53 protein-coding genes and 1 pseudogene (2 of these 54 cut by a window edge) are annotated in these 56,552 nt (G+C 61.6%); 23 read left to right on the top strand and 31 right to left on the bottom strand.

The window, feature by feature from the left end; translation table 11 throughout:
• Positions 1-1,248, bottom strand: partial view of an MFS transporter gene (locus tag CP556_RS23025; protein ID WP_098727937.1) — the 5' portion only. Its footprint begins 6 nt before the window's first position; the window shows 1,248 of its 1,254 coding nt (coding positions 1-1,248); it begins with the start codon at positions 1,246-1,248; its stop codon lies off the left edge, out of view.
• An 84-nt stretch (positions 1,249-1,332) separates the two neighbouring features.
• Entirely contained in the window at positions 1,333-2,307 is a 975-nt protein-coding gene (locus tag CP556_RS23020) for an LLM class flavin-dependent oxidoreductase (RefSeq protein ID WP_098727936.1), read from the bottom strand.
• Between the two features lie 101 nt (positions 2,308-2,408).
• Between CP556_RS23020 and CP556_RS23015 the strand changes: the two genes are divergently transcribed.
• From CP556_RS23015 to CP556_RS23000, 3 genes are all read left to right on the top strand, one after another.
• Positions 2,409-3,575, top strand: coding sequence for an enolase C-terminal domain-like protein (locus CP556_RS23015; RefSeq protein WP_098727935.1), 1,167 nt, complete (start codon positions 2,409-2,411; stop codon positions 3,573-3,575).
• Between the two features lie 353 nt (positions 3,576-3,928).
• Positions 3,929-4,843: a CoA transferase subunit A gene (locus tag CP556_RS23005; RefSeq protein WP_255291578.1), complete on the top strand. Its 915-nt coding sequence runs from the start codon at positions 3,929-3,931 to the stop codon at positions 4,841-4,843.
• A gap of 97 nt (positions 4,844-4,940) precedes the next feature.
• A complete protein-coding gene (locus CP556_RS23000; RefSeq protein ID WP_098728258.1) occupies positions 4,941-5,705 on the top strand; it encodes a CoA-transferase subunit beta in 765 nt (254 codons plus the stop codon).
• Between the two features lie 36 nt (positions 5,706-5,741).
• On the opposite strand, the gene CP556_RS22995 is transcribed toward CP556_RS23000, so the two are convergent.
• Entirely contained in the window at positions 5,742-6,788 is a 1,047-nt protein-coding gene (locus CP556_RS22995; protein WP_255291577.1) for a zinc-dependent alcohol dehydrogenase, read from the bottom strand.
• A gap of 187 nt (positions 6,789-6,975) precedes the next feature.
• Between CP556_RS22995 and tnpA the strand changes: the two genes are divergently transcribed.
• Positions 6,976-7,407: an IS200/IS605 family transposase gene (gene tnpA / locus CP556_RS22990; protein ID WP_098727932.1), complete on the top strand. Its 432-nt coding sequence runs from the start codon at positions 6,976-6,978 to the stop codon at positions 7,405-7,407.
• The gene (locus CP556_RS22985; RefSeq protein ID WP_098727931.1) at positions 7,404-8,678 is read left to right on the top strand and encodes an RNA-guided endonuclease InsQ/TnpB family protein; all 1,275 of its coding nucleotides are present in this window, start codon (positions 7,404-7,406) and stop codon (positions 8,676-8,678) included. Before tnpA ends, CP556_RS22985 begins: the two co-directional genes overlap by 4 nt.
• Positions 8,679-8,725: 47 nt before the next feature.
• Here CP556_RS22985 and CP556_RS26280 read toward each other — a convergent pair whose 3' ends face one another.
• Both CP556_RS26280 and CP556_RS22980 read right to left on the bottom strand, forming a co-directional pair.
• Complete coding sequence (locus tag CP556_RS26280) at positions 8,726-8,887, bottom strand: hypothetical protein (protein WP_176548325.1); 162 nt, start codon at positions 8,885-8,887, stop codon at positions 8,726-8,728.
• A gap of 16 nt (positions 8,888-8,903) precedes the next feature.
• Positions 8,904-9,278: a VOC family protein gene (locus tag CP556_RS22980; RefSeq protein WP_098727930.1), complete on the bottom strand. Its 375-nt coding sequence runs from the start codon at positions 9,276-9,278 to the stop codon at positions 8,904-8,906.
• Here CP556_RS22980 and CP556_RS25600 point away from each other — a divergent pair.
• Entirely contained in the window at positions 9,277-9,474 is a 198-nt protein-coding gene (locus tag CP556_RS25600; RefSeq protein ID WP_141551750.1) for a hypothetical protein, read from the top strand. The genes CP556_RS22980 and CP556_RS25600 overlap by 2 nt on opposite strands.
• Before the next feature lie 38 nt (positions 9,475-9,512).
• Complete coding sequence (locus CP556_RS22975) at positions 9,513-11,153, top strand: thiamine pyrophosphate-binding protein (RefSeq protein WP_098727929.1); 1,641 nt, start codon at positions 9,513-9,515, stop codon at positions 11,151-11,153.
• A gap of 122 nt (positions 11,154-11,275) precedes the next feature.
• Here the strand turns inward: CP556_RS22975 and CP556_RS22970 are convergent, their stop codons facing one another.
• Positions 11,276-12,055 carry an HpcH/HpaI aldolase family protein gene (locus tag CP556_RS22970; RefSeq protein ID WP_098727928.1) on the bottom strand — a complete coding sequence of 260 codons (780 nt, stop codon included), beginning with the start codon at positions 12,053-12,055 and terminating at the stop codon, positions 11,276-11,278.
• A gap of 450 nt (positions 12,056-12,505) precedes the next feature.
• On the opposite strand from CP556_RS22970, the gene ddh reads away from it, so the two are divergent.
• From ddh to CP556_RS22950, 5 genes are all read left to right on the top strand, one after another.
• Positions 12,506-13,435, top strand: a complete 930-nt coding sequence (gene ddh / locus CP556_RS22965) for a D-2-hydroxyacid dehydrogenase (RefSeq protein ID WP_098727927.1) — start codon at positions 12,506-12,508, stop codon at positions 13,433-13,435.
• Between the two features lie 124 nt (positions 13,436-13,559).
• On the top strand, positions 13,560-13,877 hold the full coding sequence (locus tag CP556_RS27040) for an acyl-CoA dehydrogenase family protein (RefSeq protein ID WP_255291576.1): 318 nt from the start codon (positions 13,560-13,562) through the stop codon (positions 13,875-13,877).
• Positions 13,760-14,008 (top strand): acyl-CoA dehydrogenase family protein, encoded by a 249-nt coding sequence (locus tag CP556_RS27035; protein ID WP_255291575.1) that lies wholly within the window; start codon positions 13,760-13,762, stop codon positions 14,006-14,008. Before CP556_RS27040 ends, CP556_RS27035 begins: the two co-directional genes overlap by 118 nt.
• A 109-nt stretch (positions 14,009-14,117) precedes the next feature.
• Positions 14,118-15,290: an MFS transporter gene (locus CP556_RS22955; RefSeq protein ID WP_098727926.1), complete on the top strand. Its 1,173-nt coding sequence runs from the start codon at positions 14,118-14,120 to the stop codon at positions 15,288-15,290.
• Positions 15,291-15,387: 97 nt separating this feature from the next.
• On the top strand, positions 15,388-16,104 hold the full coding sequence (locus CP556_RS22950; RefSeq protein ID WP_176548324.1) for a cysteine dioxygenase family protein: 717 nt from the start codon (positions 15,388-15,390) through the stop codon (positions 16,102-16,104).
• Positions 16,105-16,273: 169 nt separating this feature from the next.
• On the opposite strand, the gene CP556_RS22945 is transcribed toward CP556_RS22950, so the two are convergent.
• Positions 16,274-16,690 carry a cupin domain-containing protein gene (locus tag CP556_RS22945; RefSeq protein WP_098727924.1) on the bottom strand — a complete coding sequence of 139 codons (417 nt, stop codon included), beginning with the start codon at positions 16,688-16,690 and terminating at the stop codon, positions 16,274-16,276.
• A gap of 885 nt (positions 16,691-17,575) precedes the next feature.
• Between CP556_RS22945 and CP556_RS22940 the strand changes: the two genes are divergently transcribed.
• Positions 17,576-17,839, top strand: a complete 264-nt coding sequence (locus tag CP556_RS22940) for a hypothetical protein (protein WP_098727923.1) — start codon at positions 17,576-17,578, stop codon at positions 17,837-17,839.
• Positions 17,840-18,026: 187 nt separating this feature from the next.
• Here CP556_RS22940 and CP556_RS22935 read toward each other — a convergent pair whose 3' ends face one another.
• Both CP556_RS22935 and CP556_RS22930 read right to left on the bottom strand, forming a co-directional pair.
• A complete protein-coding gene (locus CP556_RS22935; RefSeq protein WP_098727922.1) occupies positions 18,027-19,535 on the bottom strand; it encodes a class I adenylate-forming enzyme family protein in 1,509 nt (502 codons plus the stop codon).
• Between the two features lie 209 nt (positions 19,536-19,744).
• Positions 19,745-20,521, bottom strand: coding sequence for an IclR family transcriptional regulator (locus tag CP556_RS22930; protein ID WP_176548323.1), 777 nt, complete (start codon positions 20,519-20,521; stop codon positions 19,745-19,747).
• Positions 20,522-20,857: 336 nt separating this feature from the next.
• Here CP556_RS22930 and CP556_RS22925 point away from each other — a divergent pair, with 336 nt between their 5' ends.
• The 5 genes from CP556_RS22925 (at position 20,858) to CP556_RS22905 (ending at position 27,102) form a co-directional block, all read left to right on the top strand.
• Positions 20,858-22,000, top strand: a complete 1,143-nt coding sequence (locus CP556_RS22925; protein WP_098727920.1) for a hypothetical protein — start codon at positions 20,858-20,860, stop codon at positions 21,998-22,000.
• Complete coding sequence (locus CP556_RS22920; RefSeq protein WP_098727919.1) at positions 22,000-23,754, top strand: GMC family oxidoreductase N-terminal domain-containing protein; 1,755 nt, start codon at positions 22,000-22,002, stop codon at positions 23,752-23,754. The genes CP556_RS22925 and CP556_RS22920 overlap by 1 nt, the downstream gene beginning before the upstream one ends.
• 260 nt (positions 23,755-24,014) lie before the next feature.
• Positions 24,015-25,460 carry a lamin tail domain-containing protein gene (locus tag CP556_RS22915; protein ID WP_098727918.1) on the top strand — a complete coding sequence of 482 codons (1,446 nt, stop codon included), beginning with the start codon at positions 24,015-24,017 and terminating at the stop codon, positions 25,458-25,460.
• On the top strand, positions 25,460-25,756 hold the full coding sequence (locus CP556_RS22910; protein ID WP_098727917.1) for a DUF3006 domain-containing protein: 297 nt from the start codon (positions 25,460-25,462) through the stop codon (positions 25,754-25,756). The genes CP556_RS22915 and CP556_RS22910 overlap by 1 nt, the downstream gene beginning before the upstream one ends.
• Before the next feature lie 512 nt (positions 25,757-26,268).
• Positions 26,269-27,102 carry a ZIP family metal transporter gene (locus CP556_RS22905; protein ID WP_098727916.1) on the top strand — a complete coding sequence of 278 codons (834 nt, stop codon included), beginning with the start codon at positions 26,269-26,271 and terminating at the stop codon, positions 27,100-27,102.
• Positions 27,103-27,530: 428 nt separating this feature from the next.
• Here the strand turns inward: CP556_RS22905 and CP556_RS22900 are convergent, their stop codons facing one another.
• Complete coding sequence (locus CP556_RS22900) at positions 27,531-27,824, bottom strand: PadR family transcriptional regulator (protein WP_098727915.1); 294 nt, start codon at positions 27,822-27,824, stop codon at positions 27,531-27,533.
• 490 nt (positions 27,825-28,314) lie between these two features.
• On the opposite strand from CP556_RS22900, the pseudogene CP556_RS22895 reads away from it, so the two are divergent.
• Positions 28,315-28,869, top strand: a pseudogene (locus CP556_RS22895) (transposase domain-containing protein); the annotation flags it as partial.
• 65 nt (positions 28,870-28,934) lie between these two features.
• Here the strand turns inward: CP556_RS22895 and CP556_RS22890 are convergent.
• The 4 genes from CP556_RS22890 to CP556_RS22875 all read right to left on the bottom strand — a co-directional run bounded on the left by CP556_RS22890 (position 28,935) and on the right by CP556_RS22875 (position 32,251).
• Positions 28,935-29,483 carry an HD domain-containing protein gene (locus CP556_RS22890; protein ID WP_176548322.1) on the bottom strand — a complete coding sequence of 183 codons (549 nt, stop codon included), beginning with the start codon at positions 29,481-29,483 and terminating at the stop codon, positions 28,935-28,937.
• A 215-nt stretch (positions 29,484-29,698) separates the two neighbouring features.
• Complete coding sequence (locus CP556_RS22885; RefSeq protein ID WP_098727913.1) at positions 29,699-30,478, bottom strand: HpcH/HpaI aldolase family protein; 780 nt, start codon at positions 30,476-30,478, stop codon at positions 29,699-29,701.
• 164 nt (positions 30,479-30,642) lie between these two features.
• On the bottom strand, positions 30,643-31,008 hold the full coding sequence (locus tag CP556_RS22880) for a VOC family protein (RefSeq protein WP_098727912.1): 366 nt from the start codon (positions 31,006-31,008) through the stop codon (positions 30,643-30,645).
• Between the two features lie 268 nt (positions 31,009-31,276).
• Positions 31,277-32,251: a 2-hydroxyacid dehydrogenase gene (locus CP556_RS22875; RefSeq protein ID WP_098727911.1), complete on the bottom strand. Its 975-nt coding sequence runs from the start codon at positions 32,249-32,251 to the stop codon at positions 31,277-31,279.
• A gap of 362 nt (positions 32,252-32,613) precedes the next feature.
• On the opposite strand from CP556_RS22875, the gene CP556_RS22870 reads away from it, so the two are divergent.
• Positions 32,614-33,405: an SDR family oxidoreductase gene (locus CP556_RS22870; protein WP_098727910.1), complete on the top strand. Its 792-nt coding sequence runs from the start codon at positions 32,614-32,616 to the stop codon at positions 33,403-33,405.
• Positions 33,406-33,458: 53 nt separating this feature from the next.
• Here the strand turns inward: CP556_RS22870 and CP556_RS22865 are convergent, their stop codons facing one another.
• The 7 genes from CP556_RS22865 to CP556_RS22835 all read right to left on the bottom strand — a co-directional run bounded on the left by CP556_RS22865 (position 33,459) and on the right by CP556_RS22835 (position 40,953).
• Complete coding sequence (locus tag CP556_RS22865; RefSeq protein ID WP_255291574.1) at positions 33,459-34,307, bottom strand: DUF7260 family protein; 849 nt, start codon at positions 34,305-34,307, stop codon at positions 33,459-33,461.
• Between the two features lie 254 nt (positions 34,308-34,561).
• The gene (locus tag CP556_RS22860; protein WP_098728257.1) at positions 34,562-35,848 is read right to left on the bottom strand and encodes an MFS transporter; all 1,287 of its coding nucleotides are present in this window, start codon (positions 35,846-35,848) and stop codon (positions 34,562-34,564) included.
• 255 nt (positions 35,849-36,103) lie between these two features.
• On the bottom strand, positions 36,104-37,204 hold the full coding sequence (locus tag CP556_RS22855) for an Ldh family oxidoreductase (RefSeq protein ID WP_098727908.1): 1,101 nt from the start codon (positions 37,202-37,204) through the stop codon (positions 36,104-36,106).
• Positions 37,205-37,292: 88 nt separating this feature from the next.
• The gene (gene lhgO / locus CP556_RS22850; RefSeq protein ID WP_098727907.1) at positions 37,293-38,495 is read right to left on the bottom strand and encodes an L-2-hydroxyglutarate oxidase; all 1,203 of its coding nucleotides are present in this window, start codon (positions 38,493-38,495) and stop codon (positions 37,293-37,295) included.
• A gap of 92 nt (positions 38,496-38,587) precedes the next feature.
• Complete coding sequence (locus CP556_RS22845) at positions 38,588-39,784, bottom strand: FAD-dependent oxidoreductase (RefSeq protein WP_098727906.1); 1,197 nt, start codon at positions 39,782-39,784, stop codon at positions 38,588-38,590.
• 72 nt (positions 39,785-39,856) lie between these two features.
• Entirely contained in the window at positions 39,857-40,453 is a 597-nt protein-coding gene (locus CP556_RS22840; RefSeq protein ID WP_098727905.1) for a thiamine pyrophosphate-dependent enzyme, read from the bottom strand.
• Positions 40,450-40,953: a hypothetical protein gene (locus CP556_RS22835; RefSeq protein WP_098727904.1), complete on the bottom strand. Its 504-nt coding sequence runs from the start codon at positions 40,951-40,953 to the stop codon at positions 40,450-40,452. Before CP556_RS22835 ends, CP556_RS22840 begins: the two co-directional genes overlap by 4 nt.
• Positions 40,954-41,108: 155 nt before the next feature.
• Between CP556_RS22835 and CP556_RS22830 the strand changes: the two genes are divergently transcribed.
• A complete protein-coding gene (locus CP556_RS22830; protein ID WP_098727903.1) occupies positions 41,109-42,584 on the top strand; it encodes an aldehyde dehydrogenase in 1,476 nt (491 codons plus the stop codon).
• A gap of 302 nt (positions 42,585-42,886) precedes the next feature.
• Here the strand turns inward: CP556_RS22830 and tcuA are convergent, their stop codons facing one another.
• Entirely contained in the window at positions 42,887-44,290 is a 1,404-nt protein-coding gene (gene tcuA, locus CP556_RS22825) for an FAD-dependent tricarballylate dehydrogenase TcuA (protein ID WP_098727902.1), read from the bottom strand.
• A gap of 178 nt (positions 44,291-44,468) precedes the next feature.
• On the opposite strand from tcuA, the gene CP556_RS22820 reads away from it, so the two are divergent.
• Both CP556_RS22820 and CP556_RS22815 read left to right on the top strand, forming a co-directional pair.
• Positions 44,469-46,130, top strand: a complete 1,662-nt coding sequence (locus CP556_RS22820) for a gamma-glutamyltransferase family protein (RefSeq protein ID WP_098727901.1) — start codon at positions 44,469-44,471, stop codon at positions 46,128-46,130.
• Positions 46,131-46,232: 102 nt separating this feature from the next.
• Complete coding sequence (locus tag CP556_RS22815; RefSeq protein WP_098728256.1) at positions 46,233-47,402, top strand: threonine synthase; 1,170 nt, start codon at positions 46,233-46,235, stop codon at positions 47,400-47,402.
• Positions 47,403-47,433: 31 nt separating this feature from the next.
• On the opposite strand, the gene CP556_RS22810 is transcribed toward CP556_RS22815, so the two are convergent.
• The 9 genes from CP556_RS22810 to CP556_RS22765 all read right to left on the bottom strand — a co-directional run.
• On the bottom strand, positions 47,434-48,639 hold the full coding sequence (locus CP556_RS22810) for an MFS transporter (protein WP_255291573.1): 1,206 nt from the start codon (positions 48,637-48,639) through the stop codon (positions 47,434-47,436).
• 151 nt (positions 48,640-48,790) lie between these two features.
• Complete coding sequence (locus CP556_RS22805) at positions 48,791-49,204, bottom strand: acyl-CoA thioesterase (protein ID WP_098727900.1); 414 nt, start codon at positions 49,202-49,204, stop codon at positions 48,791-48,793.
• A gap of 26 nt (positions 49,205-49,230) precedes the next feature.
• Positions 49,231-49,656: a universal stress protein gene (locus tag CP556_RS22800; protein WP_098727899.1), complete on the bottom strand. Its 426-nt coding sequence runs from the start codon at positions 49,654-49,656 to the stop codon at positions 49,231-49,233.
• 375 nt (positions 49,657-50,031) lie between these two features.
• Positions 50,032-51,042, bottom strand: a complete 1,011-nt coding sequence (locus tag CP556_RS22790) for an LLM class flavin-dependent oxidoreductase (RefSeq protein WP_098727897.1) — start codon at positions 51,040-51,042, stop codon at positions 50,032-50,034.
• 125 nt (positions 51,043-51,167) lie between these two features.
• Positions 51,168-52,667, bottom strand: a complete 1,500-nt coding sequence (locus tag CP556_RS22785) for a tripartite tricarboxylate transporter permease (RefSeq protein ID WP_098727896.1) — start codon at positions 52,665-52,667, stop codon at positions 51,168-51,170.
• Positions 52,664-53,230 carry a tripartite tricarboxylate transporter TctB family protein gene (locus CP556_RS22780; RefSeq protein ID WP_176548321.1) on the bottom strand — a complete coding sequence of 189 codons (567 nt, stop codon included), beginning with the start codon at positions 53,228-53,230 and terminating at the stop codon, positions 52,664-52,666. Before CP556_RS22780 ends, CP556_RS22785 begins: the two co-directional genes overlap by 4 nt.
• Positions 53,231-53,374: 144 nt before the next feature.
• Complete coding sequence (locus tag CP556_RS22775) at positions 53,375-54,385, bottom strand: Bug family tripartite tricarboxylate transporter substrate binding protein (RefSeq protein WP_098727894.1); 1,011 nt, start codon at positions 54,383-54,385, stop codon at positions 53,375-53,377.
• A 157-nt stretch (positions 54,386-54,542) separates the two neighbouring features.
• Positions 54,543-55,334 (bottom strand): enoyl-CoA hydratase/isomerase family protein, encoded by a 792-nt coding sequence (locus CP556_RS22770; protein WP_098727893.1) that lies wholly within the window; start codon positions 55,332-55,334, stop codon positions 54,543-54,545.
• A gap of 73 nt (positions 55,335-55,407) precedes the next feature.
• On the bottom strand, positions 55,408-56,552 hold the 3' portion of the coding sequence (locus CP556_RS22765; RefSeq protein ID WP_098727892.1) for a CaiB/BaiF CoA transferase family protein. 46 nt of this gene lie beyond the right edge of the window; the window shows 1,145 of its 1,191 coding nt (coding positions 47-1,191); the start codon falls outside the window, past its right edge; the stop codon is at positions 55,408-55,410.

Raw genomic sequence — 56,552 nt, 5'->3', positions numbered from 1 at the left:
GGACTGCGAGCGGTCGGCCGCGGGAGACTCGGGAGCCACGCTCGAGAGGAGGAGTCCGAGTGCGGTCAGCGCGGTCGCGTAGGCGAAGGCGGCCAGGTAGCCGCCGGTCCAGTCGATGAGCACCCCGGTAATCAGGGGTGCCGAGAACGCCCCCGAAATGCCCGCCGACGTGACGAACGCCAGCGCCGTGCCCGAGATACTCGTCTCGACGACCTCCTGGACGTAGCTGTAAACGACGCCGAACGTGAGCTGAATGACGAAGCCGGCGGCGACCAGCGCTGCAACGATGACGGCGAGGTGCCGAGTCCACCCGATGAGGACGACCAGCGGCACCGAAACAAGAAACGACACCTGAAGCAGGGGAACGCGACGCTGACCGAGGAGCCGATCCGAAATGAGACCGCCGCCGGCCCGGGACAGCACGCCCATCGCCGGGAATGCCGCCGTCAGCAGCCCGCTGAGCCCCGCCGAGAGGGCGAACTCGTTCCCGAGATACGTGGGCATCCAGCTGTTCATGAAGAGGTAGTAGGAGTAGGCGACGAACGCCATCGCGGAGCCGTACCACACGACTCGATGGCTCAGCACCGACGTGAAATTCGACCGCATCGATGCGGTGTTCGTCACGGGATCGATCTCGAGGCGGCGGACCGACAGGGAAATCACGCCGATCACGAGTCCGGCGACGACGCTCATCACGAGAAAATTCGCCGGCCAGCCGGCTCGCGCCGTGACGATCGGACCGAAGAGTTGCCCGAGCGCGAATCCGGCCGGCGCGCTCGTGACGTAGACCCCGATCGCAGTCCCTCGATTGGCACCGGAGACGGCGCCCCCGATGAGGTTCGTCGACGCCGTCCAGATCACGCCCACCGCGACGCCCGCTAGCAATCGCGACGCCAGCAAGGGATAGAACGTCCCTCGACGACCGGCCCACCAACTCCAGCCCCCCGCGGCGATGAGCACCGCGGTTCCGACGACGATCACGCGATACTCACCCAGTCTGTCGATCCAGACGCCGAGCGCGAAGTTCGTGAGCGCCCACGTCGCCGGGACCGCGCTCACGATCCAGACCGCCACGGCCGGTGTCACCGCAAGATCGTCGGCGACCCGCGAGAGGACGCTCGCGGGTGCCATCACGTAGTAGTGAGCCGCTGCGGTCAGCAGCCACGTTCCGAGGAGACAGCCGACGAACGCTCGTTCGGCGATCAGTACCCGACCGGCGGCTCCCAACCGACTCTCCGTCGCACCCATACCGGCAAATCAGATCCGGGGGCCATAAAGATTCGATTTTCGCTGGCTCGGAGACGGTTCGCCGGTCCCTCGAGACGATGCGTCTCAGCCGACGATATCCGCGAACCGCTGTAACTGCTCGCGCTGGTCGGCCGCCGTGAATCGCGTGACGAACGTTTCCACGCCGGCGTCGGCGTAGCGCTCGAGGTGCTCCGCCACGACCGACGGCGGGCCGAACGCCCCGCGCCCCCGGATATCGTCGTCGCTCAGCTCGCCCCAGGAGGGGTAGTACCGGTCGAGGAAGTCCCGCGCCTGGTCGATTGCCTCGGCTTCGGTCTCTGCGATCACCACGTCCTGATAGTAGCCGGCGTCGAAGCCAGCGGCGTCGCGACCGGCGTCGTCGACGATCTCGCGGGCTCGCTCGATCCCGCCCTCGTACATCTCGGGTGACATCCCGATCGGCAACCAGCCGTCGCCGCGATCGGCGATGCGGTCCCGAATCCGGGGCGGGAAGCCATCCCTCGGATCGAAGGTCGCGGACGCGACGGAGACCGGCGGCGGACTCCCGCAGGGGCGGATTCCGATGTCGGCGTCGGTCAGTTCGAAGAACTCGCCGTCCGCGGAGACCGGCTCGTCGTCCCAGAGTCCCGCGAGGATCTCGAGCCCCTCGTCGAGCAACGCCCCCCGTCGCTCGTAGGGAACGTCGAGCTGGTCGTGTTCGGTCTCGACCCCCTCGCCGACGCCGACACCGACGCCGAGCGCGAGGCGGCCGCCGCTGACCTGATCGACCGTCGCCGTCTGGTGGGCGACGTGGACCGGATTGCGGAGTTGGGGCAGGTAGACCGCCGTCCCGAGGGTGACCGACTCCGTCGCGCCCGCCACTGCGGCGAGCGTCGAGAGCGGCTCGAGCCGCGGCTTCGCCAGCACGCTATCACCAGCCCAGACGCCGTCGAAGCCGAGCGCTTCGGCTCGCCGGGCGAGCCCGATCACCTCGGACTGGACGCGAGCGGCCTGCTCGAGCGAGTCGTCGGCCGACAGTACGACGCCGCGGGTCGGCAACACGAATCCGTGTGAGACCATACCACTTCCTTTTCGACGGACCGTGGTAACCCTTTGCTCGAGCAGCGAGTGGCCGCGATGCAAACGCATTTGGAACTCGTTAGCTATGTGATAGCGTACCGATGGCACCAACGATCACGCGCATCGAATCGATCGAGTTTGGCTACGACCTCCCGGAAGTCGGCTACGCGCCGAACGGGTTCAGCATCGTCTACGACCCCGATTCGACGACCGAACGGAAACTGTTCGCCCTGCGAGTCCACACCGACGAGGGCACCACCGGCGAGTACGTCGGCGGCAACTCTCCCGGCGCCGCCCAGCTCAACATGATCGCGGACTACCTGATCGGGAAGAATCCCCTCGAGCGCGAGCGCCACTGGAGCGCCTTCAAGCGCGCCCTGCGGAAGTACGACTGGATGGGAATGGGGGCGATCGATATCGCGCTCTGGGACTTCGCCGGGAACTACCGCGACGCGCCGATCCACGAACTGCTCGGCAGCTATCGCGACTCCTTTCCCGCCTACGCGTCGACCTATCAGGGCGACCGGAACGGCGGCCTCGACTCGCCCGACGCGTACGCCGACTTCGCCGAGGACTGTCTCGAGATGGGGTATCAGGGGTTCAAGATTCACGACTGGGGTGGCGACTGGACGGACCCCGACGAGACGGCCGCGGTTGTTCGCGAGGTCGGTCGCCGCGTCGGCGACGAGATGGACCTCATGCTCGACCCGGCCTGCAACCCGGCCACGTTCGCCGACGCGCTGAAGATCGGGAAGGCCTGCGACGAGGCCGACTTCCTCTGGTACGAGGATCCCTACCGTGACGGCGGCGTCTCCCAGCACTCCCACCGGAAGCTCCGCGAGATGCTCGACACGCCGATCCTCCAGACCGAGCACGTTCGCGGCCTCGAGCCCCACACGGACTTCGTCGCGACGGAATCGACGGACTTCGTGCGGGCGGATCCCGAGTACGACGGCGGGATCACCGGCGCGATGAAGATCGCCCACATGGCCGAAGGGTTCGGCCTCGACGTGGAGTACCACGCGCCGGGACCGGCACAGCGCCACTGCCTCGCCGCGACGCGCAACAGCAACTACTACGAAGTGGCGCTTGTCCACCCGATCTGTCCGAACACGCAGCCGCCGGTGTACGCGGATGACTACTCGGACATGCTGGACACCGTCGATGCGGACGGCCGCGTGCAGGTGCCGGACGGACCGGGACTCGGCGTCGAGTACGACTGGGACGAAATCGAAGCGAGAGAGATCGGACGGCGAACCTACGAGTGATCAGCATGACCGAAGACATCCGAGACGAAACGGACGGCGGTATCGCGACGATACCGATCGATCGCCCCGAGGTCCACAACGCGTTTCGCCATTCTCCCACGGCGGTTCGCCGTCCCAGTCGAACGCCCGCTCGGCGAACTCGCGGTCCGCGATGTCTTCCAGCGACGAGACGAGCGGCTCCTGCTCGGGGCTGAGTAGATCATGTAACCTCGTATCGCGGTATCCGATATCAATGCGCGACACCAGATCCGCTCCCCCGACGGAGAGACTCGCGTGTCGATCCCGCATCGAAGTGCCTCAAAGGCAATTCTTATGTGCGAATTTCGCCATTCATTTCGTAGTTCAGCACAGCTATGAGCAAACTCACGTCCATGCACGACGCCGTCAGCGACGGCGTCTCCGACGGTGACAGTGTCTATCTCGCAGGGTTCACCCATCTCATCCCGTTCGCGGCGGGACACGAGATCATCAGACAGGAGAAACGCGATCTCGAGTTGATCAGGGCCACACCGGACCTGGTCTACGACCAGCTGATCGCCGCCGGCTGTGCGCGAAAGGCGACGTTCTCGTGGGCCGGTAACCCCGGTGTGGGCAGCCTCCCGGCGTTCCGCCGGGCGGCCGAGGACGGGATTCCGACCGAACTCGAGCTCGAGGAGTACACGCACTTCGGGCTGATCGCCGCCCTCGACGCGGGCGCATCCAACCTGCCCTTCGCCCCGCTTCGGGGCTTTATCGGCTCGGACCTGCCCGAGCACAACGACAATATCGCTCGCATGGAGAGTCCGTTCGACGACGACTACGTCTATGCCGTCGCGCCGATCGAGCCGGACGTGGCAGTTATTCGGGCCCAGCGGGCCGACGAGTCGGGAAACGCACACCTCTGGGGAATCCAGGGGGAGGTAAAGATCGCTGGGCTGGCCGCCGATACAGTAATCCTCTCGGTGGAAGAACTCTGCTCCGAGGAAACGATCCGCAGCGACCCGAACCGGACGGTCATCACGAGCGACGACGTCGACCACGTCGTCCACGACCCCTACGGCTCGCATCCGTCGTACGCGCAGGGCTACTACGGGCGGGACAACGAGGCGTACATCGAGTGGGCCGAGATCGCGAGCGACGTCGACCGCGTCGAGGCGTGGCTCGACGAGTGGGTCTACGGCGTCGAGGACCGCCGCGAGTACGTCGAAAAGCTCGGCGTCGACAGGCTGCTCGACCTGCAGCCGGATCGCTCGTACGCGACGCCCGTCGACATGGGGGCGTACCGATGACCGATCGACCGTGGCGCGGACGGACGACGCCCCGCCGCTCGAGGGCTGGAGAGAACGGCAGAGCCGATCGATCGAACGAATCCACGGAGGCAATCCAATGAACTACACGAAGAGCGAACTGATGGTGGTCGCGGCCGCGAGGGAACTCGAGAACGACGATTCGGTCCTCGTCGGGATCGGCAAGCCGAATCTGGCGTGTAACGTGGCAAAACGCACGCACGCACCGGAGCTACAGATGGTCTACGAGTCGGGGACGATCGGATCGAACCCGTCCTCGCCGCCGCTCTCGATCGGCGATCCGGTGCTCGCGTCGGGGGCGGTCTCGATCGAGCCGATGCGGAACAACTTCAATTACCAACTGCAGGCCGGCCGCCTCGACGTCGGCTTCCTCGGCGGCGCACAGATCGACAAGAACGGGAATATCAACTCGACGGTCATCGGCGACTACGACGATCCGGATGTTCGACTGCCGGGCAGCGGCGGGGCCTGCGAGATCGCGTGCCATGTCGGCCGCACGCTGATGATCACGCCACACTCGGCGCGGCGGTTCCCCGAGGAGGTGGACTTCATCACGAGTCCGGGCTACGTCGACGGCCGCGAGGGGCGCAAGGAACTCGGCCTCTCCGGCGGGCCGGAAGCGGTCATCACCGACCTCGCCGTCTGCCGATTCGACGAGCGCGGAGAAATGTACGTCGACGCGCTTCACCCGAACGCGACGCGCGAGGAGGTGCGAGCCGAGACCGGGTGGGAGATCGCATTCGCCGACGATCTGGGAACGACGCCGGAGCCCGAGGCGGAGGAACTTCGACTGATCCGCGAAGATCTCGACCCGGACGAGATGTACACCGAACAGACAGAGTGACCATCGCTCTCGACCCGCCTCGAGTCGCCGCGAGTCTTACGGGTGCAGCGTGATCTTGATCCCCTCACGGTTCCGCGCCGCGTCGAAGGCGTCATCGAACTCCTCGAGCGGAAACGCCGGCCCGAGCGCCGGTGAGAGATCGGCTCCCTCGGCGATCGCGATCGCTCGCCGCCAGCTCGAGTCACGCCGGCCGTAGACCGGCACGAGCGAGACCTCGCGCCGAACAAGGTTCGTGAGTTCGACCGGCACCGCCTCCGCGCCGTGGAAGAGACCGATCTGGACGATTTCGCCGCCCCGGCGGGTCGACGACGACGCGAGCGAGAGCGCGTCGGGGTGGCCGGAGGCCTCGACGAAGACGTCGACTTCCGTCTCGAGCCCGTCGGCGACAGCTTCGGCCGTGACCGCGCGAGTCGCGCCGAGTTCCCGGACGAGCGGGAGTCGGTCCCCGCGGTCGGCGTCCGTTCCGACGACGGTGACCGAACTCGCGCCGGCGGCGACCGCCGCGACGAGCGCGCCGATGCCGACCGGTCCGGGGCCGGCGATCGCGACGCTATCGCCGGGTTCGAAGCTCGATCGCTCGATCCCGTGGACAGCTAACCCGAGGAGTTCGAGGAAGACGCCCGCGTCGGCGCGTAGCGAGCCGATCGGGTAGATCGTCTCCCGGGGAACGACGACGTACTCCGCAAGCGCACCGTCGACCTCCGTATCGAGGCCGAGGATGTACCGATCCGGACAGATCGCAAACGAGCCCGACCGACAGTACCGGCAGTGACCGCAGCCGACAATCGGTTCCACCGCGACGCGTTCGCCGGTTGCGATTCCCTCGACACCGTTACCGATCTCGTCGACCGTCCCGGCGAACTCGTGGCCGAACAGCTGTGGCAAGTCGTCGGCGTAGTGGTGCTTACTCTCGTGCCAGTCGTAAATGAGGGCCTCCGCTCCGCCGTCGATGCCGACCGACTCGACGCGAATCCGAACCTCGCCCGGCCCCGGTTCGGGAACTGGGACGGTCTCGAGCGTCATTCCCGGTTCGGCGCGCGTTTTCAGGAGCGCTGTCATCTGTTCCGTGGCGTTCGATGTCACGTCTGGGGCAACGCACGGGACGGACATAAGCTCACGTCGGACTGCGGGCAGCTTACGGAAAATTCGAGGCGAAAGCCTCGCGCTTCAGGGCGGGGATGAAGCCGACCAACAGTATTCAACCGCCGTCGATGGCACGGACGGGATGCCACGCAATCTTTAAACTGTCCAACAGTTATAGTATACGTAGATGGTAAAGAGTACCCGTCACGCGAAATACGAACTCTACTACCACATAGTGTTCGTACCGAAATCGGGCGAGACCGAAGGTCCCGCTGACCTCGCGGAACAGGGTTCCGCTCAGTATCGGCGTTCGCACTTGACGGGGAAGATGAAGGAACGTCTCGAAGCCATCTTCACGGAAATCTGTAAGGATAAGGGCCTCGAATTGGCCGAGTCCGAGGTCATGCCTGACCACGTACACCTGTTCATCGGGAGTCCACCCAAGAACGCCCCGTCACTCATCGTCAACTGGATCAAAGGTATCTCGGCGCGGAAGTACAACCAGCGGTACGACGACCGCGTGAAGTGGACTCGTTCGTACTACGTCAGTACGGCGGGTAGTGAATCGAAGGGCGCTGTCGAACGCTACATCGCTGAACAGGAGGGTGACGACGAATGAAGCGCGTCAACACCTTCGAGGTGGTTCCACAGTCCGAGAGCGACAAAGAGTGCCTTCTACGGCTACTCGATGCTTCCGCCTCGCTTTGGAACGAACTGACCTACGAACGTCGTCAGAAATACTTCGGTGACGGCGACGTGTGGGACACCTCTGAGTACCGAGGGCGCTACAACGGTGTCGTCGGGAGCGCGACCGTTCAACAGGTCACACGTAAGAACAGCGAAGCGTGGCGGTCGTTCTTCTCCCTCAAGGAGAAAGGCGAGTACGCTAACCCACCGTCTTACTGGGGCAACGAGGAGGACGGACGCGAACTCCGCACCTACATTCGGTGCAACCAGTACACAAGTCAGTGGGGGAAGCGAAGTCGTCTCGAAATTCCTGTCGGGCAAGAACTGAAAGACGAATACGGACTCGGCTACCACGAACGACTCCGCCTCGAAGTCCGAGGCAACCCGAAATGGGACGGCAAACAGGGTCGTCTGGAACTTGAGTACGACGAGGTGAGCGACACGTTCAGGGCTTTCCAACCAGTCAGCGTACCTGATTCTCGACTGGATTCACCACTGGCTTCTCACGAAGCCGCCCTCGACGTTGGCGCGAACAACCTCGTCGCGTGTTCCACGACTACTGGGAACCAGTATCTCTACGACGGTCGGGAGTTGTTCGGACGGTTCCGCGAGACGACCGACGAAATCGCCCGCCTACAGTCGAAACTCCGCGAAGGACGCTACTCCTCAAAACGGATTCGACGGCTGTACCGACAGCAGACGAAGCGTCGTGACCACGCACAGAACGCGCTGGTGCGCGACCTCGTTGAACGGCTGTACGACGAGGGTGTAGCGACGGTGTACGTGAGTGACTTGACCGACGTGCTGGAAACGCACTGGTCGGTCAGGGTGAACAAGAAGACGCACAACTTCTGGGCGTTCAAGAAATTTATCCACCGTCTCGCGTGTGTCTGTGAGGAATACGGTATCAGCCTTGAAGCCGAGTCGGAAGCGTGGACGAGTCAGACGTGTCCTGAGTGTGGCGACCACGACCCGACGGTTCGCCATGGGGATACGCTGACATGTCCGTGTGGATTCGAGGGGCATGCCGACCTCACGGCGTCAGAGACGTTCCTTCGAGAAAACAGCGATTGCGAAATCAGGCCGATGGCACGGCCCGTGCGATTCGAGTGGGACGACCACCAATGGTCGGGGAAACCACACCCTCAGGAAAGTCCCAAAGAAGTGCGCACAAACCCGCAAGTTGCCTCCGTGGGTCGGTAGCCGAACCCCCAACGGAGGAATCCTCGCGCTTTAGCGCGGGGAGGATGTCAAAGTCCGGAGATAACTACGTACAGGACGCTGAAGAGCGCGAACCAGAACAGCGTCCGGAAGAACAGTTTGCTGTAGATGTCTTTGCCCGGCATCAGCTCGTGGAACTGCCGTTCGGCCTCGAGTAGCCGTCCGAAGGGACCCGTTCGATCGTTACTCATCGTGAGACACCGATCGTCAGTCCTCGAGCGTCTCGATGAGTTCGACGACGTACCCTTCGGGGGCCGTCACGAACGCGAGTCGGATGTCCTTCTCGTCGACGGTTCGGGGTCCTTCGACCACCTCACTGCCGTAGTGCTCCACGAGGTCGTCGACGGTACCGTCGATGTCGTCGATCCCGACGGCGAGATGATCGATCCCGGCCGGCTTCGGGTCCCGTTCCGTCCCGTCGTGTTTAAACTGGATCTCAGCGTCGCTCTCCCCGGCGACGTACGTGTTCGTCACGCCGTCGAGATCGAACTCTCGCGTGCGCTCGAGTCCGAGCCCGTCGCAGTAAAACTCCAGTTGCGCCTCGATGTCGTCGACCCAGATGGCCGTATGCAGGACATCCATGCCAACTACCAGCAAGCCAGTATATAAAAACATGCCGTCGTCGTCCCGTCGATGGGGGGCAGAGAGTAAGAATCCGATTTCCAGCCAGCGCACCGAGAACGACGACCATGATGACCGCGAGAACGCCGACGGAAGCGTCCCGGTCGCAGAATTACTGCTCGAGTCGACGAACGGCCCCGGTTTCACGGTCGAATGATCCGAGACCTTTACACTGTCTTCCCTCTCATTACTGCTATGAAGGTCAACGAGGCGATTATCGATTGCCTGACTGAGAACGACGTCGACACCTTGTTCGGCATCCCAGGCAAGCAATCGCTCCCACTGAACGAGTCTATCAGCGAACGCGACGACATTCAGTTCGTGATGGCTCGCCACGAAACCGCAGTCTCACACCAGGCGTGGGGATATGCCGAGACCAGCGGCGGCATGGCCGCGACGGTGGTCATTCCGGGACCGGGAGATATGAACGCGATGAACGGGCTAAAGAACGCGCTGAACGACTGTACGCCGCTTCTGCACATCGCCGTGGAGACCGAGCCGGAGATCCGCGGCGGCGACGGGATACACGAGACGCCGCCCGACACGTACGACAACGTCGTCAAGGAGAACATAACCGTCGAGACACCGGAGAGCACCGTCGCCGAACTCCAGCGAGCGATCGACGCCGCGCAGACGGCGCCGACCGGTCCCGTCCGGATCGGGATTCCGAAGAACTTCCTCAAGATGGACGTCTCGCTCGCCGAACGAGGCGATATCGAGCGACAGAGCTTCAGCGGCGTTCCCGAGGGCAAAGTCGCCGCCGCGGCGGCCCTTCTCGCGGACGCGTCGAAGCCGATCATCGTCGCCGGCGGCGGCGTTCGAGCGTCCGAGGCGAGCGACGAACTGCGAGCGGTCGCCGAACGGCTCGAGGCACCGGTCGTCCTCACGTACAAGGGAAAGGCCGTCTTCCCCGACGACCACGAGCTCATGGGCGGCGTCCTCTGTGGCGGGACCGGAACGGCCGTCAAGGAGTTGATCGCGGACGCCGACGCGGCACTCGGCGTCGGCACCGACTTCGACGCGGTCTCCTTGCACGGCTGGTCGATCGAAATTCCCGACGACCTCGTCCACGTGACCCTCGGCGCCGACGACATCGGCACCGGGTACGAGCCGGCGGTCGGCATCGTCGCCGACGCGGCCCGGACGCTCGAGGCGCTCGACGGCGAACTGGCGGACCGATCGATCGCCGGCGGAAACGGCCGCGAGCGGGTGCGGAAGACGCGGGACGCGGTCGACGAGCGCCTCGAGGAGCTGCGAGCGGTGACCGAGGCGCCGCTGACGTCCGTCAAGGCGCTGGACGCGATTCGGGCGGGAACGCCGCGCGACGCGGTCGTCGCCGTCGACGCGGGCGGCTTCCGGCTGTGGACGCTCGTGATGTTCCCCACCTACGAGCCCCGCGATTACGTCAATCCGGGGTCGTGGGCGACGATGGGATCGGGAGTCCCCTCGGCTATCGGGGCGAAGGTCGCGAACCCCGAACAGGATGTCGTGGCACTCACCGGTGACGGCGGGTTGTTGATGTGTCTTCACGAATTGCACACGCTGGCGGACGAGGAGATTGACGTGACGGTCGTCGTCCTCAACAACAGCGACTACGCGATCATCAGCGAAGAGGCCGGTCGGAGCTACCGGATGGACGAGGGCGAGTACGGCTGGGAGGAAACGCCGGTTTCCTACACCACGGTCGCCGAGGGGCTCGGCCTCGAGGTCGAGCGGGCGGAAACATCGGACGAGATCGAATCGACCGTGGCCGACGCCATCGCGAGCGACGGCCCGACGCTCGTCGAGATTCCGACCGATCCCTACGAACCCCAGTCCGGCGTCTGGATGAACTGATACCGACAGTCCGCCCCGACTCGGGCAGTCGGAAGGTGTCACAATTCGCGGAAAAAAGCCTCATTCCTGTCGCCCTCCTATCATCCTCCTGTCGTTCGACTACAGTCTCACTGTCAGGTAACCTACTCTCGGCTCGAGACGCTCTCCTCGTACGTCTCGCGGATCCGCTCGCCGGTTTCGATGAGCGTCGTCATGTCCTTGCCGGCGATCTGATAATCGAACCCTCGCTCGACGCGGTCCGCGACATCCGATTCGCGGACGGTGAGCGTTCCGACTGGCGCGTCGGCGGCCGCGCCGGCGTCGATAACGTCGGCCATCGCTTCGTCGAGTTCGGGCGCGTCCCACTCCGCGAAGACGCCGAGCGACGCCGAGAGGTCCGCGGGACCGACGAACAGCGCATCGATGCCGTCGGTCGCCGCGATCTCGGCCGCGTGTTCGACGCCGGTCGGCGTCTCGATCTGTGCGATCGTGAGTAGCGATCGGTGCCCCTCTGCGACGTAGTCGACGAAGTTCTGCCCGTAGCCGGCCGCCCGCCCCGATGCGACTCCCCGCTCGCCGTCGGGCGGGTACCGCGTGGCCCGCACCAGCTCTTCGGCCGCGTCCGGCGTGTCGATCATCGGAACCATGATCCCGTCGACACCGATGTCGAGGATCCGCTTGATCCGCACCGGATCGTTCCACGCGGGCCGGACGATCACGGCGAGCTCGCCGGGCGCGGCGGCGGCCGCGCGAGCGAGGTCGGCAACGGTCTCGAGGCTCATCGCGGTGTGTTCGCCGTCGATGAGAACGAAGTCGAACCCCGCTCTCGCCGCCGCCTCGACGATCGCCGGGTGTCCGATCGAGACCCACGTCCCGAGCGCGTCGCCCTCGAGGAACCGTTCCCTGAAGTCGCCGCCCGTCATCGCAACCGCCTCGTCTCGAGTGGACGACCTGACAGCGGCGTCGCGCTCGTTCGTTGGGCCACCGTCCGTCGACGGACGGTCCGATCGCTCGCGTCGGCAGTTTGCGCCATCGATTCGTCGTTTCGATGGGGGCGGCAAAAAGGTGTGGGTCAGATACGCACATGCCGAAAACGGACGGCTGGCCCTTGATCGGCCGATCGGTTCGTCGCATTCACGCCGATGCTTGCTCTGCATATACGTCACGTATGTTAGTATTTGGCGATCTCGTGGATCTCCTACTGGATCACGAACTACGACCAGAGCGGGGTGCTCCCCGAACATGCGGGCGGCGAAGGAATGGCGTACTGGTGGCGTGATCGCTGATCGACGGATAATGAAGGGACACCGTCTCTCGCGGCTCGGTGCGGTCGAAGCCGAAGCTTGATGTCCGGACCGGCCCTCAGAATGATAATGGTAACCAATATCGAGCGACTCGGCATTCAGGAGTCCGTCGAGGCCATCTGTCCGCCGTCTGAACTCGCGGGGTACCTCTCCGATCTACCGGTCGAAGTCACTGTCGTGGACGAAGCGGAAATCGCGGACTGTGACGCGGTCGTCACGCGCAACTACTTCGACGCGCTGCTCGAGATCGACTGGATCCACTCGACACAGGCGGGCGTCGACCGCTTCCCACTCGAGGCCCTCGCCGACGCGGGGGTCGCGCTCACCAACAGCAGCGGCATCCACGGCCGGACGGTCGGCGAGAACGTCGCGGGCTATCTGCTCGCGTTCGCCCGTCGGCTTCACGACCAGATCGCGAGCGCGACGGAACGGCGCTGGGAGCGCCCGGCGTGGGACGAGGCGTTCACCCTGCCCGGAACCACTGCCTGTGTCGTCGGGACGGGAACGCTCGGCCGGGGCATCGCCGACGTCGTGGGACCGCTCGGTGTCCAGGTGACCGGCGTCCGCCAGTCGGACGACCCCGTCCCGGGGTTCGATGAGATCTACACGACCGATGCGCTCCACGAGGCGATCGCCGACGCGACGTTCGTGGTCGCCGCCGTTCCCCTGACCGAGGATACTCGCGAACTCTTCGGCGCGGCCGAGTTCGAAACGATGCGGTCGGACGCGTACTTCGTCAACGTCGCTCGCGGCGCAATCGCTGACGAGCCGGCGCTGATCGACGCCCTCGAAAGCGGAGCCATCCGGGGCGCTGCGCTCGACGTCTTCGAGACTGAACCGCTCCCCCGGGAGTCGCCGCTGTGGACTATGGAGGAGGTAATCGTCACGCCGCACGCCGCGGCGTACACTCGTGACTACCACCGCGACGTGGGCGACATCGTTCGCAGAAACGTCAAGCGACTCGAGGCGGGCAGAGAACTAACCAATCGAGTCGTGTGACCCGGAACTGACGACCGATGACGGGCCGTCAGATCGGAGCCGAGCGAGGCGGGGGTAACGGTTTAGCCCGAATACGACCAATAGCACCTCACCGATAGACGTCGAGCTTTCCGAGGAGCAGTGGATGATCCGCTCGCAGGTGCGCGAACTCTGCGACGACTACTGGCGCGAGCGGGACCTGAACCACGAGTACCCGACCGAATTCTTCGAGGCGTTCGCCGACGGGGGCTGGTTCGGGATCACGATCCCCGAAGCGTACGGCAGGGGTACGGCGTCCAGGAGACATCGCTGGTCCAACAGGAGATCGCGCGGTCGGGCGCCGGGATGGCGGGGACCTCGATCACCGTCCACCACACGTTCAGCACGGAACCGCTCGTCGCGTTCGGCGACGAGGAGCCCCTCGAGGTGTGCGAACGCGCTATCCGCGCCCACGGCGGGATAGGGTACGCCAGCGAGTACGATGTCGAACGGTACTGGCGCGAGTCGATGATCAACGTCATTGCGCCGATCTCGAACGAGATGGTGAAGAACTACATCGCCGGACACGTGCTCGGTCTGCCGAAGGCGTACTGAACGTATCGGGCTCCTCACCGTCGACCCGGTTGCTATTTTGCCGGAAGATTCACACTCATTGGCCCCACCTATGAGGGATACTCATGTGTCGGTGGAGACGCGAGAGACGATGAAGTTGCGATACGAGCACACGGTGCTCACGCTCTGTACGTTTGCGTTCTTCGCGACGATGGTCGCGCGCCTCGCGATCAGCCCGATCGTCCCCGCCATCACCGACGATTTCGGGATCGGAAACACCGTCATCGGCGTCGCGCTCACGGGGATGTGGATGGCGTACGCGCTGATGCAGTTTCCGAGCGGCGTCTTCGCCGATCGGTTCGGCGAGCGGTCGATCGTTCTGCTTTCGGTCGGCGGAACAACCGTTATGAGCGTCTTGCTCGCTATTTCTCCGTTTTATCCCCTCTTCGTCCTGTCCATGATCATCCTCGGGGGCGTTGCCGGGCTCCACTACAGTGCGGCGACGACTCTGCTCGATCGAACGTACGACAACCTGGGGTTCGCTATCGGCGTCCACACGATCGGGTCGTCTGCGGCCGGACTCGTCGCGCCCGTTACCGTCGCATGGATCAGCGTCCGGTACGGCTGGCGACCGGCGATTGCGGTCGGTGCGGCGATCGCCGCACCTATCTTTCTGCTGTTCGCTCTGCGAGTCCACCCGACCGAGCCACATCGCCCTGACCAGCCACTCCGAGAGCGGGTCCAGGTCGCGGAACTGGCGAACATCCTCGGCAAACCCCAAATCGCGTTCACTGTCGCCGTTGCGTCGGTCGGCGCGTTCGTCTGGCAGGGGACGGCCTCCTTTCTGCCGACGTTTCTCGTCGAATACCGGGGTCAGTCCTCGACGACGGCTGGCATCGTATTTTCCGCGTACTTCGTCGTCCAGTCGATCGTCAAGCCCGGAATCGGTGCGCTGTCGGACCGCTTCGGTCGCGACGTAACGACGTTCGCCTGTATGATTACCAGCGTCGTCGGTCTGGCGCTGTTCGTCACCGTTCCCGGATTCGTCGGCGTCGCCGGCGGCGTCGTGTTGATCGCCAACGGGTTGAGTTGGGCGGTTGCAGTGGAGCCCCGGTTTATGGACAACATGACCGACCAGGAGCGCGGTGCCGGCTTCGGACTCGTCAGGACGACGTATCTCACGGTCGCCTCGCTCGGGTCAGTCGCAGTCGGCTTCTTCGCCGACGCCTTCGGCTGGGCGGTCTCGTTTGGTATGCTAATGGTCCTATTGACGCTCGTTGCCGTCGCACTGGCCGTCAATTGGCTGCTCGATCTCGGGTACTGAGTACGCATACTCGGTACCCTCAGTCGTTTCGGCGCTGCTACAACGTGGGAGCAGACCAAGCGTGCTTATGTTCATTGACCACAAGTACCAAGCTGAGATGGTCTCATCCGAATCGGACCCCGAACCGGAGTTCATCGACGATTCCGATCGACTGCGTGAATTCGTCGAGACGGTGAAAGCGACCGCTGACGAACACGAGGCGGTGCCACCGCTGCTCGAGTCGCTGGCGGACCCGTTCGAGGAACTTCTCGCGGACGATGACTGGCTTGCTGAACGGTATCAAGAACTCGCCATGGACGACGTGGACGACAAGGGCAACATGGGAGAGGACATCGCCCAGTGGCTGCTGTACCGGGAGGGAAACAAACTGTCGGTGTTCACGCTCGTCCTGCCGCCGGGCGCCTCGACGCCGGTCCACGATCATCTCGCCTGGGGGCTCGTCGGAATCTACGGTGGAACGCAACGCGAAGACTTCTACCGCCGGGTCGATGACGCAACGAACGACGAAGGCGAGGCGGAACTCGAACGGATTCGGACCGAGCGCATGGAACGGGGTGACTACTACGAACTGATCCCGCCGAACAACGATATCCACTCCGTCGAGACGACGTCGGACGAACCCAGCGTCAGCGTCCACCTGCTCGGCGCGGATGTCGGCTGTATCGAACGGCACGCGTTCGACGCCGACGGTGGCTCAGTCGAACTGTTCCATTCCGGCTACACGAACGTCGAGTGCGAGGACGTTCTCGAAACGCCGGACACAGGACACCAGCATGGGCACGACCACGACCATACCCACAACGGCGATACGTGACTGAGCGGGAGTGAGTCGGACCGACGACTCGAAGAAAGGGATCCATGGAAACAGCCGCCTGGCTGGGATCGTATCTCCCCTTCCCACTCAAGTGGACTACTCCACACTACCGTTCCAGGTCCGAAAATTCGAGGGGGATGCAGCGGAACACAGTCGATGTCACGGACCGTCAACCGTCTATCTCTTCGTCAGAAATCGAGTGCGGATCACGGCCAGGGTCGTCGACTGGTGGCGCGCCGAACGCAAGGACAGCGCCACCATCATCACTGATACAGCGATGGCCGTGGCCGATCTTCGGCGCAGCAACCCAGAAGGTCCCCTCGTCTGCCTCGACGAACTCCTCCTCGCCTGAGCGGCCGAGTTTCAACGAGAACGTTCCCTCGAGGACGTAGAAGAGTTCCTCCTGCTCCGTGTGCGCGTGATAGCCGATCTCTTCGCCCTCGTCGAAGTACCAGATCTTCACTGCAGTATTCTGACAGTCGAGCTCCTCGTCAACGGCCCGAATGTCCAGATCCGGCGGCATTTCGTCGATTTCAGAGAGGTCAGTGAGCGGTACATCCTCGCTATCGACAACAGTGTACTCCATACCATGGGACATACTACCTAGAGAGACTATAACCTTCTGCTCTCTGCAACGCTCCATCACGGGACTACCTCGTGGCGGTCTTCAGCTACAGTGAAAAGAATACGGCGTGGCGTTTCAATGCGCTCTATTCTCGAGAGTACCAACTGAAACGGGTTACACACCGATCGCAAGCTGTCATGCGATGAGTGTGCAGTGACGTTCAGTGGCTACTATAGACGATGCTAACCGAAAAGAGCTGTCAGACGAGGGGTGACAGAGTAGTTTCTTTTATTCTTCCTATTGTTACTACTTCACCTATTGGAGCTATTGTTCCTATTGAACCTATTGTATTTTTCATCCAGGACTGGAACCGGCCTCGTGTGGCTCTCGAGGTCACGGCGTCGAAGCTGCGAACGGACTCCGTCTGACTGGTGCTACTCGAAATTCGGCCAGCAGGTGTCTCTATCTCAAGATTTCCTTCGTTGGTACGTCTGTTCGCACTGACAACCGCATGGGAACCAACCGCGGCGAAGCGGCTGTCCACGTCATCGCACAGTGCACAACGCGTTCACGACTCGTTGATCGAGCAGCCACCGGCCTCGAGTGGCGTCAGTGGTACTGGTGTTCGCACTGGTCGGTGAACTCGTCACGGCGATTCCGTTCTTCGCCACAGTTCCGGTCGTGACAGTAGTCTGACTTGAAATTGCGATCGCTGTCCGTCCGGTTCGTTTCTCGAGACGGGCTTCTTGCGTGTAGCGATAGTAGTCACTGAAACGATTTACCCGCTGATTGCATCGCCTTCATACAATCGGGTGTGCAGTGATTGTCAGTGACTACTATAGTTTACCCATTCTGGGGAGTAGTCTTAAGCAGCGAGAGAGCGAAGACTGTTCACACGAACCCGAGATGAACGATCTCACCGATCCGCGGCCACCGCTTCCGGAGTGGATTTTGGATTCGTACGACCTCCTTTGTACTCACAGCCACGGTTCGGACGATCACGAAGGCGTGCAGTCGATCTCGCGAGAGCACGCGTTCGAGGTCCTCCTCGAATCCGACGAGCTGTCGCTCGAGTCTGCGGACGCGGACCATGCGATTACCCGGCTGCTCGAGCGAGGCTACTTCTACGAAGTCGATGATGAGCTCCGTGTAACGATGTCAGAGAACTGAGCCAGGCTTGTACGCCGGGGTTGGAACTCCCCTGCCGCGCACAGTTTCGGATCGAACGACGACGGGTCAGCGATGTGCTCCGGAGTTTACTCGAGGATCAGTATCGAGTCTGTGCGTTCCGAACACTGTTCAACAGCGACGGCCCTGACCCAGTGGAGTACAAACCGTTGACACCAGAGGTCCGGATTCAGGCAGACGAGAGTGTCCCAAACAGGTCCCCGAGCGCGATGCGATCGATCTTCCCCGTCGCCGTCCGGGGAATGTTATCGACGAATTCGATTCGTTCCGGTACCTCGTGTTCTCTAAGCTGGGCGGCACACACCTCACGGATTCGAGCTTCGGTGATGTCGCGGTCACGCGTGACGATAGCCGTGATGACCGCCCCCTGCCGATCGTCGAGGGCGTCGATGATCGCTGCCCCCGTGACACCGTCGATCTCGTAGAGGACCTCCTCGATTTCGCGCGGGAAGACGTTTGCACAACCGACGGTGAACATGTCCCCGCGTCGACCGACGACGAAGAGGTGACCGTCCTCGTCGAGATAGCCGATATCACCCGAGCGGAGCCATCGGGTTCCATCTCTCTCGACGAAGGACTCCGTCTCGCGCTGTCGTCGCTCAAATCCCGGTGTCACCGTGTCGCCCCGCCAAAGCAGTTCGCCGCGCTCGCCGCGATCGACCGGCTGTCCCGTTTCGATGTCTTCGATGCGCAGGTCGACGACCTCACGAGCGGGTGGGCCGACACTACCCGGCTTTCGCACCGCCGTATCAGGTCGATTGAACGCCGCCAGCGGTGTCGTCTCGGTCATCCCGTACCCCTCGAGTACCGTCGCGTCGAGCGCTGCCTCCGCGTCCTCGAACTGTTCCGTCGGCATCGGTGCCCCACCGACGACGACCCGCTGCAGTGACGAGAGATCGTAGTCGTCGACGTCCTCGTCGGCGAGCAAAGCCCTCATCATGTTCGGCGTCAGGAAGGTGTAGGTGACGTCGCGGTTTTCGATGGTCTCCGCGACGGAAACGGGATTCCAGTTCGGCAAAAACCAGTTCTCCGCCTCGGCGAGGAGTAGTGGGGTCGTCGTGACGTTGAGGCCAGTGACGTGGAAACACTTGCTCACCGTCAGACCGACATCGTCCCGCGTCAGGCGGTGGTAGGTGCGAATTCCCCGCGCATTGGCGATTACATTGCCGTGCGTGTGCCGGACACCTTTCGGCCGCCCGGTCGTCCCGCTGCTGTAGACGACCGCTGCCGTCTCGTCGCTCCGCCGCGGATGCACAGTGTACGTATCGGATGCGTCCTCGAGCAGGGTGTGGAAGTTGGCACCCACACTCCCGTCGACGGTTAGCGCCGTTTCCACGTGAGTTGCGACCGATTCGAACGCCTGGTCAGTCACGATCACCGAACTGTCACTGGTATCGAGCACGTAGTAGATCTGTTCGTCGGTGAATCGCGTGTTGACGGGAACGGGGACGGCCCCGTGCTTCATCGCGCCGAGGTACGCAGTCAGGAACGTGACCCGATTCTGGAGGCAGATCGCGACGCGGTCGTCGGACTTCACACCGCGCGCCGCGAAGACGTTCGCGGCCGCGTTGGATGCTGCCGACAGTTCAGCGTACGTTACCTGTCGCTCCGGGTCCCCTACCGCCCGTGCATCCGGTGTATTCCTCGCGACATTGTCGACGACGTTCCCGAAGTTCATAGGCGGACGAATTACCTACCGGACCATCTGATTTTTTGAAAATTCATTCACATATCAGGTTGGACTCATAACTAGTTGGAAGTCGTTCGCTTCGAGAGTTCGACTCACACGCTGAACTGGGATTTCTGTATGTGTACCATATTGTGGGACGAACGTGCGAGTGAACTCCGTGATGGAGACCCGGAGCAAACCCCTTCTCGAGACTGAGCCTACTCGAGGCTATCGAAGACGATGTCTGCCCTGATGTCGTCCGCGGTTTCTTTAACGAGGTCGGGGAGCCCCTCGTCGAGTGCCTCTCGCATCTCGTGGCCAGCGCCGTACGCGGCGACTGCGCCGTGAACGGTCCGTTCGGTCGCGATGGGAGCGGCGACACCGAGCATTCCACTGACGAGTTCTCCCCGATCGACGGCGTACCCTTGCTCGCGTATGGTCTCCAGTTCGGATCGGAGGTCGTCCTCGTCCGTCACGGTCAGTTCCGTCCGGGAATCCAGACCCGTCCGATCGATCACCGCCGTAATCCGTTCGGACGGCAGGTGTGCGAGGAGCGCCTTGCCCGGCGCATTCGTGTGGAGGTGTGCACGCATCGGATACGTCTGTTGAGCGGGGCGGGCTCCCTCGTCGGGCACCCACCGCGTAGACTGAATGACTACCGTCTCTCCGTTTTCCTCGACGGCGAGTTGACAGTATCTGCCGGACTGCGCTGCGAGCGCCTCGACGGCGTCGCGACCGTGCTGGAATACAGCCCGCGAGTTCCGCGATTTCTGCCCTAAGTGGAGGTATCGAGCCCCGAGGCGGTACGTCCCGTCTTCTTCGACGAGATAGCCCAGCGTCGCGAGCGTGCGGAGGTGGTTGTGAACGGTGCTCTTCGGCAGCCCTAACGCGTCCGCGAGCTCGGTTGCCCCCGCCCGGTCACGGTCGCATATCTCATCGACGATCGTATACGACCGTTTTATCGCGTTGATCGAGACCGATGGGTCCTCGTCCATGTACCCCCGTGGGTGTCGACATCCCTTGAAAGTGTGCGACATTGTGGGACGGAACCGCCCCAATCACACGCCATCAATAGTATAGATGTCAGAAAGTATCATGCAAATGTCGTTGCCACAAATCGAATGTTTTAGATTCTCTAAGACGGGTAGAAAAGGCATTATAAAGCATATGAGCTCGTATTATCGGCCTATAGAGAGTATATCTACGATGGTGTAACTCTATAATAATGTGGTTTATATCAGTTGCGTAGATTTATACGCTATCTTCTGGTTCAGTTGTGATGGAGTCACACAGTGACTGACCGATAGTTGCTGGCGTGGCCCGGACACACCATGCAAGAAAACGATAGGAGTCAGATAGGCCGACGGGGAGTCGTGAAGGGCATCGGCGGACTCGCAGCGCTGTCCATGTCGAACGCGACCTTCGCAACCGCACAGGCAGCGATGGATTCGCCACTGCAGAGTGACCCGCACACTGCGGACACGTACCGATCGATCGTCGACGCGATCGTGCCACGGACACCACAGCTCGAGGACGAACTCGGGCCGGAGCACGTTCCGGGCGGTATCGACGTCGAGTTAGAGAAGTTCCTCATCTGGGACTTCAACCACTTTCAGGAGATCCGTGCCGAGATGGTGACCGAGAAGGATGACCTCCTGGAGAATACACTCTCAAGCGATTCGGGACCGGAGATGCCGCGGAGCCTGTTCGAGATGACGGTCGATACGACGGGGCTCGGCTCCGATCTGGATGCGCTACTGGACCTCGCAGATATCAGCCTCCTGGACCTCGATCTGGACGGCGAAGCGCTCGAGGACCATCTTACGTTCGGACCGATCGAACGCGTCGAGATCGGGTTTGCCGACCTCGACGATACAACCGAGGGGGTGGCCGAGTTCGATCTAGTCGTCGAGACGGCCAACGAGACCGTCCACCGCGTCCTCCAGAACTACCCCTACGCGGCGCTCTTCACGCTCGTGTTCGACCTCGTGGCCGCGGAGTTCGTCGCGCTCGGAAAGAACGAAGATCCCGTTTCGCCGAACGAGCAGTTCCCGGGCGGCGGGACGTTCACCAGGCTCTCTCGAGAGGACCGGCTGCGGTGCCTGTGGACCATCATCGACGGGGGCGTCATCGACACGCTCGACGACCTCCTGTCGCCGCTCGTGCCCGACGCCGGCATCCTGAAGTACGTCGTCATGGCGGTCAACGGCCTCCACGGCTTCGGGTACTACACCGAGTGGTCGGGATACGGTGACACGAAGACGAACACGCCCAACGAACGCGAGATGCAGACGGAACCGGGAGCGGTCCAGAGTCACCAGCAGAGCGGCTATCCGGGGCCGGCCCCGGGGCACGCGGCCGACTGGCGCCACGCCGTTCCGGGCGGATTCAGCGATCCGAAAGCGAAGAACCTGAAGCTTCCGGACGATCTGACCGGCGACGACGTCATCGACGGGATCGGGGGTGACACCTGATGAACGATCCCGACGTCGTCGTGATCGGTGCCGGTGCGGACGGTCCCGCCACCGCGTCACGACTCGCTCGCGAGCACGGCCTCGACGTTCTCATCCTCGAGGGAGGGCCGTGGCACGGCAACGACCAGTGGCCCGAGCCACACGCCGATGCCGGCGGAACAGTGAGCACGGATCCCGACGACCTCGATGGAAAGCTCCTGGACGAGCAGTTCACCCACCGGGAAGCCGACGCGAACGACCCCACCCACGGATACCTCCGCGTGGGGCCGGCGGACCACTCGCGAGCGCCGTGGTTCCGGAACCTCCACCAGAACGCGTTCATCTGGCAAGTCGGCGCGGTCGGTGGCACCTCGCTCCACTACTTCGCGAACCACCCTCGAGCATACCCCCACGCCATCGATGAGCAAGACCACTGGCCCATCTCCTACGAGGAACTCGTCCCGTACTACCAGCTCAACGAAGAAGTAACGAGCACCCAGCAAGCGCCGATGACAGCCAAGGAGGAGGTGTTCATCGAGGGTGCGACGAACGCCGGCTACCCACGAATCGACACGAAAAACGTCACTGAGACGGGCTGGCGACCCCAGGCGAACGCCGTCTCGGACCCTGGCGAGGAGACGCCGACCAACCAGCCGCTCGACGCCGACTACGAGGGGTCGTTCAGCTACGACGACGGGTTCCGCGGCGATACGCTCGTCGGTGACCACTTCCAGGGTGGATCGACACCCGTCGACGCACCGGTTCGCGAAAAGTCTCGGAAGTCTGCCAACGTGAGCTGGGTTCCGCGAGCGCTCGACACCAACGACAATTCCGACGCGGGGAACGTCGCGATTCGCCCGAACGCCTTCGTCACGAATATCGAGACGAACGACGGGTTCGGGACGATAGAGGCGACCGGTGTCACGTTCCGCGACTCCTGGTCGGGCTCCTCACAAACCGTTTCGGCCGACGTCGTTGTCCTCGCTGCCGGCTGCATCGAGTCGCCGCGGCTCTGGCTCAACTCGGGCCTGCCGGACGACGGCTGGGTCGGAAAGGGGCTCACGACCCACTGGTTCGACTGGGTCGTCGGCGTCTACGACGACGATACCGTCGCTGAGATCAACCCCGAGAACGAACACATGGACCCATACGTGGGGCACAACTCTGCAGTTCGGTTCGACAAGCCCGGCGTCGGCGGCATGGAAGACATCGGCATGTCTCCCGGCCTCGTCTCCTACGCCGACTACCTCTTCACCGAGGCCGGGTACAGCTTCGACACCCCGGTCGACCCCGGCGAGCCGTGGGACACCCGCGGCTACGTCGTCGGCGAGGATCTCAAGCGAAAGATGTCTGATTACAGGCAGACGAAGGCGCTCCTGATTCTCACCGACGACCTCCCGCGCCAGGACAACGGCGTCTCGCTGGACAATACATTCAGCGACGAGCACGGGCCGGTTCCGAAGGTCAAGTACGAGCCGCACCCGGACGACGACGCGAAGCGCGACGAGCTCGCCCGTATCGCCGCGAACATCCATCGGGAGGCCGGCGCCGAACACGTCCACCGCAGCGAGTGGCCACCCTTGCTACTCCACATGCAGTCCACGATGCGAATGGGGAAGGTCCTCGACGAGAACGCCGAGGCGAAGAACGTCTCGAGGCTGTTCGTCGCGGACCACTCCGCACTGGCGAACGGGGTCGGCGGCCCGAATCCGACTAATACCGGGCAGGCGCTCGCACTGCGAACCGCCGATCGCATCGGCGATCTCTACTTCTAACCGCTCTCCCCTCGAGTCTCATTTCGGTCACTGGGCACAGACCGGGTTCGGCAACCGTATTCCGTATACAGACGCGCCTCGTCGGCTGGCCGTCCCGTTTCCCTGAGACGAAGCGTGGTTACGGGCGTACTCGAGGAGCGGGAGTTCGTCACCTCGAGAGGCGACGGTCAGATCGATTTCGAGCGGCCGCGTGTGAGAGCGGTCCGTTCTCCGTCGTCGATGACGGGTACACCTATGCAGCTCCGTCCTGTGATAATCCCATGATGCGAAGACGTGTCCTCAGCGTACTCGCCGTTGTCGTCCTCGTCACTCTCGCAGGGTGTGGTGGAGTGATCAGTGACGAAGCGACGTCGCCGGATGAAACGACAGGGCCAACACCTGAATCGCCGGGTGAGACAGGGGACGAACGAACAGCGAGTCCGAACGGCACCCTGTCGGTCACTTTCATCAACGTAGGCCAAGGCTCGAGTACGCTGATCGTCGGCCCGACGAACGAGACGATGCTCATCGATTCGGGGGACTGGTCCGACGACGGCGAAGACGTGCTCGCCTATCTCAGAACGCACGATATCAATCGAATCGACTACCTCGTGACGACGCACGCCGACGCGGATCACATCGGCGGCCACGAGGCCGTCATCGACTACTTCGAAACGGAAGGCAACGGAATCGGTGCCGTGTACGATCCCGGGATCACGTCGACGTCCCAGACCTATACGGGATATTTGGATGCGATCGACGAACACAACGTGACGTTGTACGAGACGCGAGCGGGTGACCCGATTCCGTTCGACGGGGTCGAAACGCAAGTGCTCGTGCCGCCTGAGGGGTATCTCGCAAACGGAGATCGAAACGAGAACAGTATCGTCCTCCGGCTCGGCTTCGGCCGCTCGAGTTTCCTGCTTCCCGGGGACGGGGAGACGGCCAGTGAGCAGTTCCTCGTGGACGAATACGGGGCCGGCCTCAATGCGACGGTCTTGAGTGCTGGCCATCACGGCAGTGACTCGAGTTCAGGGAGCGAATTTCTCGACGTGACCGACCCGCGCATTGGCGTCGTCTCGAGCGCCTACGACTCCCAGTACGACCATCCCCACGAGTCGGTCCTCGATCGGTTTTCCCAGCAGTCGATTCGTACCTACTGGACGGCGACGCATGGGACCGTCCGGTTGACGAGCAACGGGTCCGCGATCACGGTCGCGACCCAGCGCGATGCACCAACTGCGCCGCTGGCACTTCGAGACGGGGAGCCGATCGAACCCGGTGTCGACGATGCCCTCCAGAGTCGAACGGTGATCTCGATCACGGAGTCGACGACAGCACCGGCCGTGCCCGATGGTGGGACGGAAACCGACCCAACAGAGCCGACAGACCAAGCGGGAGCGTTGTCGATTGTCACGATCCACGAGGACGCCGCCGGGGACGAGAGCGACAACCTGAACGACGAGTATATCGTCTTCGAAAACACCGGCGACCAACCGCTCGAGCTCGACGGCTGGTCGGTCGCCGATGAAGCGGGCCACACCTACACGTTCCCGAACGGGTTCGCGCTCGATTCGGGCGCACAGGTCACCCTCCACACCGGCAGCGGAACGGATTCATCGAGCGATCTGTATTGGGATTCGGGCCGCGCAGTCTGGAACAACGGCGGCGATACCGTTACCGTACGAAACGACAGCGGGACTGTCGTACTCGAGGAGGAATACTGATGACACCCGACGGAATCTATACGGCGGTCCTGGACCGGTTTGAGGACGACCTCGCGGTTTTATTGCTCGAGGACGATGGCGACACGGTCGACCAAGCAGTCCTCGACACGGAGCGGCTCCCTGAAGACGCTCGTCACGTCGATGCAGTAGTGAGCGTCGAACTCGAGGACGAAGAAGTGATCGACATCACGTACGAAGAACGTGAGACGGTGGACCGCTCTGAGCAAGCCCAACAGCGATTTGACGAGCTATCCCAGCGTCCCCCGTCACCAGAGGACGAGTCAGATACGTCCTAAACGTGTAAGTTGTCGGTTAAGTTATCTTTTGAATCCGCATTATGTAGACAGTATCCGTAGTGGAATAGCCAACAAGTAGCTCTACGTACCTTTTTGCTGCGGGTTGCTGAGAAATCGGAGAGTTCTCGCATCACAAAACGGCGGAGCCGTTTTGAACGATCTCGCTCCCTTCATCGCTCGAACCGCTTGCAAAATTCTACGCTAAAAAAGCCGCTCGCTCCCGGTGGTCGCTCGCGGGGGCACTCCGTGTGACTCGAGCCCAGCGGTAACTCCTTAGGCTGTACTTAGCAATTCACACCAGAATATATTAGGTATTTATAATTTCAACAAGGCCAAGAGTTCCTATATTTTTGCGAGAGGAAATCTCGCAGTTCCGCGGTGGAATCGAGACGCTTGTCCCTAGCAGGTCGCATCCGTGACGTTCTGACGAGTCTTGCAACGGATCTGGGCGTGCAAATCTAGACCAACAACAGGATACTTATCCCAGTGAATGTGGATCAGATACTAAACCGATGGTTTCAGTAGCTGAGGTATTTGTTCGTGTCGCTGGTGAAAATCCCGTAATTCAGGGGTTTGTCGGCGGCATTGTTATCGCGGGACTCAACTTGTTCGGCGCGTTGTTGGTGTTCGTCTGGCGAGACCCGTCGGAACGGGCGCTGGATGGTGCCCTCGGGTTTGCAGCTGGTGTGATGTTGGCCGCAGCCTTCACGAGTCTCATCATCCCCGGAATAGAGCAATACTCTGGTGGAAATCCGATTCCGACGCTGGTGGGCATCGTATTCGGCGTCATCTTTCTGGATCAAGCCGATAGGCTCGTCCCACACGCACACTATCTGTTGACCGGGCGCAGACGAACAGACGAAGCCAACCCAAGCACGACACTCCCAGTCGCTAACGAGCGACTGGTCCCCGTCGTGCTGTTCATCTTAGCGATCACGCTTCACAATATGCCCGAGGGGCTGGCAGTAGGCGTCGGGTTCGGCTCTGGGGACATCGAGAACGCAATTACGCTGATGCTGGCAATCGGCATCCAAAATATCCCTGAAGGGCTTGCCGTCTCAGTGGCTGCGATCAACGCTGGGCTAGATCGTCGCTCCTATGCTGTCTTCGCTGGGTTGCGGTCGGGGATTGTTGAAATCCCGCTCGCAGTGCTGGGTGCACTGGCGGTTAATGTTGTCGAGCCACTACTGCCATATGCGATGGGGTTCGCTGCGGGCGCAATGCTGTTTGTAATCTCCGACGAAATTATCCCTGAGACTCATACGCGTGGCTACGAGCGGACCGCCACGCTCGGGGTAATGGCTGGCGTCATAGTGATGCTGTACCTTGACGTCAGTTTGGGCTGAATGCAGTCGATTGGCTCTGTGCTCTCATCAAATGGTTGGATTAGAAATAATAGCTGCGCAGGTAGCAGTCCTCCTCGTGATGTTTATTCCACTTTCAAGTCTTCCGCCATGGGTACCAATTCTACTGGGACTAGTCGCAGCATTTCCATATTACTCTTACGGAGAATATGGTGAGAATAAAGTCACAACGTCGTAATTCGAAAAGACACGAATCGGCACCGCTTCGTGTCTATCTAATAGGGTTTTAACTGAGACGGTTTACACACCGATCATATAGTCCGCGGTTCTCACTCGAGGTGCTCGCTTTGCTCGCCGTTCGCGTCTCCGCGGTTCTCACTCACTTCGTTCGCTCCGAACCGCGCTCGCCCCGAACCGCGCTGCCGTCGTACGATCGGGTGGGCAATGACGTTCAGTGGCTACTATATCCATTACTCCAATTCAGCGAACAACTCGTCGACGTACTGATCTTCCCACTCTCGGCGAGCCTCGAGTTCGCGCCGACCGCGAGCCGTGATCGTGTAGTAATTCGTCCGCTGGTCGAGTTCGCCCTTCTCGACGAGTCCCTTGTCGACGACCTCGTCGAGATTTGGATAGAGGCGGCCGTGATGGATCTCTTTCTCGTAGTAGTTCTCGAGTTCGTCTTTGATCGCGAGGCCGTGTGGGTCGTCTTGCCCGGCGATCGTGTACAGCAGGTCGCGCTGGAAGCCAGTGAGATCGTGCATATCGAAAATACCGTGTGTTAGTAGTTAAGGATTCCGAGAACGAACGGACGTATTTAATGTATGGGACACCTGCCCAGTCATGCGTATTCCCGTCCGACAGAACTTTTCTCGGGATGATCCGTTGAAATACGATTCTACAGTCATACACTTCAGTATTGATTCCTCATATCCGGAATGCGGCACTGTCGAGTACGCATCTGCAAACGAAGTGGGACACTACGTGAGAGTGCGTTTGTATCGACGGCTTTGTCGAGTTTTGGATGCTACCGCAGAAGCGAGTCACTGCTCCGTTTCGGGCAGGAACTGAGACACCGTGTCACTCAGTGGCGTGAATACGGTGGTCAATAACGATTGTTGGTTTATTATCCAGAACCTATATCTGTGAAAGTATAAATGGCTCTGACTCGAAACGAGTACATGGAACGAACCATTGCAGGCGGTGTTCAGATACGGTTGAAGGAGTGAGGCGTAACACTTTCAAAGTAATTTACAAGAGGGAACACCGCGACCGTTGATGAAGCGTGCTATTCAGCTCTATCCTGCTCATCTCTCGCTTTCAAATACTGTTCTGATGTCCGAGATATTCGGTGTTGGCGGACTCGATCAACCGTCCATAGCTGGGCTCACAAAGCCGATCTACAACACGGTTCTGATCGGAATCCGAATCATGTTGCGATCGACGAACCCGTGAGCAGACTCAACGGCGAGCAGTACGGGCTGTACGCTGTGATCTGTCCCGAATCGAACGAATGACTCCACACACAGTTCAAACCGACCAAAACCAAGGTGATATGGATTTATTCGCTGCGGAACTGTGCGAGAAGCGTGACGACGACGCCGTGTTTCTCGGTAACGGCGACAAAGAACTGAACTCACCTGCCAACGACAGAGGGTATATTCCATTACGTTTTATACCAGAAATAAGAATTCCAGTAGACATGTATTTGGAAAGGTAAAACGACAAACCACTCTACTTTCAAATTGCTTTAGCAACGCGTACACGGAAACGGCAGATGAGTGGCGTATATCGTTCGACTTCGCGTAGAATCAACGTATCTGAATACGACACGAGAAACGAACCGGGAATCGAAATCGGCGCGATCGGAACGGTCACTCCTTGAGTCGATGAAGGGATTCCCAGAAGATTCCATCGACCGCGATTTCGTCGGCAACGGCAACGATTTTGGCCTCGATCGTCTTTGGAGCAACCCCTGATCGGCCGCTGTGAGCGAGAACGATGTGTTGAATCTCGGTCGAGAACCCTATTTCGTTCAGGAGGTGGATACTGTAGTGGGGATGGGGGAGCAGCTCATGGTGTGCCGTCAGTTCGCGATCCTCGATTTCGTACAGTTTGCTGATATCGTGAAGGAGAGCACCCGCGACGACGGCGTCCCTGTCGATAGAGAGACCGCTCCGACGCCGCGTCAGCGTATCGGTTATCGCGATCGCACAGGCCGTTACGTCGCGGATATGTTGAATCTGGTTCTCCGCACCGACAACGTTCTCGTGTGGCGGCCACCACGGAACCTCGGTTATATCGTCGAAGTTACCGTCGGCCACGGCGCTGTCCCAGGCTTCGAGTACCATCTTTCGCAACCGGTCGCGTTCGATCTCGTCGACTTCCGGGAACACGTCCGCTATCGCGGGACTGGAAGACATACCGTCTCCTAGGCGAGACTCGTATATAATCGCTCGGCAGCCGCCAGTCACTTCGATAGGTACCGGCTCGAGACCGATAAGCCATCGAGCGGCGGTAGAGAAGTCGCCGACCATCCGTCATCGCTGATCGCATGATGGTATGTGATCGGTGTGCTGTGAATCGGTGCGGCCGTCCTATCGATCGAATGCGATCCAGGTGGCCGATCCGCCTTCGCTCACCGCTCCGAGATCCGCTCGAGACGGTCGCCGAGGACCTGTTGTGCCGACGAGAGGTCGCCGCCCATCCGGACGATCTGGGCACCGTCTCGGATCTCTTCGGACGCGTCGGCCGGATCGTTAGCGATACAGCCGTACGGAAGGTCGGCATCTCGGCAGGTTTCTTTGATTGTTTCGACCTGTTCCGTGACCGCGGGATTGTTCCGGTCCGTCGCGTACCCCATCTGGACGGACAGGTCCGAGGGCCCGATGAAGACGAACCCAAGATCGGGAATCTCGACGATTTCGTCTAACTCGTCGACGGCGGTCGTCTTTTCGATCATCACGCCGAGACAGACTTCCTCGTCCTCAGTTCGGACGTAGTTCTCCGCGTTCCCCCAGGTACTGGCACGCGAACTCGCTTTCCCGCGCTCTCCCGGCCCGCCGTCGTACTCGAACCGCGTCGCTTTGACCGCTTTCCGGACCTCCGCGGCCGTATCTACTCGCGGAACGAGCAGGTTCCGAACGCCCGCATCGAGTACTTTCCGAATGAGCGATGGGTCACCGGACGGAATCCGGACGAAGAGATCGGTGCCGCTCACTTCGGCCGCTCGAGACAGGTTTTCGAACAGCGTGCTATCGTACGGGCTCGGCCCGCCGTGCTCGAAATCGAGCCAGACGAAATCGAGACCGAGGTCGCCGTATACTTCGACCGTCGTCGGCGAGAACGTTGCCGCTCGGGCTCCGAGTACGAAACCGCCGTTTTCGATCGTCACACGGAACGTGTTGGACTGATCCATGGGTGTAGATCTCGTCTCTCACGCACCCCGATATAGGTTTTGAATTACACGGCGTATTCCGGCGAATTACGGCTCGAGAGGAGGATATACGGCGCTTAATGACATCGCAGCAGCTGGCAAAAAACGAAGCTGACCGGTCGCTGATCGATGCAGTCAGTCGAGCGTTATTCGTCGTCGGAAACGACCTGGAACCGCCGTCCGTCGGGATCGCGGAAGTTCGTGATCGTCCGGCCGGTCTTGTCGACGTAGTACGGATCGGACACCTGATCGACGTCTGCGTCCTTGAGTTCCTCGGTGACGTCTTCGATCTCGTCGACCGAAAACGCGATGTGATTGATACCGGGCGTTTCTTCGCCTTCGACGGTGTGGATTTCGAAGATCGGACCGTCACCGTCTGCAGGGCCGAGTTCGTAAGACGTGCCGTGATGGTCCGTCTTGCGAAGGTGTTCGTATCCGAGCTTTTCGAGGAACGCCGCCATTTCGTCTGCGTCGCTCGCTTCGATTTCGATGTGATCGATTTCGCTAAGCACGGATATCGGTTCACAAAGGTAGATCAAATATCTTTTGTCTCCTTGATAACAAATAGTGGCGGAAAGGCCGATGAGAGCGTCGATGTCCGTTGAAGAAATAAAAACTGGGAGCGACGCAGTACCACATGGAAGTACGTGCTAACGTCTCCGTATTCCGATCGAAACGGAGTGTTTCGGCAACGAACGAACGTGGTATCCGGTCGGCGTCGAACCGGAGCGCGGACTGGTCGTGTTCGACGTGGGCGGCCCCGGCGACGAAGACCGGATTTTACTCGGACAGTGTACTTCCGTCGCTGGGCGCGAGATACCGATCAGCGGGCGCTGTACCGTCGCGCAGCGACAGCACGTTCGTTACCAGTCGGTCGATCGTTTCCTGGCGACTTTCCATCGTCATCGATGCGACGTGTGGTGTGAGGACGACGTTGTCCATCTCGAGGAGCGGCGAGTCGGGATCGAGCGGTTCCGTCTGGTGGACGTCCATCCCGGCACCCGCGATCGTCCCGTCAGCGAGCGCATCTATGAGCGGCGCTTCGGCCACGATCGGGCCGCGGGCGGCGTTCACGAGGAGGGCCGACGACTGCATTCGCTCGAGTTCCGCCCGTCCGATGAGGCCCCGGGTCTCCTCGGTGTGTTCGGCAGTAACACAGACGACATCGCTGCGTTCGAGTAACTCCTCGAGCGAGACGTTCGTACCGCCGACCAGTTCGGCATCGATTTCGGGAACGTAGGGATCGGACAACAGGAGGTCGACGTTGAACCCGTTGAGAATCGAGCCGACCCGTTTGCCGACGTTCCCGAAGCCGATGATGCCGACGGTCGATCCCAGGAGTCGGTTCCCCAGCGGCATATCGTCGCGCCACTGCCCGTTCTCGATGAGACGACGGGCCTGAGTGAGACGTCGTGCGGTCGCGAGCGCCAGCATAACGGTGTGTTCGGCGACGGATTGGGCGTTCATGCCGGGTGTGTAGGTGACTTCGATGCCACGCTCGCGCGCGACGTCGACGGCGACGCTGTCCAGCCCGGTTCCAAGCTTGGCGATGATCTCGAGATCGTCCAGCGCTGCGACAACGCGAGGGGAGAGGGGGACCCGCGAGGTGACGAAGACGATGGTCGCGTCCTCGAGCGTGGCGATGGCTTCGTCTTCGGTGCTTTCGATTCCGACGGAAACGTCCCAGTCGTCGGGGAGCTGTTCGACGAGGCGGTCGGTCGGCGTGATATCTTGATCGATGACTGCTCGAATCATGTGTAATGGGTTTCGTCAGAGTATGTCAGTGTCGGTTCGTAGAAACTGTTTCGAAAGCGCGACGGTCAGTCGCGCCAGCGGAAACGTAGTTTCCATGGCTTCCACATGGCGTTTTCGATCGTGGGGACGACGACAAGACACGGAACGAGACCGGGTATGTCTCTCGATTTCGAACCCGTCTTCGATAGTCGCGACTTCTGTGACCGAACGGGAATCCATATCAACTGATCGGTGCGATCGCCACGAACCGTACAGGAGATTCCGATCGTACCGAGAGGTATCACTCGAGAGCGATTCTGTGGAGACACACTCGCGCGTGTATCCAACCTACTCTTAAGATAGCTCGGCAGAGAGTGATCGGTATGGATCTACAGATCGATGGGAACGCAGCACTGATCACTGCATCGAGCAGCGGACTGGGCAAGGCATCGGCCAAAGCACTCGCACGGGAAGGCGTTGACGTCGTCATCAACGGACGGAACGAAGAACGACTCGCCGATGCGGCGGAGGAGATCAGAGCGGTCGCAACCAGTGAAGTCGTTTCGCAGCCCGGAGATCTGACGAACGCGGCTGATATCGAGAACCTGGTCGAGCGAACCGTCTCTGAGTTCGGTCGCCTCGACCATCTCGTGACGAGTGCCGGGGGGCCACCGAGAGTAGGGCCGCTGGACGCGACCGAGGAGGACTGGTACGACGCGTTCGATCTGCTCGTACTGAGCGTCGTGCGTTCGGTTCAGGCGGCGGAACCACATCTCGCAGCGGACGGCGGCGGAACGATCACCAACATCACATCACGCTCCGTAAAGCAGGCGAACGCGGGAAACGTCCTCTCGAGTTCGGTTCGAATGGGAGTCGTCGGATTCGAGAAAACGCTCTCGGCGGAGCTCGCACCCGAGATTCGGGCGAACGCCGTGCTTCCGGGTTCACACGAGACGCCCCGAGTGATGGGATCACTGGAACAGGCGGTCGAGGACGGATCGTACGATAGCATGGACGCGGCCCTCGAGGACAAAACCCGACCGATTCCGGCCGACCGACTGGGCGATCCCATGGAGACTGGTGATCTGGTTGCATACCTCTCGTCCCCGCGCTCCGATTTCATCACCGGGCAGGCCATCGTCGTCGACGGTGGGTCCATGGATTCGACCTTCTAACGATCGTCCCGATCGGAATAATCGGACGTACCGTGGCAGATCCGGAGCTGAAGTCATCGATACGTGATCTCGTCGTGAACTGCTCGCTGTCGCACCTCGAGTCGTGAATACAGTTGGAGACCGGTGGTCAACACTGGGAAGTCAGTTTCGAGATCGTTGTAGAGATACCGTTGAACGAACGATATGTCGAATTTCGATGGGAATCGATCCTCGGAATGGATGTCGCGTTGCCGAGTACGGAGCAACCGGGCGCATTTCCCCTTCCACTGATCGACTCGTCTCTCGTACTCGAAGAGTTCAGTGAGTGTGAAATCGGCCACAGTCGGTTCGTCTTCGAGAGCGCCTGTGATCTCCTGGAGTTGGTCCTGTGCATACTCGAGCGATTCGCGCTCGGTAGTGACCGCTTCCACCAGCCGTTCACGGCGAATACCGGCTCTCGTGGCCTGTTGTAGTACTACCTGCTTTACCGGCGGCGAGAACTGATCACCGTGAACGACGGCAGCTGCGACGTCTTCCGACAGTTCAGTGGCTATATTTTCGTACAGCTGTTCGCCGTATATCTGATCGAAGTGATTCAGGTCCATGACGCGACGGCGGTAGGCGGCACGGACGCTGTGCAGTTCGTCTTCGGTTACGTTTGCTCGCGTGATACCGACCGGCGTGTGACTCTGGCGACCGCCAGCCGAGACGGGGATCGATTCGACATCGGCTACGAATCGGTGAAACGCGTCGCGTTCCTGAGTCAACTGCTCTCGTTCACGCTCGACAGCTGCTTTCGCCGCAGGGATGTGACCGCTTGCGATGAGCGTGCCAAGTTCGAGGTGAGGGAGTCCGGAATTCAGGCTTGCTATCGGCGATTGGCCGTCCACCAGCAAGACGAAACAGACGGCGAAGAGAGTCATCGTGATGAGACCGAAGCCGGTTGCAGTACGCGTCGTATCGCGTGCGGTTCGCGGACGAGCGGTTCCGCCACGTGAGGCAATCACGGTATACATTCACTAGGTTATCGTTCAATGGTATTCACCATCATACTTTTGTAGGCGAGATTACAGTATGCGTCGACGGTCGACTTCCGCTCGAGTACGCGTCACTGAATCCGTCGGTAAGACAGCTACTGCGGCCGGGCTCTCGTAGGTAGATCAGGCAACGCAGCGGATCAGTCGCTCGAGTCCGCGTCTGGCAGGTTCGGTTGCCACCAGTCGGTCCGATCGAGCGCGACGACCAGGCCTGCTGCGAGGGCCATTCCGATAAACGCAAACGAGGCCAGAACGGCGAAGAACACTGCCGTCGAAAACCCACCCAAGACGAATCCGCCGATGGCAATACTCGCCGCACCGAAACCGAACTCGCCGAGGTAGGTGTAGCCATAGGAGAGTCCGCGGGTATCGGCGGGCGTGTGGACCGCGACGGCCTCCTGGTAGAACGGCTGGATCGCGAACAGGAAGAAGCCGAGTACGGCACAGAGGACGATGATCGGGACCAGTCCCATCGACGTGACGGGGACGAATACCAGTGCCAGTACACAGAGGACAGCGAAGATTGCGATCAGTCCGCGCTCGACCGGAATTCGGTCGGTGAGTTTGCCGCCGGCGTACTGGCCGGCCATTCCGACCACGAGGAGACCGACGTAGATGTAATCACCCGGCTCGATTCCCTCGAGACCGGCCGAGAGCGTCAGGTCGTCCATGGCCGGCAGCCCGTGGAGGATCTCGGGCAGGTAGGTGAGCATCCCTCGGTAGAACAGTCCCTCGAACGTGACGATGACGAAAACGGCGGCGAACGCGCTCGTAAACAGTATTCGCGAGTTCGACAGGAACTCAGAAAGGGAAAGCGGCTCGGAGCCGTCTGCGTCGGTGTCGTCTTCGGCCGCGGCAGCGGCAGCAGTCGGGTCGAAATCGGCCCGGAGCCCATAGACGGCGGCGGCGAGTCCCGGAATCGCGAGAAGCGCCGCGACGAGTTGCCACTGACCGACGATGATCAGTAACGTCGCTGCAGCGAACGGCCCGAGGGCGATACCGGCGTTGCCGGCGATTCCGTGCCAGGCAAAGACGGTTCCCCGCTCCTCGACGCCGGTGCTGATGAGCGCGAGCCCAGCGGGATGGTAGACGCTCGCAGCGACTCCCCAGCAGATCAGCCCGATCGCGATCATGTAGATCGATGTCGCGAGTGCAAGCACGAGGAACGATGCGCTCATCCCAACGAGACACAGGAAGATAAGTCGTTTCGGCCCGAATCGGTCGGCCAGAACGCCACCCGGGAGCGCGCCGATCCCGAACGGTGCGTACCCTAGCGCGATGATGATACCGAGCACTGCGACCGAGACGTCGAACTCCGCGAGCCAGACGACGAGGAAGATCGGAATCGACGTCTCGAACCAGTGGACCAGCGAGTGACCCGCCATCGTGAAGCCGGCGATCGCGCGGTCGTTTTTGTTGACAGCCATGACCATTGAAGTGGGTTTCGTATCGAAAACCTATCTGGTAGTTACTTAGGGATTGTGGAAGCCGCCGAATTATTCGGACTCGGCGTCGGGTTCCAGCCGTGAGCGGGACGATATCGAGGCCGTCGACGAGGGAGCAAGGCGGCGCGATCCGCATTGGGTACTATAGTAGCCACTGAAACGATTCACACACTGATCGGACAGCTGTCGTTCGATCAGGCGTGCAATGACTTTCAGTGCCTACTATAACTCGAGGGATCACCGAAACGCAGCCGGGATCGCGTCTTCGGTGACACCTTCGCGACGGGCCAGCTCGACGAGCGACTCGGCGTCAGCGGACGAAAACGGAACCCCGTCATCTCGACACCGAACGGTCGCGGTGTGCTCGGCTTCGCCCGGGAGCAACGTCTCGTCGCCGTTCGCTGCGGCACCGGGTGAGAGGTCGGCAGAGAAGTCCGTCGAACGAACGTAGTCGGCGATCGCAGCGGCTCGATCGGCGATCCGTTCCCGAGCGGTAAACGCCTCGAGGTCGACGACGAAAAATGTCGCGTGGTTCCCCCAGATGACGTCGGACATTCCCGAAACAGTGCCGTCCGCGACGTTCGCGGTCAACAACTCGGACATTACACTGAGATTGAATCCCTTGTACCCCGCCGTTCGCCCGCCGAGCGGGAAGATCGCTCCCTCGCCGGAGGCCTCGAAAGTTGCCGGATCGGTCATCGACTCGCCGGAGTCGGCGACCAGCCACTCGTCGGGAACCGACTCTCCGCTGGCGGCCCGCTCCTTGATCTTGCCGTGGGCGACCTGTGCCGTCGAGAGGTCGGCGACGAGCGGGAATTCAAGCGCCCCGAACGTCGGAATCCCGATGGCGATCGGATTCGTCGAAAACCGGCGCTGCGCGCTCCCGGGCGGCGCTACCCACGCGCTGCCGGGATTGCTGACGAACCCGACGAACGCCATCCCCGCCTCGCAGGCGCGCTCGGCGAACTCGCCGACGCGACCGATGTGGGAGACGCGCTTCAGGCTCGCGAGGCCGATACCGTACTCGTCGGCGCGGTCGATCGCCGTATCGACGGCCAGTTTGCCGGCGAGCTGGCCGTACGCCAGTTCTCCGTCGACGAGCGCCCACGGCTCGCCCTCCCGCTCGATGCGCGGCACTGCGGTCGGCTCGATTTTTCCCTCCGTTATCTCGCCGGCGTACTTCGAGACGAGTTGTCGGACGCCGTGTGAGCTGTGCCCGCGGAGGTCGGCCGTTACGAGCGAGTCGGCAACGTCGGGTGCCAGCGACTCGGGCGTATCGAGTGCGACGAGCAGTGCTTCGGTAAACGATTCGAGTGCTGGGCGCTGTACTCGAGGCATACACTATCCTTGCGAGACCCTTTCAAATAGGTATCGCTCGAGGAAGTTCTCGGCCGGCAGCGGACTGGTGGAACCAGCTGACAGCGGATTACCCCTCGATATCGGCCAACACGCGATCGGTGAGGAAGTCGCCGAACGGGAGCGACGACGTGAGACCGGGCGAGACCAGATTGAGCACGTGTAGCGAGTCGGGACCGCGCTCGACCACCGGATCGGTTACCAACTCGCCGCGGTCACTGACTACCTGCGCTCGGATTCCGGCGTAACTGCGTCGGAAGTCGGCTTCGCGAACGCCGGGGATCAGCCGCTGGGACGCGGTGACGAATTCGGATTTCCGGTAAGACTTGTTGAGTTCGTTCCACGCGACCTCGAGCATCTGCGGGTCGGCGATGAGCTTCTGGAATCCCTTATATCGGAGCGTATCGACGAACTCCCCGAGATCGAACTGCGTGTTTCGATACGCTTCGCGTCCGAACGCGAGGACGGCGTTCGGGCCGACGATGACTTTGTCGTCGGTGCGTCGCGTGTAGTGAACGCCGAGGAACGGCAGGTCGGGGTCGGGCGTCGGATACACCATCGTTTCGCAGAAGTGGCGCTTCTCCGGCACCAGCTCGTAGTACTCGCCGCGAAACGGGACCACCTGGTACTCCGTTCCCACGCCCAGCTGATGGGCGATCCGGTCGGCATACAGGCCGGCGGCGTTCACGAGGTATCGCGCGGTGACGGTCCCGTTACTCGTCTCGATAGCGTGGCCCGATTCGGTCGGTCGAACCCGTTCGACGCGATGGCCCATATAGAAGTCGACGCCGAGGCGCTCGATTTCGGTCGCGAGCGCGTACAGATACTTTTGCGAGTCGATCGACGCCGCTTCGGGACAGTAGAGCGCGGCGATGCCGTCGGCGTGGGGCTCGCGTTCCGCCAACTCGTCGGGGCCGATGATCTCGGCATCGACGCCGTTTTGCTCGGCTTGGGCCTCGAGGTCGTCGAGACGCGCCGCTTCGGTCTCGTCCTGTGCGACGACGACGACGCCGAACTCCTCGAGCGGAATCTCCTTCTCGCGGGCGTAGGCCTTGAGCCGGGCCGTCCCTTCGGTAGCGAATCGAGCCTTCAGGGAACCGGGTTCGTAGTTGAATCCTGGGTGCAAAACGCCGGAGTTACGGCCGCTCTGGTGTTGTGCGAGGTGGTGTTCCTTTTCGAGGATGCAGATATCCAGGTCCGATCGTTCGGCGAGGTGTTTGGCCGCCGAGCAACCGACACAGCCGCCGCCGACGATGGCAACGTCGTAGGGCATAGACGTGAGTTCAGACAGAGAGATAAATAGATTGTCCATTCGAACGCGCCGAGAGGCCGTCGCAGGAGAGTCCGGATACCGACGGTTCCGTCCTATCGCTCCCCGTCGATCATCGCCGCGAGCCGTTCGGCGACGGCGAACTCCCGATCGACGTCGACCGATCGCGGGGCCGGTTCGATGACTTCTCGAACCAGCGACGCCGTTTCGGCGGCGGATCCCCACGAGAGGGTAACGCCGGCACCGCCGTGGCCGTAGTTGTGAACGACCGGGCGTCCGTCGATCCGCTCGCGCTCGAGCCGAACGCCGTCGCCGTCGGGGTCGCGTACCGGCCGATAGCCGTACCGACCCGTGAGGTCTGCGTCACGCAGGTCCACGCCGGCATACGCCTCGAGGAGTTCCGCGTTCGTCTCCACGATTCGCGCAGGGACGGTGACGCCGTCGATCGTACGAGTCGCCACCTCGAGTTCGCCCTCCCACCGATCGGTCGGTTCAACATCGGCGACGATGCGACTGCCACCCAGGACGAGCGTGTCCATGCGGGGATAGGCGTACACCTCACCGGCGAGGTCGCCGCCGATCGCGTCCTCGTCGGGGAAGTACTTGTACGAGAACAGGGTCCCCGACGCGTCCCGGACAGGGGGGAGCCCGTCGGCGGTTACCTGATGACCGACCTCCGCGCGGAACGGCCGCGGATCGTCGAACAACTCGGTCGCCCGGAGTCCGGTGCAGTTCACGAGAACGTCTTCGGGACGGTCGAGAAACTCCGTCCGTGTGAGTGACCGGTTCGTAATCGTCCCGCCGATTGCACGATACAGCGCGTAACACCGGCGCATATAGACCGGCATCTCGGCGAAATAGGCGTCGAATCGCCAGCCGAAGACGGTATCGGCAGCCGGTCGGCGGGGGGACGCCTCGAGGTCGGAGACACGATCGAATCCGTCGACGGCAGGCGCGTACTCCGGATCAGGACGATCCGTCTCGGACAGGACGAAGTGGGGTTGGCGGCGAACGCCCATCGAACCGGCGTCGGCGAGGAGGCGAAAGACGTCCTGTGACGCCGCAAAGACGCGCGGAAGGTCCCGCATCGTGACCGACGCAGGCTGTACCGACGCTGCGGCATACGGCGTCGCGAAGGCAGGCTCGGGCTCAGTTTCGAACGGGATGCGATCCGTGTACGCCGTCGTGTTGTAACCGCTCAACTCGAGATAAATCGCCGTCGAGATGCCGATAACGCCACCGCCCAGGATCGCAACGGACGGAGAACGGCCGTCGGACTCGTCTGTGGTCATAGGTACCGTTGCTGGAAGGGACACATAATCACTTCGGTCACGAGGGGAAATCGGGTCGCGCCTCGTCGACCGCTACTCCGTCCCGTCGTCGAGCAGCGCGGTCCGGAAGCGGTGTTTGAGGAAGGAGTGAGCGTAGTCCGGGTCTGGATACTCCTCGAGTTCGGTCGTGATCAGCCGGCAGTTGACGAGCGCGGGACCGGGATGATCCATCGCGGCCTCGTAGGCGGCTTCCAGTTCCTCGAGCGACTCGACGTCGTAGCCGGCGAGTCCGCAGTCCTCGGCTACGTCGGCCAGATCGGTCTCGTCGGCCAGCGACGGCTGGCCGCCGGTCGTCGCGAACTCACTGTTGTCCATAACGACGATTACGAGATTCGATGGATCCTGCCTCGACACGGTTGTGAGCGACCCGAGCGACATCAGCAGGGAGCCGTCGCCGTCGAGAACCGTCACCTGTTCGTCCCGGCTGAGTGCGAGGCCGAGTCCGACCGACGTCGTCGTTCCCATCGCACCTTTCATGTAGTAGTTCCGGTCGCGGTCGTCGACCGCGGAAAGGGTCCAGGACGAGACGCCGAGATTCGAGACGATCACGCCGTCGTCGGGTATCGTTTCAGTGATGACTTCCGTGCAATCGTACTGCGTCGGGTACTCGGTCTCGGCTCGGTCACTCATGCGTCTGCCTCCGTGAGCGTCCGCTCGAGAAGCATCACGAACGGCTCCTCCATCGAGAACGCCGAGCGAGCACCCATCTCGATTCGGCGTTCGACGTCGACGCCGTCCTCGAGACAGTGGTTACGGATGCCGATCGTATCCAGCAGTTCCGGTAACGGATGCTCTGCGGGGCGATGGGCGAGGTTGTGATCCCCGAGTCCGCCGCGGTGCGTGACGATTCCGAGGAACGGAATGCGCGTCGGTTTGCTCAGTGAACCCAGGGCATTGAACGTGTTCACGAGTCCGCTCGATTGACAGATCAGTGCACCTCGTCGGCCGCCGAGCCACGCCCCCGAGAGGATCCCGATGGCTTCCTCTTCCCGTGCGATCGGGACGGCGTCGAAGTAGTCGTCCGTTTCGACGCGTTCGATCAGGTCTGATAGCGCCGTATCCGGAAGATAGGCGACCAGATCGACGTTAGCCTCTTTGAGGGATGAGATGGCTTGCGCTTCCCAGTCCATACGGAAACGATGTAAATTCTGCTATTTATATGTTTGTACATGTGCGACACGGAGAGAGGCCCCCTGAAACGCGTACGCTAACTGGCCGCAAAACCGCACTCTATTGCCACACACACAGGGAAACAATGAAGTGAACGTAGTAGAAGGGATACGCAATGTCGACAAGTGATGCCAACCGTCTGTACATCGACGGCGAGTTCGTCGAGCCGTCGTCCAACGAATGGTTCGGAAGTACCGATCCGTACACGGACGAAGAGTGGATCGAAATTCCGCGCGGGCTAGCTGCTGACGTCGACCGCGCCGTCAGCGCTGCGCACGAGGCCGTTTTCAACAGCGAGTGGGCGGAACTGACGCAGACCGAACGCGGCGAATATCTGACCGAACTGGCCGACGTACTCGAGGAACGCGGGGAACGCCACGCCGAAATGGAGGTGCGAGACAACGGGAAGCCGATCCGGGAGATGAGCAGCCAACACGAGGCGATTCCGGATTGGTACCGGTACTACGCCGGTCTCGCGGACAAGATTCACGGCGAAACGATCCCCGTACACAAGCCCGACAAACACGTCTACACCGAGAAAGAGCCGGTCGGCGTCGTCGGCGCGATCACACCGTGGAACTCGCCGACGATGCTGGCGACATGGAAACTCGCGCCGGCGCTCGCGGCCGGTAATGCCGTCGTCCTCAAGCCCGACGAGAAGACATCTGCGTCGGCGCTGGCGCTTGCCGAAGCGATCGACGAAGCCGGCTTCCCTGACGGCGTCGTCAACGTCGTTACTGGGTTCGGCGACGAGGCCGGCGAAGCGCTCGTTTCACACGACCTCGTTGACAAAATCAGCTTTACAGGCGGCTCGGACACCGGCTCGTACATCGCGAGTCAGGCCGGGAAGACCTTCAAACAGACCTCGATGGAACTCGGCGGCAAGAGTCCGAACATCGTCTTCCCCGATGCCAATCTCGAGAACGCGATCAACGGCGCGCTCGCCGGCATCTTCTCCGCGGCTGGCCAATCGTGTTCCGCGGGATCACGACTACTCCTCCACGAGGACATCCACGACGAGTTCGTCGCGGAACTCGCGACGCGAGCCGAGGAGATCGAGCTCGGCGATCCATCGGATCCGAACACGGAGATGGGGCCGCTGGCGTCCGACGAACAGTTCGAGACCGTCGCGTCCTACGTCGATATCGCCAAAGCGGCGGGATCGACGCTCGTGACGGGCGGCGAACCGGTGACCATCGACGGCTGTGACCGGTTCTTCCAGCCGACGATATTCACCGACGTCGACAACGACGATCGCCTCGCCCAGGAGGAGGTCTTCGGTCCGGTGCTCGCCGTCATCGAGTTCGGCTCCGAATCCGAAGCCATCGACCTCGCAAACGATGTCGACTTCGGCCTCGCAGGCGGCGTCTGGACCGAAGACATCCGTCGAGCGCATCGGGTGAGTTCGGCCATCCGCGCCGGGCGGATCTGGGTCAACAACTACGGCAACTCGAGCTTTACTGCCCCGCAGGGCGGATACAAGGAAAGCGGCTGGGGGCGTGAAAACGGCGTAGACGGGATCGAAGAATACCTCGAAACGAAGACCGTCTGGGTCGAACTCGACGAAGAGACGGACGACAAGTTCGCGTAAGGGTCGATCGACTCTCGACCCGGTATTTTGCGTTTCGGTGAGGATTGGTCGCCAACTCGTCACGAGCGGCGAGTCTCGAGTCAGCGGGATGGGGTAACTGCACGTGTGAGACAAGAGCCAACGCTCGAGAAACGACTGTTCGGAATCGATAGGATAGCAGCCGTCCGGTGATGTCGATTCGTCGCGACCGTCCGACGATGGTGGATTCGTCGCGACCGTCCGGAGGACTCCGTCCCTGTCGGTAGCAGACGGATACCAACCGCTCCTCGTGACAGCGGGCGCTATCGCGCGGTGTATCGGTGTTACTGGCTAACGTATTCTGCTGCGGTTTCGGCGGCGACTTTGCCGAAGACGGCAGCGTTCGTCAATCCGGTTCCGCCGGGGTAGTTGTTGTAGAACAACCCGCCGGTGACGTTTCCGGCGCCGTAGAGGCCGGGGATGACGGTGTCCGTGGTGTCGAGCACCTCCGCGTCCGGGGTGATGGCGACGCCGCCGAACGAGAACGTCATCCCGCCGGTGACCGGATACGCGGTGTACGGTGGCTCGTCCAGCGGGAGCGCCCAGTTGGATTTGGGCAGTTCGAGGCCCTCAGTGGCGTTGCCGTCGAGGACTTCGGGGTCGTGGTCGCCGATCGATTCCGGATCACAGGCGGCGTTGTACTCGTCGACGGTTTCGACGGCGCGTTCGACGTTTTCGATATCGACGCGGTGAGCGAGCGACTCGATCGAGTCGGCGGTGATCGCTCGGGACGGGCCCATGTGTGCGACGTCGTCGACGACCTTCGAGTCGACGATGATGAACGCCTCGTGGTGGGGTTGTTCGAAGATCCGACGACCGAATTTCGCGTACGTGTGCGCTCGTGCGTCCTCGCCCTCGTCGACGAACCGCTCGCCGTCGTGGTTGAGGATGAGTCCGTACTGGTAGCCGTCGATACGGGTGATTCCGCCCTCGACGTCGGGAGAGCCGGCGTCGATTATTGCCATGTGCGCGTCGCCCCACTCACCGTCGGACTTCGCACCGACGTCCATCGCGGCTTCGATGACTTCACCGGTGTTGTACCGGCTTCCGCGGACCTTCATGTTCCCGTATCCCGGGCCGTAATAGCGCGTCCGTTTCTCCTTGCTCGAGCCGTAGTCACCGGCTGCCAGAATCGTCGCGTCAGCTTCGAAACGCGTCCGCTGGCCGTCGACGAACGCTTCGATACCGGCCGCGGCACCGTCGTCTCCCCGGATCACGTCTCGGGCATCGGCCCGGTAGTGAACGTCGACTCCCTTCTCCTCGAGGATCGGGACGAGCTCGTCGATCATTTCCTCGCCATCGAGCCAGACGCGGCCGGCGGTGTATCCGGGGTGGGGTGCCTGATACTCCCACTCGACGCCGTGAGCGGTCAGCCACTCGAACATCCCCGCGGCCTCCCGGGTTACCACTTCCGCCAGATCCTGATCCGCACGGTAGTGGGTTACTTTCATGATATCCGAGTAGAAGTCAGCAGCAGTGTAATCCTCAACGTTGAACTCGACGTCGAGATCGATGTCAGCGGTCGGAATCCGGAACGATTCCGTAAACTGCGTGTGACCGCCGCGGTTTTCTTTCGGGGCTTTCTCGAGGAGCGCGACGGAGAGATCCCGTTCCGCTGCTCGCAGTCCGGCAGTGATACCGGCAATGCCACATCCGACGATAACGACGTCGTACTCTTTACGTTGCATATGAGCTACCAGAGGATTCTCATGAAGAATCTTAGTGGTATCGATTCGGGGAAAAGTCGAGACGGCCCATTCATTTCGGACGTGCGTCCGAAAACGAAAATCGGTTGCCACGATCGGGCGGTCCACAGGGATTGCCGGTACAACGAGATTTACGGATTCGGATTCACAGCAAGGTTTCATGGATATCGATCTGGATCGGTTCACATCGAGGCGGTCGACGGTGCACGCGAACCGCGGCATGGTTGCGACGAGCCAACCGCTCGCGGCCGAAGCGGGGATCGAAATACTTCGAGACGGCGGGAACGCCTTCGACGCCGCCGTCGCGACGGCCGCGGCGCTCAACGTCGTCGAACCGACATCGACCGGACTCGGCGGCGACGTCTTCGCCCTCTACCGAACGGCGGACGGTGATGTCGGAGCGATGCGCTCGTGTGGCGGTGCGCCCGCCGACGCGACGATCGAAACCGTTCGGAACGCACTCGAGTCCGAGGACGATCTCTCCCGGTACTACCCCGAATCGAGGGGGTACGCCGTCGACGGGTCGGCTACCGGCGATTCGGTCGAAATGCCGTTCCTCGGTCCTTACGCGGTGACCGTTCCCGGAACGGCCCGCGGCTGGGAGACGACCATCCAGCGATTCGGCGAAAAGACGCTCCATGACGCCCTCCAACCGGCGATTCACTACGCGAGCGAAGGATACCCGGTCTCCGAAGTGATCGCCCACGACTGGACGGGTGCCGAGGATCTGTTCACCGACGAGCACGCTCGAGCGGCGTTCCTGACGGACGGAAACAGTCCGGAGGCCGGTGAGACGGTGACGTTGCCCCGCCTCGGTGAGTCGATGCGATTGATCGCCGAACGCGGTGCCGACGTCGTCTACGAGGGTGAGATCGCCGACGCGATCGCCGACGAAGTTCAGTCGAAGGGGGGCTTCCTGACCGTCGACGACCTTGCAGCGTTCGAACCCGAGTTCGTCGATCCCGTTTCGACGACGTACAACGGGACGGAAATCTACGAACTCCCGCCGAACAACCAAGGGCTGATCGCCCTCGAGGCGCTGAACATCGCCGAGGAGATCGGTGCCGGCGACCACGCCTACGACTCGCCCGAACGGACGCACGCGCTCGTCGAGGCGCTGAAACTCGCGTTCGTCGACGGACACCGCTACGTGACGGACCCCGAGTTTCAGGAGATTCCGCCGTTGGCATCGAAAGCATACGCGGCCGAACGAGCGACCGCGATCGGTGAGAGGGCGATCGCGGACCCCGCGGTCGGCGTTCCGAACGCCGACGCGGAGGACGCCGACACCGTCTTGCTGTCCGTCGCCGACGAGGACGGGAACCTCGTCTCGTTCATCAACTCCCGGTTCGCCGGCTTCGGCAGCGGACTCGTCGCCGGCGAGACCGGCATCGCCCTCCAGAATCGCGGCGCGTCCTTCTCGCTCGATCCCGACCATCCCAACAGTCTCGAGCCGGGCAAGAAACCGTTCCACACGCTCATTCCGGCCCTCGCCAACTTCGGCGAGGACGACTGGGCGGCCTTCGGCGTGATGGGAGGCTACATGCAACCGCAGGGGCACCTCCAGATGATCGCGAACCTCGTCGATTACGACCTGCCGCTGCAGGCGGCGCTTGACGCGCCGCGATGGCGGTACCGAGAGTCGGGAACGCTCGGCGTCGAAGAGCGGTTCCCGAATCAGACGAAACTCGCCCGGAAGGGCCACGACGTCGGCGTCCTCCCGCCGTCGATGTTCGGCGGGGCACAGATCGTCCGGAAACGGGGGGAGACGCTGTCCGGCGCAACGGAACCGCGCAAAGACGGCACTGTCACCGGCTACTGATCGGACGGACTCCACCGCTCGTGGCACCGGCGAATCAGTGAACGCGGCTATCGACACCGAAATTATAGGGTGCAGTCGCTCGTTGTCTCGACTGTCTTCATCATGTCTTCCGAGAACTCAAATCGAAACGACCGCCCGGTCGGGCTCACCTGTCGCGCCTGCGGGACCGAGTACGCCGCGACGGCCGACGTTCCGTGGCGCTGTCGCTGTGGTCACGCGCTCGATTTCGCGGAGTTGCCGCTACCCGCTGGCGATCGTCCCACGTTCCGAGAGCTCGAGACCCGACGGGGGCTCTGGGCGTTCGAGGAGTTCATCCCGATCGAGCGGCACACGAGCTTCGGCGAGGGGTTCACGCCGCTCGTCGACGTCCCGGAGTTCGGCGTCGAGTGCAAACTCGAGTACGTCTTTCCGACGGGATCGTTCAAGGATCGCGGTGCGACCACGATCGTCTCGAGAGCCGTCGAACTCGGCGTCGACACGGTGGTCGACGACTCCTCGGGGAACGCCGGCTCGGCGATTGCAACCTACGCCGCTCGAGCGGGTATCGACGCGGAGATCTACGTCCCGGCCGGCGTAAAGGCAAGCAAGCGTGAGACGATCGAGCGCGTCGGGGCGACCGTCATCGAAGTGCCCGGTTCTCGAAGCGACGTGACCAGCGCCTGCCTCGACGCCGTCGGCGAGACGCGACCCGATTCGGCCGATTTGAACGGGCACGACACGCGACAGAACGGCGACGCGTGGTACGCGAGCCACGCCTGGTCGCCGGCGTTTTACGCCGGAACGATGACTGCGGCGCTCGAAATCGCGGCACAGAGAGACTGGAATGTTCCGGACGCGATCGTCTCGCCGATCGGACACGGGACGCTCTTTCTCGGCCTCTACAGGGGGTTCGAACGGTTGCTCCGGGCCGGCTGGATCGATCGGGTACCGAAACTGTTCGGCGTACAGGCGGCCGGATACGCCCCGATCGCCGATCGGTTCCACGACCGCTCCGCCCGGCGTAACTCGCTGGCCGACGGCATCCAGATTCGGCGTCCCGCTCGAGAGCGACAGCTCGTCGCGGCGATCGAAGCGACGGACGGCGACGCGATCGCCGTCACGGAATCGGCGGTCGAACGGGCGCTCGAGCGGCTCCATCGAAACGGGTTCTACGTCGAGCCGACATCCGCCAGCGTACTCGCGGCGCTCGAGCGATACCGAACGATGGGGAAACTCGATCCGGACGATGACGTCGTTCTCCCGTTGACCGGCAGCGGATTGAAAGGCGCGTGATCGCGAGACGGGCGCGAACGATCGGTCGTCGTCAGTAGTCGGCCGTGATCCGAAGGGAGACGACGAGAGCGATTCCCGTCAGTCCCGCCAGCAGAAAGAACGCCTCGTCGAAGTAGTTCCAGTCCGCGAGGGTTCCGACGAACGTGGGACTGAGCGCCCCGACCGCCATATAGGTCGTGCGGAGCGTTCCCAGCCCGGTATTCTGTATGTCCTGGGGTAATCCACCGGTCATGAACGTCAGCGTAATCGCACTGTAGCCCAGAACGCCGCTGAGAGGGATCGTCACGAGAACGATGCCCCAGAACCCGTCCACGAGCGGGAGTGCAATCAGCCCCGCCATAAGCGCGATGAGCATCGCCCGAAGGGGTTTCTGGGCACCGAATCGGTCGTAGGCAGTCCCGGAGAGCGGCTTGATGACGACGCCGAGGGCGAAGAAGAACCCGAAGACGGCGCTCGCGGTAGTTGGATGGAAGTTCTTTATCTCGATGAGGTAGGTGGGATAGAACCCGGTCAGCGCCTGCCAGACGCAATAGACGAGGATCTGAATCGTCGCCATCACGAGCATCGACGGTCGCATGACCTCCGAGAGGATGTAGCGTCCCGTTTCGATCGAAACGGAGTCGACTGCCGTCGTCTCGGACGTCTTCGACGGAACGAAGTACCAGAGTCCGATCGCGGTGAGAGCGAACATCGGCACGGCCATTCCGAGCCCGTACTGCCACGCGAACGCCGTCGCAACGAACGCGGCGATCGGGGGGAGTAACGTGTTCCCCATATCGCCGGCACCCATCGTCATGCCGATCGCAGCGCCGTCGTGTTTCGGATAGAGGTGGGATAACGACGTGAACCGTGCGACCCCGTATAACGCGGTCGTCAGCCCGAAGAGAATCGTCGCGACGAAGAGGACGAACACGGACTGGGCGGTGACGATCAGCAGAATCATCCCGACCGAGACGAGGGAACTGATCATCATGATCCGACCCTCGCCGACTCGATCGGCTAACACGCCGCCCGGGAGCTGACCGATCGCGTACGCGAGCCAGAGCGCGGTCAAGAGCAATCCGGCCGTCGAGAGATCCATTCCGTACGTCGTTCGAATGTGCGGAAGTAACACCGGGTACACCATCCGAACCCCCAGCGAGAAGAACCAGCCAGTGGCGATCGTGACGAGGACGATCCCGCGGCCGTCACTCCAGAGGATTCGTAGCGTCTGCCGAATGTTCGAAACGGGATTCACAATTACTGTTGGGCACCTGCTTACTGTTGCCTACTGGGTGCCATGAAACCACTCAACCTAGAAAATATTGCCGAGAACGCCACGAGACGGAACGGCGAATTCGATCCGGCGATGACGGCCCCGGTCAGCGAAACTGGCGATTCGGGGCCCATCAACGCGATACGTCCCGGTCCTCGTAGTCGAGGATCGCGTGCCGCCAGGTGTCAGGTATCGCCTCGGATTCCGCACCGCCGTTGCCATACCGGACCTGTACCGTCTTCGCTGTCGCGACCATCGTTCCGTCGTCATGGCGGATTTCGTACTCCATCGTCAGGCTCGAGGTGCCGATTTCAGTGACGGCCACATCAATGGTGATCGAGTCCGCGTATTCGATCGACTCGACGAAATCGATCGAGATGTGGACGATCACAGTGTCGAGTTCGCTGAGGTCCTCCTCGAGGACATCGCGGTAATACGCGGCTCGCGTTTCGCCGAGGTACGCGGCGTAAACCGGGTGGTTGACGTGTCCGTTGCGATCGAGATCTCGAAGGCGGACCGACGGCTCGTACGTGTAGGACGTGTTCATGGATCAGGATGTGAAATCGACGACGGCTACTCCCTGGCTGTGACGACAGGCTGTGTCGCGTTGATGATGACGTCCTGTGCGACGCTACCGAAGATGGCCTTTCCGGTCGGTGATCGCTTTCGCGGGCTCAACACGATGTACTCGACGTCCTGTTCGGTCGCGTATCGGCGGATCTCCTTCGAAGCGTCGCCGACGAGCCCGACCGGTGTGTAACGCTGATCGAGGCCCTGTGCGGTTTCGTCGGCGATCGTTGCGGCCACCTCCCGTACTTCGTCGACCTCGAGTCCCTGATCTTCGTTCTCGACGCTGGTCCGTTCCAAACTCACGAATTCGCTGGTGCTGAGCACGTGGAGAACGTGAATGTCTTCGTCGAACGCTCGAGCAAGCTTCGCCGCTTCTTCGACGACGAATTCGGAACGATCTGACTGATCAACTGCCGCAAGTATTGACATACTCGTTGTATACTCTGAACCGTTATTACTGTTATCCCTCTCTGGGGGTATCCGGCGTCATTCGGCCGGTCGGTGGTTCCGACAGGTCGTGTCGTCAGAGTGCCGGCTCGTGACCCAGTCGAGTGCGGGCCACAGTTTCGGGAACGGGTTCGCGTTACGCTTCGAGTCGTCGAGCGAACCGAGCGCCGCTCGACTCGAGATGCTCCGCAAGCCGCTCCGACCGAGGCGTGATTTTACGAGCGGAAGCGGCACCGTTTCCGGTCGGATCGAGAACTTCGATAACGGACGTTCCCTCAGTCGTCTGTCTGTCGGAACTCGTCCATCGGGTCTTCTGACGGGAGACGGGAACCGCTACTGCGCGGGCTCGGTATGCCGCTATTCGGTCGCCAGCCGATCGGTTACGGCCGGGATGACCTCATCGCCGACCAGTTCGATCGAACGCAACACGTCGCTGTGTGGCACGCCCGGGCGGTGCATCCCCATCAGGACGCAATCCAATCCGACATCCTCTTGGAGGGAGACCAGGCGATCCGTAACGGTTTCCGGGGAGCCGATAATGAATCGCTCCTCCTTGAGATCGTCGAGTCGCTGATCGAGGGCGTCGGGGTTCTCCATGGCCTCGGCCTGCCCCTCCTGGGCGTACCAGTCGTAGTACTTCTTGATCTCCGGGCCATAAATCTCGAGGGCCTCGGCGTCCGTCTCGGCGACGAACACGTCGCGCCGAGCGGGCATCACGCCGTGATAACCGTCACCGCTCGGTTCGCCCGCGATTTCGACCTGGCGGGCGATCGTCGGTTCGTCCTCGTGAGGGTTGGCAACCCAGACGTCACCGAGTTTCCCCGCTCGTTCGATGGCCTTGTCCTTGTTGCCGCCGATCCAGATCGGTGGGCGCGGGTCCTGGACGGGTTTCGGCTCGATCGTCGCGTCCTCGAACTGGAAGTGCTTGCCATCGTACGAGACGTCGTCCTCCGTCCAGAGGCGCTTGATGATCTGAACCCCCTCGATGAGCCGTCCGAGACGGTCGGACTTGTCGATCCCCAGCGAATCGAATTCCTTGTCTCGATAGCCCATCACCGGGGCGAAGATGATCCGACCGCCCGTTATCGCATCGAGCGTTGCGAACTGTTCCGCGACGATGATCGGATGGTGCAACGGGAGCAAAAACGACGTTCCAATGTGCATCTCACCCGCGCTCGCGGCGATCCGGCCGAGGGCTGGGACGGCCTGGAACTTCTGGTTCTCCGCACTGAGGTAGTGATGTCCAGTCCAGAGGAGGTCGAAGTCCGCCGCTCGAGCGGCCTCTACTTGCTCGATGACGGTTTCGAAGTTCCGTGCGGGCGATTCCGATTTCGTGTGGTGTCCGAACAGGTGCAAGCCGAACTTCATACCTGTTCCTTCGCTCGCACCCCGATAAATCCGATGGGTACTGTGCAAGTGGCAGTACAACGGTCGGAGCGATATACTGGCGTTCGGTTTCGACGGAAAGAAAAGCTGTTAGCAGCGCGGAATCGTCAGGAGGTGATCGCTCCCGACGTGCGTTCGTATAACTGCTTCAGGATGGGGCCGAAGAGTATGAGGAACGCCGCCAAGAGGATCGTTGCCGTGATCGGGCGCGTCGCGAAGATCATGTACGATCCGTCCGATAACTGGAGCGATCGGATGAAGTTCTCCTCGGCGATCGGACCGAGGATCGCTCCCAAGACGAACGCGATCACGGAGTAGTTACTCTGCATCATCCAGTATCCCAGGACGCCCAGCAGGAATACGGTCACGACGTCTACCCAGTTCGACCGGAGCGCGATTCCACCGAGCGACGAGAGGACGATGACCATCGGGATGATGGTCGTCGTCGAGATTTTGGTAATGTAGCTCGCACGCGTGATGAGCAGCAAACCGACAGCGAGGATGACGACGTTACCGACGAGGATCGAGAGCAACATCGCGTACGTCGTCCCCGCCTGGGCCTCGAACAGCTGCGGACCCGGCCGGAGGCCGTGCATCAGGAGGCCGCCGAGCAACACCGCGGTCGCTCCGCTTCCGGGGATTCCGAAGGAGATTGTCGGAATGATCGAGCCGCCGATCGTGCCGTTGTTAGACGCCTCGGACGCGACGAGTCCTTCCGTCGAGCCCTCCCCGAATTCGTCGGGGTTCGACGAGGAGCGCATCGCCTCACCGTACGAAAGGAAGTTCGCGGCCGACGAACCCCCACCGGGGATCGCACCGACGAGCATTCCGATGTACGACGATTTGATCATCGTCACCGGTTTCGACAGCGCCTCCTTTATCCCGCTGACGGTGTTTCCGCTGATATCGACGTCGTTCTTCGCGATCGTTCCTTCGGACGCCAGTTTGATCATCTCGGCGATCGCGAACAGACCGATCAGGATCGCAATGAAGTCGAGGCCGTCCATTAGCTGTAACCTCCCGAAGGTGTACCGCTGGGTCGGCGTCATCGGTGCGATACCGACAGTCGCGAGGAGGACGCCGAACGCACCCGAGAGGATCCCCTTCACGATGGACCCGCGAGCGACGACGACGATCAGCGAGAGACCCAGTACGGCGACGGCGAAGTACTCGGGGGTCTGGAAGAGCAACACGACCTCGATCAGGATCGGCATCAGCAAGAGCAGGGTAATCAGGCTGAACGTCCCCCCGATCGCGGACGAGGTGGCGGAAATCGCGATCGCGTTCTTGGCCTCACCCATTCTCGAGCGCGGATAGCCGTCTAATGTGGTCGCAGCGGAGCCGGCCGTCCCCGGGACGTTGATGAGAATCGCTGCGATACTGCCACCGTACATCGAGCCGCTGTAAATCCCCACGAGGAGGATGAGCGCGTTGACCGATTGCAACGGTAGGGTCAACGGGAGCGCGATCGCCATGCCGAGCGAGGCGCCCATCCCCGGCAGCGCACCGATGACGATGCCGATGACAACGCCGAGAACCATCCAGCCGATGGTCGGCCAGCTGAACAGGATCTCGAGACCCGCGAGGATCGGTTCGTGCAAACTCATCCGAGTACCATCTCCGTGAGCGCTCCCTGATCGATCGGGAGATAGAGCAGATCCCAGAACCCGTACGCGACCGCGAACCCGAGGACCGAGAGGATTCCCATGAGGTACCACGGTTTCTGGAACCACCAGCAGTAGAGGGCGACGAATATCGGCGTCGCCCAGAGCAGACCGATCGCGAACCCGAGCGTGATATAGCCGAGCATGCTCACCGCCGTGAACACGGAATTATCTATCGGGTATCGACCGATGCTCTGACTGTCCTGTTCGTCTGCCGCGTCTTCGGAGTCGGTTTCTGTTCCCTCCTCGCCGGTGACCTCGTCCGCGATCTCTTGACTCTCGTTGCCATCGAAAAACGATTTGTCTTCGACGATCGGTTTCACCACCGCCGGCAGGTAGCTTCTGAAAAGGAGGATCGTCCCCCCGATGATCATGAAGAGGCTCACGTTTCGCGGCCACACTTGGGCCGATTGGGTGAACGAGAACGATTCGACGAACGCGTATATCGCGAGGGCCAGGAACAGTGCGTTAATTGCGTAATCAATGCTCCTTTCTGATATGTTCATTCCACCTTTCAATTCCATGTCTGGTAACACCATGCGTAGTTACGGATATATAGCTTATCGTTCGATACCGCGTTCGGGGAAAATGGGTACACGATCCAATTCCAACGATCGATCCTGTATCCAGTTTCGAAGCGCTACGTCGACTCAGTTGATCTGTTCGCGGATGGCTTCGACGTCCAGTTCTTCGTCAACCGTGTTGACGACGTCACTGATGAGCTGATCCGTCGAATCCGGACCTTCGTACACGAAGTTAGCTCCCGTCTCCTCGCCCCAACTCTGGACTTCGTCGTCTTCGAGAGTGCTTTCGATTGCGCTCGAGAACGTGTCGATGTTCTCGTCCGACGTTTCCGGCGGCGCAGCGAACGTCCGAGTGAGGTTTCCGAGGAAGTCCATGTCGTCGTATCCGAGATCGGTCAGCGTCGGCGTGTCCGGATAGGCGGGAGTTCCGGCGCTCCCGAGCTGGACGACGACCTCGAGTCGATCGTCTTCAGTGAATCCCTGCGTCGCACCCGACGACGAGATACCGGCCGGATTCTCGTTCGAGACGATGGATTGCGTGGCTGGTCCGTTTCCTTCGTACCCGATGTAATCGTCGAAATCGAGATCGTAGGCCTGACGCATGTACAGTGATGCGACGTGGTAGTAGCTCCCCACCGTCTGGCCGGCCCACTGGCTCAGTTCCCCGCCGGAGTAGCGGCTGACGAGGTCCTCGAAGTCCTCGATTTCGTGTTCCGGATTCGCAACGGCCAGAATCGCCGTCTTCTCGTACGTGGCGACTCCCTTCATCTCGGTGATATCCCAGTCCGTCTCGTTGATAATCGTGGACAGCGGCGTGGACGGCGGATTCATCATCAGGTACGTGTAGCCGTCCGGATCGGAGGTGAACGCCTCCTGTGCACCGCGGAGCGACGCTGAGCCGGGAACGTTTTCGATCTGGATCTCGACACCGAGTTCGTCCGACAGGGCCGGTTGGAGCTGTCGAGCGTACGTATCGGTACTGCCACCCTCCGAGAACGGAACGACGATCCGGATCGGTTGATTCGGATATTCACCGTCACCATCGCGACCGAGACAGCCAGCGATACTCGCACCCGCAATCGATACCCCACCGTATTTGAGAACGTCCCGTCGACTTCTCTTGTGGTTGTCTGCCATACACAGAGACCATATGCCTAATAATATATAAAGATGACTTATCCCCAGTGATAAATAGACAATAAAACGAGACCTGTCAGCTATTCGTGTCGGTAGTACGTTTGATCCCGGGAACGGCGCTCTCGTCCCCTCGAGCGCCGTCGTCACAGGGTAGCCATCACTCCTCCCGGTCGAAATCGGGCTCTCGGCCCTCGCGCATAGCGGCGACGGCCTCGGAATGCTCCGCGTCGTTGACGCATTCCCACTGTCGCTCGAACGCCGCTTGCGTGTACTCCTCGAACGATTGAGAAACGTCTACGAGCGATTTGGTGCCGCGAACACCGGTCCTTGGCTTCGCGGCGATGTCGTTGCCGAGTTCGCGTGCGGTGGAACGCGTTTCTCCGTCCTCGACGACGTCGACGACGAGTCCGTCCGCTAGTGCAGCCTCGGGTGTGATGTCCTTCCCCGTCAACAGGTACTCTTTCGCTTTGCTCTCTCCGATCAGACGAGGGAGGAGCCACCCGCCGCCGTCACCGGGCACGAGACCGATGTTGACGAACTGTTGCCGAAGGACGGCTTCCTCACTGGCCACTCGGAGGTCACAGGCGAGTGCGAAATCGCATCCGGCACCGATCGCGGGTCCGTTGATCGCCGCGATCGTCGGCTTCTCCCCGTTATAGAGCAGTCGGACGACGTTCTGGACCATTCCGAGATGCGCTCGGTAGTCCCACGGCGTGTCTCGGTCATCGCGGCCGTCCATGTTGCTGACGTCGGCACCGCTGCAAAAGCCGCGGCCGTTTCCGGTGAGCAAGACGACGCTGACCGCCTGATCGGTCATCGCCTCGTACAACGCCTCGGTTATCTCCTCTAACATCTGCGCGTCGAACGCGTTCAGAACGTCGGGCCTATCGAAGACGATCTCCGCTCGTTCGTCCGTCACCGAGTACTCGATTTTGTCAAATTGTGTCATGAGTGTCGTTCAGATTCCTTCTGTGGTGCGTTTCGATCGGAGCGCTGCCTCGCGCCGCAGTTCGATCGCCGATTCAAATGACGTCCTTCTCTCTCAGTTGCTCGATCTCTTCGTCCGAGTAGCGCGCGATCTCGGCGAGGATCTCGTCGGTGTGTTCGCCGAGAAACGGAGCGCGTTCAATATCCGGTTCGTCAGCGTCCGAGAACTTGATCGGCATGCCGGGCACCGGTATTTCGTCCGTCCCGTCCGTCTGGTTCGGGAGGCGTTTGATCATGTTTCGGTGCTCGAGGTGTGGATCTTCGATGATCTCTTCGACCGTTTTGACCGGAGCGCTCGGCACGTTGGCCTCCAGGAGAATTTCCATCACTTCGTCCTTGGTTTTCCCGTCCAGCCACTCTTCGACGTAGCCATCGACTTCCTCGATGTGCGTTGCTCGACGGGCCTTCGACGAGTACTTCTCTACGTCCGACAGTTCCGGCCGCCCCATGACTTCGGTCAGCTCGTCCCAGTGGCGCTCGGAGATACAGATGATAGCAACGTGCCCGTCTTCGACTTCGTACGTGTTGTACGGAGCAATGGCCAGGCCGGAGTGTTTGTTACCCGTACGCGGGGGTGCGTCGTTCTGATCGACTATCGAGGATACCGGCGACGCCAGCGTCGGGTACATGGTATCGAACATCCCGACTTCGACGTACTGTCCCTCTCCGGTCGACTCGCGCTCGAAGAGCGCACTGACGATCCCGACGACGAGATGAAGCGCACCCATGAAATCGGAGATCGCCGGACCGGCCTTCACCGGCGGCTGATCCGAGTAGCCGGTGGTATGCATCGCGCCGCTCATCGCCTGAACCGTCAGATCCATCGCCGGGTACTCGGCATATGGCCCGTCGTCGCCGTAACCGGATCCGTGTGCGTAGACGAGAGCGGGGTTCACCTCGCGGAGCACGTCGTATCCAACGCCGAGGTCGTCCATCTTCCCGGTTGCAAAGTTCTCGAGAAGGACGTCCGCTTCGGCGGCGAGGTCCTTGAGCGTCTCTTTTCCCTCCTGGGACTTGAGATTGAGCGTGATCCCCCGTTTCGTCGCGTTCATGAACTGGTACTGTGGGGGTTTCCCGTCCTCGCTTCGCGTCCGGACGTTCTCCCCCCACGGCGGCTCGACTTTGACTACATCGGCCCCTAAAAACGACAGGAGGAGTCCGCTGTAGCCACCTTGATAGA

It is taken from the genome of Natrinema sp. CBA1119, assembly GCF_002572525.1.
Lineage (GTDB): Archaea > Halobacteriota > Halobacteria > Halobacteriales > Natrialbaceae > Natrinema.
Note: the sequence above shows the minus strand (reverse complement) of the source record. Positions and strands in the feature narration are given on the sequence as shown.

What these genes read in the sequence shown, in the direction of transcription:
- CP556_RS23020 (WP_098727936.1), bottom strand. Translation starts at nt 2,307, where the DNA reads ATGGTCTCACACGGATTCGTGTTGCCGACCCGCGGCGTCGTACTGTCG.
- CP556_RS23015 (WP_098727935.1), top strand. Translation starts at nt 2,409, where the DNA reads ATGGCACCAACGATCACGCGCATCGAATCGATCGAGTTTGGCTACGAC.
- CP556_RS23005 (WP_255291578.1), top strand. Translation starts at nt 3,929, where the DNA reads ATGAGCAAACTCACGTCCATGCACGACGCCGTCAGCGACGGCGTCTCC.
- CP556_RS23000 (WP_098728258.1), top strand. Translation starts at nt 4,941, where the DNA reads ATGAACTACACGAAGAGCGAACTGATGGTGGTCGCGGCCGCGAGGGAA.
- tnpA (WP_098727932.1), top strand. Translation starts at nt 6,976, where the DNA reads ATGGTAAAGAGTACCCGTCACGCGAAATACGAACTCTACTACCACATA.
- CP556_RS22985 (WP_098727931.1), top strand. Translation starts at nt 7,404, where the DNA reads ATGAAGCGCGTCAACACCTTCGAGGTGGTTCCACAGTCCGAGAGCGAC.
- CP556_RS26280 (WP_176548325.1), bottom strand. Translation starts at nt 8,887, where the DNA reads ATGAGTAACGATCGAACGGGTCCCTTCGGACGGCTACTCGAGGCCGAA.
- CP556_RS25600 (WP_141551750.1), top strand. Translation starts at nt 9,277, where the DNA reads ATGCCAACTACCAGCAAGCCAGTATATAAAAACATGCCGTCGTCGTCC.
- CP556_RS22980 (WP_098727930.1), bottom strand. Translation starts at nt 9,278, where the DNA reads ATGGATGTCCTGCATACGGCCATCTGGGTCGACGACATCGAGGCGCAA.
- CP556_RS22975 (WP_098727929.1), top strand. Translation starts at nt 9,513, where the DNA reads ATGAAGGTCAACGAGGCGATTATCGATTGCCTGACTGAGAACGACGTC.
- CP556_RS22970 (WP_098727928.1), bottom strand. Translation starts at nt 12,055, where the DNA reads ATGACGGGCGGCGACTTCAGGGAACGGTTCCTCGAGGGCGACGCGCTC.
- ddh (WP_098727927.1), top strand. Translation starts at nt 12,506, where the DNA reads ATGGTAACCAATATCGAGCGACTCGGCATTCAGGAGTCCGTCGAGGCC.
- CP556_RS27040 (WP_255291576.1), top strand. Translation starts at nt 13,560, where the DNA reads ATGATCCGCTCGCAGGTGCGCGAACTCTGCGACGACTACTGGCGCGAG.
- CP556_RS27035 (WP_255291575.1), top strand. Translation starts at nt 13,760, where the DNA reads ATGGCGGGGACCTCGATCACCGTCCACCACACGTTCAGCACGGAACCG.
- CP556_RS22955 (WP_098727926.1), top strand. Translation starts at nt 14,118, where the DNA reads ATGAAGTTGCGATACGAGCACACGGTGCTCACGCTCTGTACGTTTGCG.
- CP556_RS22950 (WP_176548324.1), top strand. Translation starts at nt 15,388, where the DNA reads ATGGTCTCATCCGAATCGGACCCCGAACCGGAGTTCATCGACGATTCC.
- CP556_RS22945 (WP_098727924.1), bottom strand. Translation starts at nt 16,690, where the DNA reads ATGGAGTACACTGTTGTCGATAGCGAGGATGTACCGCTCACTGACCTC.
- CP556_RS22940 (WP_098727923.1), top strand. Translation starts at nt 17,576, where the DNA reads ATGAACGATCTCACCGATCCGCGGCCACCGCTTCCGGAGTGGATTTTG.
- CP556_RS22935 (WP_098727922.1), bottom strand. Translation starts at nt 19,535, where the DNA reads ATGAACTTCGGGAACGTCGTCGACAATGTCGCGAGGAATACACCGGAT.
- CP556_RS22930 (WP_176548323.1), bottom strand. Translation starts at nt 20,521, where the DNA reads ATGGACGAGGACCCATCGGTCTCGATCAACGCGATAAAACGGTCGTAT.
- CP556_RS22925 (WP_098727920.1), top strand. Translation starts at nt 20,858, where the DNA reads ATGCAAGAAAACGATAGGAGTCAGATAGGCCGACGGGGAGTCGTGAAG.
- CP556_RS22920 (WP_098727919.1), top strand. Translation starts at nt 22,000, where the DNA reads ATGAACGATCCCGACGTCGTCGTGATCGGTGCCGGTGCGGACGGTCCC.
- CP556_RS22915 (WP_098727918.1), top strand. Translation starts at nt 24,015, where the DNA reads ATGATGCGAAGACGTGTCCTCAGCGTACTCGCCGTTGTCGTCCTCGTC.
- CP556_RS22910 (WP_098727917.1), top strand. Translation starts at nt 25,460, where the DNA reads ATGACACCCGACGGAATCTATACGGCGGTCCTGGACCGGTTTGAGGAC.
- CP556_RS22905 (WP_098727916.1), top strand. Translation starts at nt 26,269, where the DNA reads ATGGTTTCAGTAGCTGAGGTATTTGTTCGTGTCGCTGGTGAAAATCCC.
- CP556_RS22900 (WP_098727915.1), bottom strand. Translation starts at nt 27,824, where the DNA reads ATGCACGATCTCACTGGCTTCCAGCGCGACCTGCTGTACACGATCGCC.
- CP556_RS22890 (WP_176548322.1), bottom strand. Translation starts at nt 29,483, where the DNA reads ATGTCTTCCAGTCCCGCGATAGCGGACGTGTTCCCGGAAGTCGACGAG.
- CP556_RS22885 (WP_098727913.1), bottom strand. Translation starts at nt 30,478, where the DNA reads ATGGATCAGTCCAACACGTTCCGTGTGACGATCGAAAACGGCGGTTTC.
- CP556_RS22875 (WP_098727911.1), bottom strand. Translation starts at nt 32,251, where the DNA reads ATGATTCGAGCAGTCATCGATCAAGATATCACGCCGACCGACCGCCTC.
- CP556_RS22870 (WP_098727910.1), top strand. Translation starts at nt 32,614, where the DNA reads ATGGATCTACAGATCGATGGGAACGCAGCACTGATCACTGCATCGAGC.
- CP556_RS22865 (WP_255291574.1), bottom strand. Translation starts at nt 34,307, where the DNA reads ATGACTCTCTTCGCCGTCTGTTTCGTCTTGCTGGTGGACGGCCAATCG.
- CP556_RS22860 (WP_098728257.1), bottom strand. Translation starts at nt 35,848, where the DNA reads ATGGCTGTCAACAAAAACGACCGCGCGATCGCCGGCTTCACGATGGCG.
- CP556_RS22855 (WP_098727908.1), bottom strand. Translation starts at nt 37,204, where the DNA reads ATGCCTCGAGTACAGCGCCCAGCACTCGAATCGTTTACCGAAGCACTG.
- lhgO (WP_098727907.1), bottom strand. Translation starts at nt 38,495, where the DNA reads ATGCCCTACGACGTTGCCATCGTCGGCGGCGGCTGTGTCGGTTGCTCG.
- CP556_RS22845 (WP_098727906.1), bottom strand. Translation starts at nt 39,784, where the DNA reads ATGACCACAGACGAGTCCGACGGCCGTTCTCCGTCCGTTGCGATCCTG.
- CP556_RS22840 (WP_098727905.1), bottom strand. Translation starts at nt 40,453, where the DNA reads ATGAGTGACCGAGCCGAGACCGAGTACCCGACGCAGTACGATTGCACG.
- CP556_RS22835 (WP_098727904.1), bottom strand. Translation starts at nt 40,953, where the DNA reads ATGGACTGGGAAGCGCAAGCCATCTCATCCCTCAAAGAGGCTAACGTC.
- CP556_RS22830 (WP_098727903.1), top strand. Translation starts at nt 41,109, where the DNA reads ATGTCGACAAGTGATGCCAACCGTCTGTACATCGACGGCGAGTTCGTC.
- tcuA (WP_098727902.1), bottom strand. Translation starts at nt 44,290, where the DNA reads ATGCAACGTAAAGAGTACGACGTCGTTATCGTCGGATGTGGCATTGCC.
- CP556_RS22820 (WP_098727901.1), top strand. Translation starts at nt 44,469, where the DNA reads ATGGATATCGATCTGGATCGGTTCACATCGAGGCGGTCGACGGTGCAC.
- CP556_RS22815 (WP_098728256.1), top strand. Translation starts at nt 46,233, where the DNA reads ATGTCTTCCGAGAACTCAAATCGAAACGACCGCCCGGTCGGGCTCACC.
- CP556_RS22805 (WP_098727900.1), bottom strand. Translation starts at nt 49,204, where the DNA reads ATGAACACGTCCTACACGTACGAGCCGTCGGTCCGCCTTCGAGATCTC.
- CP556_RS22800 (WP_098727899.1), bottom strand. Translation starts at nt 49,656, where the DNA reads ATGTCAATACTTGCGGCAGTTGATCAGTCAGATCGTTCCGAATTCGTC.
- CP556_RS22790 (WP_098727897.1), bottom strand. Translation starts at nt 51,042, where the DNA reads ATGAAGTTCGGCTTGCACCTGTTCGGACACCACACGAAATCGGAATCG.
- CP556_RS22785 (WP_098727896.1), bottom strand. Translation starts at nt 52,667, where the DNA reads ATGAGTTTGCACGAACCGATCCTCGCGGGTCTCGAGATCCTGTTCAGC.
- CP556_RS22780 (WP_176548321.1), bottom strand. Translation starts at nt 53,230, where the DNA reads ATGAACATATCAGAAAGGAGCATTGATTACGCAATTAACGCACTGTTC.
- CP556_RS22775 (WP_098727894.1), bottom strand. Translation starts at nt 54,385, where the DNA reads ATGGCAGACAACCACAAGAGAAGTCGACGGGACGTTCTCAAATACGGT.
- CP556_RS22770 (WP_098727893.1), bottom strand. Translation starts at nt 55,334, where the DNA reads ATGACACAATTTGACAAAATCGAGTACTCGGTGACGGACGAACGAGCG.